Source organism: Rudaea sp., assembly GCF_047601565.1.
GTDB lineage: Bacteria > Pseudomonadota > Gammaproteobacteria > Xanthomonadales > Rhodanobacteraceae > Rudaea.
Genome location: NZ_JASGIY010000001.1, coordinates 460,308 through 517,978, shown reverse-complemented (window position 1 = coordinate 517,978; position 57,671 = coordinate 460,308). Strand labels below are relative to the sequence as shown.

Here is a 57,671-nt window from a genome sequence, read left to right as displayed (position 1 = left end):
GAACCGATCTAATACGTGCGTACGTGTCCGATACCGAACCTCATGTCGTCAATTCTTGCGGAAACGCCGAGAAACAGTCCACTGCCGTTGTTCTAATAACGGGATCATTGGTTAACATATGACTCACTCGTAACTAACTCGATGTCTCGCACGACATGCGCGCACAGAGGCGTTACCCCTTTCATCACGGTTTCTATTTCGATTACGGGTGGCGTACAGATCATGGATAACAGGCATGACAGGGCCTTGCCCGCCGCGCACACGACACAGGTGACCGCCGTCGCCAAGGAGAACGGTCGCCTCGACGCCTACGATGTCTTCTTCCGCGAGCAGTACGACGCGCTAGTGTGTTTCCTGCGCCAGCGCAGTCGCACGAACGAAGACGCAGAGGATGCAGCGCAGGAAAGCCTTACGCGATTGACGCGCTATCGTGATAGCCAACCGTCGTCGAAGTGGAAATCCACCCTGTATCGCATCGCCATCAACGTCGTGAGCGATCAGTCGCGTAAGGCGCGTACACACTGCATGCAGCAGCACGTTCCGTTGGACGGGTTGGAAATCGAATCGGATCAGCCGACAGTCGAGGAAGCCGTGGCCGCCGCGCAGCAGCGCATGCTGTTGCGCGAGGCGATCCTGGCGCTGCCGCCCAAGTGCCGACAGGTGTACCTGCTTGCGCGTCTGCGCGGTATGACCAGCAACCAAGTGGCCGTGCACTGCGGGATTTCAGTTCGGATGGTGGAAAAACACCTGGCCAATGCGCTGACGCATATCCATCGCAGGTTCGGTTCGACCCTCTCAGGCACGTTTCAGGGTGAAGGGTGAGAAGCATGAGTGATCCCGAGGCCATCGAAATGGAAGGTCAAGCTGAACGCTGGTTCGTGCGGCTGCGAGAACCGGATTGCACCGACGAAGAACGCGCGGCCTGCGCACGCTGGCGTGCGGTCGATCCAACGCATGAGGCCGCATTCCGCGACGTCGAGAGCATCTGGCAGCGCAGTGGGGAATTCGGCGACGATCCACTCATCGCCGCCGCATTGCACGCGGCCGAGCGGGACAAGGCGCCGCGGCAGCAACGCTGGCGGCATGCCTGGCGCTGGGCCGTTCCCTTGGTGGCCACTCTCGCGGCCTTGGCGCTGCTGACGTCGCGGATTCCGCCGAAATCCGATCCCCCCGCGATGAGCTATCATACCGAGGTCGGCGAACGGTACCGCATCGAGTTGCCGGACGGAACGGCGGTCGTGCTCGACACCAATACCGATCTGGTGGTGCGCTACACGAACCAGCGTCGGCTGATCGATTTGTCGCAGGGCCAGGCCCAGTTCGAAGTCACCCACGATGTGCAGCGGCCGTTTATCGTGCGCGCCATCGGCGGCACGGTGACCGCCACTGGTACGCAGTTCGACGTGCGCGTGCAGAACGCGGCGGCGACGGTGACGCTGCTGGAAGGCTCTGTGGTGGTCGAAGCCCCTGCCGATACCGCGCAGTCGCATCCGCCCACCATATTGTCGCCGGGACAGCAACTGCGCTTCGATCGCACGGGGCGCGAATGGTCGACGGTTGCCGCGGACCTTGCGTCGGCCCGTGCCTGGACCCAAGGCAACCTGTTGGCGAACAACTGGCTGCTGCCACAACTGGTGGCGGAAATGAACCGCTATTCGGCCACGCCCATACGCCTGGCAGATCCGGCACTGGCGAACGTCCGCATCAGCGGCACTTTCCGTGCAGGCGATCAGGACGCGCTGACCCTCGTCCTCGAACACGGCTGGCCGGTGCGTGCGGCGCGCCGAAATGGCGAGATTGTGCTGTCGCGTGCGCCGACCTCACGACGCTAGTCGCGACGCCGGACGCGGGGCCGCACGGATGGCACTCGGCCATGATCGACCCGAAACCCGATATATGCGGAGCGGCCAATGAGTGTCCATAAAACATTGGCAGGCGCTAACAAGCTTTCGTTCGTCCATGGAGACGTACTGCCGAGATTAGTTCAGGCCGCAAGCCAGACGCGGCGCGCGTCGTGACGAATAGGCGAATAGGCACGAAATCCCCTTATTCACAGGCGCGCTCTCGGGTAAAGCCCAGATCTTCGAAATCGTAACTGAAGTCGGCATCGGGATCGACCTTGGCCATGTGCAGCATGCCACCGGATTGTTCCGGGAAGCGCAGCCAAGCCTCGACATCGCCGTGATCCCAGTGCACTAGGTAGCGATCCTCGACGCGCATGATCTGTCCGGTCAATCTCGGGGATTTCAGCGCGGCAAAACGCACGGCGCCGCCCTGCGCGCAAATACGTACCTCGCCGAACCACGGATCGCGCCACGTGCCAAGCTGCGCCTTGATCTCCGCCGCCGTCGCAAGCTTCCGCGAGGATGTGTCCGGGACATGTGAGGCGCGTTGCTGCTGCTCCTCCTGCTCCAATTCAACGGCATAGCTGCTCACGCTGCGTGCGTTGCCGGGAGCAGTGAAACGCTTAGTTAGCATCTCGATCAGCACGCTGCGTGCGGCGTCGACACTGGCATTGATCATCAAGACGAACCCGCTCTTGCGGAATGGCAGCAATGTCATCGCGGAATACATGCCTGACAGCGAGCCGGTGTGCGATACCGTCATCTGTCCGTCGACGTCGGCGATGCGCCAGCCGTAGCCATAACCGTAGAACAGCGTGCCGTCCCAATCGCGGCGACGCTCGGAGATAGGCATCGGTGTGTAGCTCGTCCATTCGCGGCGCCGCTGTTCCGGCGATAGCCATTCGAGTTGCTGCGGCGTCGGTGCCAGCCAGCTCTTCGCCCAAATCAACATGTCGTTGAGGCTACAGTGCACGCCGCCAGCCGGATCCATTATGGCGGGATGCACGAGAGATCCGTCGGTCGTCACGGGCACAAAATGGCCGTCACGCTGGATATATGGGGTCGCTACGTTGCCTACCTCGTCGCGATTCCACACGCCGATCTGACAGCGCGTCATACCCATTGGCTCGAAGATCTCGCGACGCATTAGCTCGGGATACGGCGTGCCATTGACCGCGGCCGCGAGCTGGCCGGCGACAACGTACAGCGTATTGTCGTAAGCGTAGCCCGCACGAAAACTGTAAGCCGGCTTCAGATATTGCAGCCCGGCGACGACGTCGTCGGGCGTGAATTTGTTTGGCGTTGGCCACAGCATGAGGTCACCCGCACCTTCGGGCAAACCGCTGTGATGCACGAGCAGATCGCCCACTTGTATGTTCGCCGTGACCCACGGATCGTGCATGCGGAACGACGGCAGATATTTCGTGACCGGATCGTCCCAGCGCAACTTGCCTTGCTGTACCAGTCGCGCCAGCAAAGTGGAGGTCATGGCTTTGGTGTTGGAGGCGATCCCGAATAACGTGTCCACATCCATCGGCTTGCCGGAAGCAAGCTTTCCGAGCGTACGGGTGTAAACCACCTTGCCATCTTCGATCACGCCGACCGCGATACCCGGCAAGCGATACCGCGCAACGATGGCATCGACCAAGTTGTCGTAGTCGGACGACGAACTTGATTCCACAGCGGAAATCTGCGCCGGGTCTGCGCACGCGGTAGCCAGCAGCAATGCAGTCAGAATGGATTTGGCGAAGCGGCTCATGCGCACTCCAGTTCTGCATCAGTTGAGTGAATTACGTATCTACGCCGAGTCGATGCCATACAGGCAGCCGATGGTCGCCAAAATGAGATGACCGCCGCAAGGCGTCCTTTGTGATTCATACTCGTCCATGGTTGGAAACAAGCGATAGCTGTCTAGATGCAACCATTGCCTGCCGATACATACGTTGGCATTACAAACGCCATGTTCTCCTTGAACCAAACCGACATGGACGCGTATTCGAGCATATTTATAGTGCAAAGGGAGTCACCAATGAAAAGACCAGCATCTGGCATAGCTGTGGGTTATGGTTTCTGCGTGCGTCTCGGGAAGCACATCCCTTCGGGAACCGCTGTCTGATGCGGAAACAGGCGATTGCACAAGGAACCCAATCAACGCAATTCGCCGGACAGGAGTCGTCTCTACAGGCCCGCAGCGCCGTTGTACGATGCACGACCATGATCGAATCGCCAGCCATCGTGCCGCGCGAACTGCCGCGCAAGCTCGGCCTTGCCACCGGCATCGCCGTCGTCGTCGGCGTGATGATCGGCAGCGGCATCTTCCGCGTGCCGTCGCCGATCGCGGGCGCGGCCGGCAACCTCATCGGCATCGCGCTGGTGTGGGTATTGGGCGGCATCGTGGCGCTGTTCGGCGCGCTTTCGATCGCCGAACTCGCCGCCATGTATCCCGCGGCCGGCGGCCCCTACGTGTATCTGCGCGAAGCGTATGGACGCCCGCTGGCGTTTCTGTTCGGCTGGATGTGGCTGCTGACGACGCCGATTTCGTGGGCGGCGCAAAGCCTGCTGTTCGCCGAATACCTGAGCTTCTTCGCGCCGATGTCCGAGGCCGCGCAGCATACGGTCGCGGCGATCCTGATCCTGCTCGTCGCCGTCGCGAATTGCCGTTCGGTGAAACTGGGCGCGGTGATCCAGAATCTTTCGACCGGCGCGAAGGTGTTGACCCTCATCGGTCTTTCCATGGCGATCTTCGCGTTCGCGCCGGGCGGCGATGCGAATCCGCTGCGCTCGGAACCGATGGGCGCGGCGAACTGGCCGGGCATCGGCATCGGCCTGATCGGCGCGCTCTGGGCCTACGACGGCTGGGAAAACCTGACCACGCTGTCGGGCGAGGTGAAGAACCCGCAGCGCAATCTGCCGCTGGCACTGGTCGGCGGCGTGCTCGTGGCGATGGTGGTGTACCTGTCGATCAACGCCGCCTACCTGCGTGCGCTGCCGCTGGCGCAGCTCGCGGCATCGAAATCCGTGGCGGCCGATGCCGCCGCCGCGGTGCTCGGACGCGGCGGCGCTTCGCTGGTCGGCGCGCTGGTGATGCTGTCGGTGTTCGGCACCTTGAACGGCAGCATCCTGTCCAGCCCGCGCGTGTTTTTCGCGATGGCCGAGGACGGCCTGTTCTTCCGCATCGTCGGCCGCGTCCATCCGAAATACGAAACGCCTTACATCGCGATCGGCTTCAGCGTGGCGCTGGCGGTAATCTACGTATTGCTGCGCGACTTCATGCAGTTGGCCGAAGGCTACGTGCTCGGCGTATGGCCGTTCCTCGCATTGTGCGTGATCGGGTTGTTCATCCTGCGCCGGCGCCGCCCGGATTTTCCGCGCACCTACCGCGCGCTGGGTTATCCCGTCGTTCCCGCGCTGTTCGTGCTTGCGACTTTCATGGTCGTCGCCAACGCACTGTGTGCGCAGTTCTGGTCGACGATCGCCAGCCTTCTGATCACGCTGGTCGGAGTGCCGCTGTATTGGGCATGGACGGCGTGGCAACGACGTGCCGGCCGATCCCCGACGGCGACGCCGCGCGACCGCGCCGGCGGTTAGCATTCTTTCGAGACGAAAATTGGCATCTGACGTCCCGAATCCCATCGGGTGAACCATCGAGCTGTTCGGAGGGTGGAATGAAACGACTGACCGTGTTGCTCGGTGCAATTGCCTTGGCGATGTCCGTACCCTGCATGGCCCAGGCGGCCGAGGAAAAGCCGGCCGGCACGGTGGCGTTGACGGTCAGCCTTCCCGATCCGGGCCAGAAGATCCTGTACGTGGACGAGGTCATGCCGGTCGAGCCGGGCGCCCTGACGCTCTACTATCCGAAGTGGATTCCCGGCGACCACTCGCCCGACGGGCCGATAGAAAACATTATGGGCCTCACGTTCACGGCCGGTGGAAAAGCCATCGCCTGGCAACGCGACGAACTCGACCGCTTCGCGTTCCATTTGACTGTGCCGGTGGGCGTGCGCGAGATCGACATCCGCTTCCAGTTTCCCTCGCGGGACAGGGTGACGCGCAATCTGCTCGATCTCACTTGGAATCACGTCGCGTTGTACCGCGCCGATCGTCCGACGCGGATGCAGACCTACCTGCCGGCACTCGTGGTCCCCGCCGACTGGAAGTATGCGAGCGCGCTCGAGACGGCGAAGCGCGACGGCGCGCGCATCGTGTTCAAGCCCGTGCCGTTCGACACGCTGGTCGATTCGCCGGTGATCGCCGGCCAGCATTTCCGCGAGATCGACGTCACCCCGCCGGGCTCATCGGTGCGCCGCTGGCTCGATCTGGTCGGCGACGATGCGGCGGCAATCGCCATTTCGGACGAGCAGGTTGCGGCCTTTCGTCGTCTGATCGAGCAGGCGCAGGCGTTGTTCCACTCGCACCACTACGGTAGCTACCACCTCTTGTTGACGCTGAGCGACCACACTTCGGTCGGCGGCCTCGAGCACCATCAGTCCAGCGACGACCGTGCGCGCAGCGGTTCGAAAATGCTGGCCGACGCCGGTCATTTCATGCTCGATGCCTCGTTGCTGCCGCACGAGTACACGCATTCGTGGAACGGCAAGTTCATGCGTCCGGCCGGGCTGTGGCAACCCGACTTCGAGCAGCCCGAAAAGCCGAAGCTGCTGTGGGTCTACGAAGGGCTGACGGTTTACCTGGGCGACGTGCTGACCGCGCGCAGCGGCCTGTGGTCGGCGGATACATGGCGCGAAGTACTCGCCTATCGCGCGGCCGAAATGGCGCATCGCACCGGCCGCGCGTGGCGGCCGTTGATCGACACCACCGTCGCCGTGGACTACGGCGCGCCCGCCGCATGGTCCAACTGGCGCCGCGAGAACGACTTCTACCGCGAAGGCCAGTTGCTGTGGCTGGCCGTGGACATGAAGATCCGCGAGTTGAGTCGCGATGGACGTTGCATCGACGATTTCGCTCGGGCGTTCTTCGGCGTCGACGACGGCAGTTTCGTCACCCATACCTACGATTTCGACGATGTCGTCGCTGCGCTCACCAAGGTGCAGCCCTACGACTGGGTGGCTTTCCTGCGCAACTGGGTGAACGGCACGGGCGAGCAGGTGCCGCTGCTGTCGGGCATCGAGGCAGCCGGCTGGCGTCTGGTCTACACCGACAAACCCTCCGGTTACGAGAGTGCGCTCGAAAACGTCGGCAAGGGAGAACTCGAAGGCAGGGGCATCAACGAGATGTTCTCGCTGGGCTTGTTTCTCGACGGCGACGGCAAGGTCGTCGACGTAGCGTGGGACGGCCCGGCATTCAAGGCCGGACTCGCACCGGGCATGAAGCTCGTTTCGGTCGACGGCCATGCGTACACCGCGCAGGCGTTGCGCGATGCGATTACCGGGGCGCAGCAGAGCCGGCAACCGTTGCAGATACGCGCGCAACAGGACGGTGCCGAAGAACTGCACGCCGTGCGCTACGACGGCGGCCTGAAATATCCGCACCTGGTGCGCAGGCAGGGCGCAACGGATCGTCTGGAATCGCTGCTTGCCGCCAAGCCGGTGCGCGAGGGCCGATCCGATTAGAACGTCAATCGCGCCCGCGCATGGTAGTACGCGCCGTTGAAGCCGATCGGCGAGATGATGTCGTAGGGCAGGTTGCCGTAGTAGTTGATGTCGCTGTCCGAGCGCGTCGGGTAGTTGTCGGTGAGGTTGACGCCGCCGACGGCGAGCGAGAACGCCGGGGTGAACTTGTATTCGACTTCGGCGTCGAGTTGCCATTTCGGCGCGTAGGTCTGCGTCGGCGTGAAGCCGCCGCCGAAATCGAACACGCGCGTCGTCGCGCCCTGCAGCGTGGCGCGGCCGAGCAGCGACCACTTCGAGTCGGCCCAGCGGGCCGAGAGAATGCCGCGGTTGCGCGGCGCGTTGGTCAGGATGTTGGCCGACTGCACGCCGAACAGGACATTGTCGTTGCCGAGCGCGACGAGTTCGGCCGGCGTTTGCGCGACGCTTTCGATGTGCGTGTCGGCGTAGCTGTACGAGCCGGTCAGGGTCAGCGTGCCGTCGTACAGCGGCAGGCGGTAGTTGGCGACGAGATCGGCGCCTTTGGTACTCGTGTCGACCGCATTGGTGAAGAAGTTCACCGCCTGCACGCCCGGGATGCCGAAGTTCGCATCGATGAACTCGGTCAGTGCATCGCCGCCGATCTGCTCGGACGGCACGACGCGGTGGTCGATGTCGATCTCGTAGATGTCGAACGACACGTCGAATTTCTCGGCCGGCGTCGCAGTGAAGCCGAGGCTGACGTTGCGCGATTTCTCCGGCGTCAGCGGCTTCGCGCCGAGCGCGCGCGCGATCGGATTGTCGACCGAGAGGATGCGCGATTCGATCAGGTTGCCCTGGTTGTCGTAGCCGGTCGAGGTCGACTCGAAGCCGATCTGCGAAAGCGACGGCGCGCGGAAGTTGGTCGAAGCCGCGCCGCGCAGGGCGAATTCCGGCGTGATCTCCCGGCGCGCGCTGAGCTTGCCGTTGGTCGTGCCGCCGAAGTCGCCGTAGTGCTCGTAGCGCACGGCCGCATCGACGAACAGCGGGCGGCGGGATGGCGAAGGGATTTTTTCTTTCATCGTTATTTCCGAAAAGCGGTAGGCATTCGTTGCGCAGCGGCGCCGAAGCGGCCGATACTAGGCGACTTGCCGCCGATGCGAAATAGACGTCCATATGAAAAAACTCGCTGCACTTATGTTGTCCGGGTTGCTGCTGTCCGCCTGCGCGGCGACGGCGCCGCCGCATTCCGCGTCGAGCACGCTTGCCGGAGACGCCGCGCATCCGGATGCGGCGAGGAACTGGGTGCGTACCGAACTGTATTTCGGCCTCGGCCTGGTTCCGGACCCGGGCGCCGGAACGGACGCCGACGCCAACGAAAAGCGCTGGCGCGACTTCCTCGATCGCGAAGTGACGCCGCGCTTCCCCGACGGCCTCAGCGTCTACGACGTCTATGGCCAGTGGCGCACGCAAGGCCAGAGCAGGATCGAGCGCCTGCGGTCGAAGGAAATCATGGTGCTTTACGAAGACACGCCCCAGCACCGCTCCGACATCGAGGCGATCCGCGCCGCGTGGAAGAAGGAGACGGGCGATCTCTCCGTATTGCGCGTGACGCAGCCCGCCGACGTGTCCTTTTGACATGGCCGCTGCAAAGCTGCGCATCACCTCCGGCGACGTCAACGGCTTCATCGGCCTCGTCGTCGACAATCTCTCGGTGCTCGCATTCCTCTCGGGCGCGCTGATCGGCATCTTCCATTTCCCGCCCGAGATCATCTTCGGCAAGATGTTCCCGGGCACCGCGCTCGGCGCGCTGGTCGGCAATGTCGTCTACACGCGCATGGCGCTGCGCAGCGGTCGCGCGGACGCCTGCGCGATGCCGCTCGGCATCGACGCGCCGACCACGATCGGCATGGGCCTGCTCGTGCTCGGCCCGGCGTTTCTTGTGTTCAAGGCGCAGGGCATGGACGAGATGACCGCGGCCGACGCGACCTGGAAACTCGGCATGGCCTCGCTCGTCGTCATGGGCGTGCTCAAGACCGTGCTCTCGTTCTTCGGCGATTGGGTGATGGGCAACGTGCCGCGCGCAGGGCTGCTCGGCTCCATTGCCGGCATCGCGCTCGTGCTGATGGGTTTCTTCCCGCTCGTCGACATCCTGCGCGTGCCGGTCGTCGGCTTCGCCTGCCTCGGCGTCATCCTCTACGCGCTAATCGCGCATGTGCCGCTCCCGGGACGCATTCCGGGCGTGCTGTTCTCGATCCTCGCCGGTCTCGTGCTCTACTACACGCTCGGTCCGTTCGACCTGCTCGGCCCGGGCTTCCATGCGCCGGGCGCGCCGACGCTGCGCTTCAACCTGCCGTGGCCGAATCTCGGCTTTCTGGAAGGGCTGAAGTACACGCTGCCGTATCTCGCGCTGATCCTGCCGTTCGGCCTGCTGATGGTCGTCGGCGGCATCAACGTCACCGAAAGCGCGCGTGCGGCGGGTGATGACTATAGAGTGCGCGACATCCTGCTCACCGAGGCGATTGCGACGCTCGTCGCCGGCGTCTGCGGCGGCGTCGCGCAGACCACGCCCTACATCGGCCAGCCCGCGTATCGCGCGATGGGCGGGCGCGCCGGCTACACCTTCCTCACCGGTCTGTTCATCGGCCTCGGGGGCATATTCGGCTACCTGTCGAACCTGGTCGAGCTGATTCCGCTTTGCGTGCTCGCGCCGATCCTGATCTTCATCGCGATCCATATCACCATGCAGGCATTCGAGGCGACCGAGCGGAAATACTTCGCCGCCGTCGTCATGGCGTTCTTCCCGGCCGTCGCGCGCATGGTGGCGATCAAGCTCGGCGATCCGTCCATCGTCGCGCCGGACCAGTTCGCGAAGCTGTACGCGAACGCCGACCACGGCCTGCCCGAGCTCGCGGTGATCTTCATCCTCGGCAACGGTTTCATCATCACCTCGATGGTCTGGGCGAGCTTCGTCGTCGCGCTGATCGACCATCGCCCGCGCAAGGCCGCCGCGATCCTCGCCGCCGGCGCCGCGCTGACCTTTTTCGGGATCATCCACTCGGTCGATCCGCTCGGCACGATCTACCTGCCGTGGACGCTCGCCCCTGAAGCGCGCGCGCTGGTCTGGCAGTTCACCGCGGCCTACGTCGTGCTCGCCGCCGTGCTGTGGCTGTTTTCGTTGCAATCCCAGACGCGTTTCGCAGAGGCCGACGGGAGCCGATAGAGCCAGTTCGTCACTCCGGCGACAGCGGGAACGACGGAAATACGGTCGAGCATCCTTGCATGCGCGTTGCTGTCCGCGCCGGGGCAGCGAGCGACAGCGCGAACGGCAAGGCCGGCCGAAGCCACCGTACGCGCAGGGCCATCAGTGCACGAGGTCGGCGGGCGGCCGCACGCCGCGATCTCCACCCACTCGCGCATGGCGCGCCACGCAGCTAGCGTCTGCGCCGGCTGGAAGCCGCAATGCGTATAGCCTTCCACGCCGCCGACCGGCAGCGGCGCCTTCATCGCGGGCACGGTGAACTGGACGAGCCGCGCGTCGTTGTGCGCCCGATGCACGATCCGCCCCAAGCCTTCGGACTGCGCGTAAGGCACGAGCGCGTTGATACGGTTGTGCAGGGTCACCAGCGGACCGCGAAATTGCCCTCGGGCCGGTGCCAGCGGCGCGCGTAGGCGATCGCCGCCGGGTCCCGTCGAAACGCTGCACGCCGCGGTTGAACGCGGCCCGTTCGGCGGCATCCATCTCCGGCACGCGATAGACCTTGCCGCGATTGCCGTAGAGCTGGCCGCCCATCGTTTCGCGCAGATCGTCGGCGCCGAGCGTGATCGTCACCAGCGGAAACGCGATCGAGGCGGGTTCGCTTCTCGCTGCTGCACGCCAACGACCCGGAACCCCAACTGGCGAACGTGCAGGAAGCGCACCGGCTCGCGCGCGCGGCAATCCGCGCCGCGCATGGCGCGACCCGGATAGGCATGAGCCTGGCGATTCCCGACGATCAGGCGGTCGGGCGCGGCAGCCGGCTCGCCGAGAAGCGGCGGCAAGTATACGAGCCGTTTTTCGATGCCGCTCGCGACGACGACTTCATCGGCGTGCAAACCTACAACCGCAGCCGCATCGACGCCAAAGGCACGCTGCCCAAGCCGAAAGGCGCATCGCTCACGCCGACCGGCGAGGAGTTCTATCCGGCCGCACTGGGCGGATCGGTTCGCTATGCGCATCAAGCCACGGGAAAACCCGTTCTGGTCACCGAGAACGGCATCGCGGATCCCGACGACACGTTGCGCCAACGTTTCCTACCGCTGGCGTTGCAGGCCCTCGACCAGGCGATCACCGACGGCGTACCGGTACTCGGATACATTCATTGGTCGCTGCTCGACAACTTCGAATGGCTGTCCGGCTACAAGCCGAAATTCGGCCTGGTGGCGGTGGACCGAACCACGTTCAAGCGCACGCCCAAACCCAGCGCACGGATCTATGCGCATCTCGTGCAGGATCGCGCCGGGCGGAGGTAGGTCAAAAAACGAAGCGCCACGTTGGCCCGCACTTCCCGCGACCGGCTGTCGCGATGGCGTCTCGGCGGCCGCAGCAGGAGCGGTGCTAGATCGACACCGCGTCGAGCACGGCTTGCTGCTGCGCAATGCGGTAGAGATTGTCGCTGACCTCGACGAAGCTGCGGTAATGATCGAGCACGCCGCCGTAGACGTGCAGCGACAGCGCGGGCCGCTGCGCGGAGAGATTGCGGCAGCGGTGCACGTAGGCCGGATCGATGAACACGGCCGCGTCGCCCGAACCGAGCATGAGTGAACGGTGCGGCTGCAGCGCGGGCTGCTGCGAGTCGCCGTCGCTGAAATATTCCTCCACCTGCAATGCGCCGTCGAGGACGAGTTCGATGCCCCACAGTTCGGCATGGTCGTGCAGCGGGGTGACGTAGCCGGGCGGCCAGGCGATCAGCAGCATCGTGTAGGCGCCGTCGGGCGCGGCGGCGATCAACTGGCGGCGGTAGCGCGGCGTCTGCGAGGCATGGAAGAACGAAGCCGCGCGCGGGCAGCCTTCGGTCCAGGCCAACTGCGTGAGCGCGGCGCGCAGTTCGCTCACGTCCTTCGGCGTGATGTCGGCGCCGAGACCGTCCGTGATGTGGCGCAGCGCGCGGCTCCAGTGGGCGGCGATGGCGATTTGCGGTTGCGACATGGGTTCGATCCCTCTCGATTGAATGCCGCAATTCGACCACGAGCGGCGTTAGCGCAGCGCTAATTCCACGTACAAATTCCATTGCGCGAACGCATATCGATACGCCGGAACGGCATGCGTTATTGCGCACTGTCATATCCCGGTCCGCCGTGTGCGTCGGCGGCCGTTCGTTTGCCGGTCTGGCTTGTCCTTGACGAGCGACTTTTCGGGAGCCGCTGCGCGATTACCAGGGCAGCGTTTGGCCAAGGTGCGAGAAACTGCCGTTCGGGCCGTCGGCGCCGATCAGGGCGAGTTCGACACTGGATTTGGCGCCATCGGCGACGTCGAGGTCGCCGTGGCTGTTCATGTCGGTCTTGACCGAGCCCGGATGGATCGCGTTGACCTTGATCTTCGTGTCGCGCAACTCGTGGGCGAGGTGCACGGTCCACGCGTTCACCGCGGACTTGGACACGTTGTACGCGGGCACCTTGAGGTCGTAGATGCCGGAGGTCGGATCGCTGTGCAGTGTGTTCGAGCCGAGGATGCTCGACACGTTGACGACGCGGCCCGCGTCGGATTTGTGCAGCAGCGGCAGGAACGCCTGGGTAACCGCGACCAGCGAGAACAGGTTGGTGTCGAAGGTCTTGCGCCACGCGTCCAGCGTCTGTTCCGACGGTTTCTTCGCCTGGTCATCGACGAGGATGCCGGCGTTGTTGACGAGGATGTCGAGGTGGCCGTGCCTGGCTTCGACTTCCTTTGCCGCTGTGGCGATGCTGTTTGCATCGTCAACGTCGAGTGCGATCGCGGCGACAGACAGGCCTTCTGCTTGCAGCTTCAGCGCGGCTTCTGTGGCCTTGGCGCGGTCGCGCCCGGCGAGCAGCACGTGGACGTTGTTCTGCGCGAGCTGGCGCACGGTTTCCAGGCCGATGCCGCGCGTGGCGCCGGTGACGAGAGCAATTTTCTGGGTCATGGGGATTACTCCTTGGGTTTGGGGGTCTCTTTGCTCGTCATTCCCGCGAAGGCGGGAATCCAGTGCCTTTTGCTTTTCGATCGCAAGATCAAGAGAAAAGTCGCTGGATTCCCGCCAAGAGCGCGCGGGAATGACGAGTGGAAGCTTCAGTGATTGGTCGCGGTCAGCGATGGCGTTCTGAATCGGTTGCGCCATCGCATGTTTCTCGCGCCTGCGGCGCACGAGCAGGTAGAACACCGGCGTCAGCAGCAGGCCGAAGAAGGTCACGCCGAGCATGCCGGAGAACACGGTCACGCCCATCGCGCGGCGCATCTCCGCGCCGGCGCCCGTGGCGAGCGCGAGCGGCACGACGCCCATGACGAACGCGAGCGAGGTCATCAGGATCGGGCGCAGGCGCAGGCGGCAGGCGTCGAGCACGGCCTGCCACACGGACTCGCCCATCGCCTCGCGGTCGCGGGCGAATTCGACGATCAGGATCGCGTTCTTGCAGGCGAGGCCGATCAGCACGATCAGTCCGATCTGGGTGAAGATGTTGTTGTCAACTCGCGCGGCCATCACGCCCACAATCGCGCACAGCAAGGTCATCGGCACGATCAGGATCACGACCAGCGGCAGCGTGACGCTTTCGTACTGCGCGGCGAGCACGAGGAAGACGAGCAGCACGACCAGCGGGAAGATCACGATCATCGTGTTGCCGGCGAGGATCTGCTGGTAGGTCAGGTCGGTCCACTCGTAGCCGAAACCGTTGGGCAGCTCCGTGCGCAGCACGTCCTCGATCGCGGCCTGGGCCTGGCCCGAGCTGTATCCGGGCGCGGCGGCGCCGTTGAGCTCGGCGGCGAGATAGCCGTTGTAGTGCGGCACGCGGTCCGGGCCCGAGGCCTCGCGCGCGGTGACGAAGCTTGCGAGCGGGATCATGTCGCCGCGCGCGTTGCGCGTTTTCAGCCGGCCGATGTCGTCGGCGCTCAGGCGGAAGCCGGGCTCGGCCTGCGCGTTGACCTGGTAGGTGCGGCCGAAGCGGTTGAAGTCGTTGACGTAGAGCGAGCCGAGATACATCTGCATCGTGTCGTAGATGTTCTGCAGCGGCACGCCCGCCGTTTTCGCCTTTTCGCGATCCACGTCGACGTCGATCTGCGGCACGTTGACCTGGAAGCCCGAGAACACGCCGGCCAGTTCGGGCCGCTTCGACGCCTTGGCGATAACGTTCTGCAATTGCTTGTACAACTCGTCGGCACCGAGGTTGCCGCGGTCCTCGATCTGCAGTTTGAAGCCGCCGATCGTGCCGAGGCCCTGCACGGGCGGCGGCGGGAAGATCGCGATGAAGGCGTCCTGGATCTGCGCGAATTTCATGTTCATCGCCATCGCGATCGAGCCGGCGGACTTCGACGCGTCGCGGCGCTCCTCGAACGGCTTCAGCGTGGTGAACGCGATGCCGTAGTTGGTCGCATTGGTGAAGCCGTTGATCGACAGGCCCGGGAACGCCGGCACGTCCTCCACGCCGGGCGTCTTCAGCGCGATCTCGCCCATGCGCCGGATCACCTCGCTCGTGCGGTCGAGCGTCGCCGCGTCGGGCAGCTGGGCGAAGCCGACGAGGTACTGCTTGTCCTGCGCCGGCACGAAGCCGGTCGGCGTGCGCAGGAAGCCGTAGGCGGTGAGCGCGATCAGGCCCAGGTAGATGAACACCGCGACCGAACTGCGTCCGAGCACGCGGCTGACCGTGCCGACGTAGCCGTTCGACGCGCGCGCGAAGAAGCGGTTGAACGGACGGAAGAACCAGCCGAGCGCGGCGTTGAGGAAGCGCGTGAAGCGGTCGGGCGGCGCGTCGTGCGCCTTGAGCAGCAGCGCCGACAGCGCGGGCGACAAGGTCAGCGAGTTGAACGCCGAGATCACGGTCGAGATCGCGATCGTGATCGCGAACTGCTTGTAGAACTCGCCCGACAGGCCGCTGATAAACGCCGTGGGCAGAAAGACCGCGCATAGAACCAGTGCCGTCGCGATGATCGGCCCGGTCACTTCCTTCATCGCCTGCACGGTGGCGTCGAACGGCGCGAGGCCTTCGCCGATGTTGCGCTCGACGTTCTCGACCACCACGATCGCGTCGTCGACGACGATGCCGATCGCGAGCACGAGGCCGAACAGGCTCAAGGTGTTGAGGCCGAAGCCGAGCAGATGCATCACGCCGAGCGTGCCGATCAGCGATACCGGCACGGCGAGCAGCGGAATGATCGAGGCGCGCCAGGTCTGCAGGAACACGATGACGACGATGACGACGAGCAGGATCGCTTCGAGCAGGGTGTGCATCACCGCGTCGATCGAACCGCGCACGAACACGGTCGGATCGTAGGCGACGTTGTAGTCGATGCCGTCGGGGAACGATTTCTTCAGCTCGGCCATCTTCGCGCGCACCGCGTCGGAGATCGCGATCGCGTTGCTGCCCGGCCGCTGGAACACCGGCAATGCGACCGCGGTCTGGTTGTTGAGCATCGCGCGCAGCGCGTAGTTGTCCGAGCCGAGCTCGATGCGCGCGACGTCACGCAGGCGCGTGATCTGTCCGGCCTGGCCGGTACGGATGATGATGTTGGCGAAGTCTTCCTCGCTGACGAGGCGGCCCTTGGTATTGACCGCGATCTGGTAGTTCGGGCGGGTCGGATCGTTCGACGGCGTGGCCGAGGAACCGAGCTGGCCCGCGGCGACCTGCACGTTCTGCTCGCGGATCGCGTTGGCGATGTCGGTCGCGGTCAGGCCGCGCGCGGCGACCTTCTCCGGGTCGAGCCAGATGCGCATCGAATAGTTGCCGCCGCCGAACGCCTGCACGTCGCCGACGCCGTCGAGCTTGGCGAGTTCGTCCTTGATGCGCAGGATCGCGTAGTTCGACAGGTAGTTCTGGTCGTAGCGCCCGTCGGGCGAAATCAGGAACACCGCACAGGTGATGTCGGGCGTGGACTTGTTCACGGTCACGCCGATGCGCTGCACGTCCTGCGGCAGTTTCGGCGTCGCCTGCGCGACGCGGTTTTGGATCAGCTGCTGCGCCTTGTCGACGTCGGTGCCGAGCTTGAACGTGATCGTCAGCGTCATCACGCCGTCGCTGGTCGCCTGCGAGAACTGGTAGAGCATGTCCTCGACGCCGGTGATGGCCTGTTCGAGCGGGCCGGCGACGGTGTCGGCGATGACCTTCGGATTGGCGCCCGGATAGGTCGTGCGCACGACCACGGTCGGCGGCACGACTTCGGGATATTCCGAGATCGGCAGGGACGGAATCGAAACCAGGCCGGCGATCAGGATCAGCGCCGACAGCACGCCGGCGAACACCGGGCGCGAGACGAAAAATCGGGAGAGGTTCATGGTGTGCTCTTTTCTTCCCTTCTCCCGGTGGGAGAAGGTGCCCGAAGGGCGGATGAGGGGAAAGCCTTTCAATTGTTCAGCGAGATAGCACGGTGCGAGGCTCTTCCCTCATCCGGCGCTTCGCGCCACCTTCTCCCGGTGGGAGAAGGGAAGCAGGATCAGTTCAACGCCGCGCGTCCATTGTTGCCGGTCGCGGTCGCCGCCGGCGCAAGTTGCGCCACGGCCTTGCCGTCGGTCGCCATCGCCACGCGCGTCGGGTTCACCGTCGCGCCGGGGCGCACGTGCTGCAGTCCGTTGACGACGATCACGTCGCCCGCGTTCAGGCCCTCGCGCACGACGCGCAGGCCCTCGATCGCCGCGCCGAGCGTCACCGGGCGGTATTCGAGCGAGTTGTCCTGCTTCAGCGCGAGCACGAACTTCTTGCCGAGATCGGTGCCGACCGCGCGCTCGTCGATCAGGATCGCGTCGTGCGCGGCGCCGCCGACCAGCTTGATGCGCGCGAACAGGCCCGGAGTGAAGTGGCCGTCGGCGTTGTCGAACACGCCGCGCGCGCGGATCGTGCCGCTGTTCGCGTCGACCTGGTTGTCGACGAAATCGAGCCGGCCTGCGTGCGGATAGCCCTGCTCGTCGACGAGGCCCATGTACACCGGGCTCTCGGCCTTCGCCGCGCCGTGCGCGAAGCGCAGATAGGTCGCCTCGTCCACGTCGAAGTAGGTGTAGACCGGATTGTCGGACACGACCGTGGTCAGCACGCTCGTGGTCGAGACGAGATTGCCCGGCGTGATCAGCATGCGCGAGACGCGGCCGTCGATCGGCGAGCGCACCTGGGTGAATTCGAGGTTGAGGCGCGCCGCTTCGAGCGCGGCCGCGGCCGCGCCGATGTCGTCGCCGGCGCTCGTCGCCGCGGTCGCGAGCTGGTCGAAGTCCTGCTGCGCGATGACGTGCCGGGCGATCAACTGCTTGCCGCGCTCGTGGTTCTGCGTGGCCAGCGCCGCCTGCGAACGCGCGTGCTGGAGCTGCGCGGCGAGGCGGTCGACCTCGGCCTGGTACGGACGCGGATCGATGCGGAACAGCACTTGGCCCCTCGATACTTGGGCGCCTTCGGCAAACTGCGCCGATTCGATGAAGCCGCCGACGCGCGGCTGGACCTGTACGGTAGTGACGGGTTCGAGCCGGCCGGTGAATTCCTCGAAATCGCGCAGGGGTTTCGAGACCACCTCGGCGACGCTGACCGTCGGCGCGGGCGCTGCGGCCGGCGCGCCGCTGGCTGCGGAACGCGAACAGCCGCCGAGAAACGCCGCCGAAGCGGCCACGAGCGTCAGCACGGCCAGCGTCATGCGTGTGCCGGCTCCCGATGCTTTCGGCAAAGACGGTTTTTTCAACAGTGGCCCGCGCAAAAGTAGGGCGAAAGACCCGCCCTTTTTTGCGCTCTTTGCGTTCTTCGCGGCGGACGAACGCTTCTGTTCCAAGGCGAAATGCAGATGCGACATGGCGATCTCCTCAAGTCCTTTGGACTGAACCGGCTATGACTTCTGCTGCGGGCTGCCTTGACCTTGCGGTTGGCTTACGCAAAACTGTCATCATGTGTGTTACCGGTCAGTAACATTTGGGATGTTACTGACTGGTCACTAACCTGTCAAGAGGAGTCCGTGCCATGTCCGCAAAATCGACGGCGACGGCCGTTTCCGTGGCGAGCGAGGCGCTTGTGCGCAGCGACAGGCCGCGCGTGCGCGACCGCATCCGCGATTCCGCGGCCGACCTGTTCTACCGCCACGGCATCCGCGGCGTCTGCGTCGACGCGATCGTCGAGAACGCCGGCACGAACAAGATGAGCTTCTACCGCAGCTTTCCGTCGAAGGACGATCTCGGTCGCCGAATACCTCAAGGACCAGGAGCGCGGCTACTGGCAGTGGTGGGACGAGGCCGTCGCGCCGCACGCGGGCGATCCGCGCCACCAGGTCGAGGCGTTGATGCAGGCCGTCGTCGATCTGGCCAAGACCAAGGCGAAGGCCGATTGCGGCTGCCGTTCGAGCCGCGGCTGCGCGCTCGGCAACGCCGCGGTCGAGATTCCCGAGGACAACGAACGCCTCAACGCGATCGTGCACGACTACAAGGCCGAGATCCGCCGCCGCCTGCGCAAGTACGCGCGCGAGATGGGCGCGCGCGAACCGGACTCGCTCGGCGACGCGCTGATGCTGCTGCTCGAAGGCGGCTACTACACGCGCCTGACCTTCCCGAACAACTCCGGCCCGGTCACGGCGGTCGCGAAGGCCGCGCGCGCGCTGATCGACGCGCATATGGACTGAGCGAGCCCTTCTTCTTTTGCCGTCATTCCCGCGGAAGCGGGAATCCATTTTGATCTTGTTTTTTCCTTACACACGAAAAAGCATCAAAAGAAGAAATTGGATTCCCGCTTTCGCGGGAATGACGAGCCTATTTACCTGTCGTCTTACGTCACTTCGGACTTCTCGACGAAGCTCGGATCGGCCAGTTCGCGCCGCAGCTTCTCGCCGTCGAGTTCGCCTTCCCACTTCGACACGACGATCGTCGCGACGCCGTTGCCGATGAAATTCGTCAGCGCGCGGCATTCGCTCATGAAGCGGTCGATGCCGAGGATCAGCGCCATGCCCGCGACCGGGATGCTCGGCACCACGGCCAGCGTCGCCGCGAGCGTGATGAAGCCCGCGCCGGTGACGCCCGATGCGCCCTTGCTCGTCAGCATCGCCACGCCGAGCAGGGCGAGTTCCTGGCCCCAGCTCAGGTCGATGTCGAGCGCCTGCGCGATGAACAGCGAGGCCATCGTCATGTAGATGTTGGTGCCGTCGAGGTTGAACGAGTAGCCCGCGGGCACGACGAGGCCGACGACCGACTTCGAGCAACCCAAACGTTCGAGCTTTTCCATCAGCGGCACGAGCGCACTTTCCGACGAGCTCGTGCCGAGCACGATCAGCAGTTCGGACTTGATGTAATCGAGAAAGCGCAGGATCGAAAAACCGGTGAAGCGCGCGATCGCGCCGAGCACGAGGACGACGAAGATCGCCGCGGTCAGGTAGAACAGGCCGACGAGCTGGGCCATGTTGGCCAGGGTGCCGATGCCGTACTTGCCGATCGTGAACGCCATCGCGCCGAAGGCGCCGAGCGGCGCCACCTTCATCACCAGGCCGATCATGCCGAACAGCACCTTCGAGCAGACCTCGAAGAAACGGTACACGGTCTGGCCGGTTTCGCCGAGGCGCGACAGCACGAAGCCGAACAGGATCGCGATCAGCAGAACCTGCAGCAGGTCGCCGTTCGCGGTGAACGCGTCGGCGAAGGTCTTCGGCACGATGTGCAGGATGAATTCGGCCGTCGATTGCTCGCTCGCCGCCTTGGCGTAGCTCGCGACCGCCTTCGCATCGAGCGAGGCCGGGTCGATGTGCAGGCCATGGCCCGGGCGCGCGATCTTCATGACGACGAGGCCGACCGCGAGCGCGACGGTTGAGACGACCTCGAAATACAGCAGCGCCTTGCCGCCGACGCGGCCGACCTTCTTCATGTCGTTCATGCCGGCGATGCCGAGCACGACGGTGAGGAAGATCACCGGCGAGATCAGCATCTTGACCAGGTTGATGAACAGGTCGCCGAGCCATTTCAGCGAGGACGCCTTGAACGTCGCGCCGGCAATGACCGGACTCTGGTCGCCGAACAGCCAGCCAGTCAGGCCGCCGAGGAAGATGCCGATCAGCACCCAGAAATACAGATGGCGAGTGAAACCTTTCATGCTTGCCCCCGGCGGCGATCGTCTGGATCGGAATGTGCGTTCCGGCGCGAGCATCGCGACGCCGGCATTGCCGTGTCAATAGTCCTTCCGGTGCGGCGGTCGGCGTCCGCTCAGGCCGGCGCGTCGCTGCCGTCGAATCCGGCATGGTAATAGCCGCCGCCGCGCCAGACGCGCAGCGGCGCGCCGTACTGCGCGCTCAGCGTTTCCGAGCGCAGCACCTCGGCCTTCGGCCCCTGCGCGAACACGCGGCCCTCGCGCAGCAGGATCACGTGGTCGATCTCGGGAAGGATCTCCTCCAGATGATGGGTGACGAGGATCAGCGTCGTGCCGCCGCGGGCGAGTCCGCGCAGGCTTTCGAGCAGCGTGCGCCGGGCGACGAAGTCGAGGCCCGCGGTAGGCTCGTCGAGCAGCAGCGCGCCGGGATCGTGCACGAGCGCGCGCGCGATCAGCACGCGCCTCGCCTCGCCGGTGGACAACGTGGCGAAGCGCCGGTGGGCCAGATGCGCGGCGCCGAGCCGTTCGAGTGCGCCGCGCGCCGCGGCGCGCATGTCCTCGCTCACCTCGTGGTTGAACGACAGCACATGGCTGGCGAAGAAACCCGAGATCACCGCGTCGAGTGCGTCGACGAGATCCTCGCCGATCAGGCGCTGCTGCAGGTCGCCGGATACGATGCCGAGGTGCTTGCGCAACTCGAACACGTCCGAGCGCGTGCGCCCGAGAATGCGCATCGGCGGCCTGCCGTCGTCGTGCGCGAGCGGATAGTCGTCGCGATGGATCATGCGCACGAGCGAGGATTTGCCCGCGCCGTTCGGGCCGACGATCGCGCTGTGCTGGCCCGGCTCGATGCGCAGGCTGAGGCCGCGCAGCACTTCGTTGCCGCCGCGCATTAGGTGCGCGTCGTCGAGTTCGAGCAGGGGCGGATTGGCGGTGTTTTCAGTCATGTTCGATATGGTGCAGAAACTGTTCGGGCGTCAGGATGCGACCGGGAAAGTCGCGTGCGGCAACGAGGCGTTTGTCGCCAGTGACCAGAATCACTCGATCGTGCGCCGCCAGCAGTTCCCAAAGATGCTGGTCGTCTTTGTCCGGCGCATGCAAGGGTGTGGCGACGGGATCGAGAACGATCGCATGCCGGACCATGGCGGCAAGCAGCTTCTCGATCTGCGCCGGGGTCTGGCGGTGCAGTGCGGCGATATTCGTGCGCAACGACACGTCCCGGTATTCGGCCAGCAATGCGTCGGAAATCGCGAACGGAAACAGGCCGGTCAGCATGCCTGCAAGCAGGCGCGCGACGGGCGAATCGTCGCGCCTGCTCAGCAATCCGGCGACGACGACGTTCGTGTCGATTATCGCGGGGTGCGGCGTTGCCATGTCGCCTTGCGCGCCGCGCGCGTCTCCCGCACGGCGAACTTCATCGCCTGCGCATCGCTCAGGCCGCTGTTCGCCCGCGCGCGGCGCAGGATCGCAAGCGCATCGTCCTCGCTTTTGATGCCGTAGAACTCCAGGCTTTCGTCGACGATCTGCGTGATCGTCTTGCCGCGCGCGGCCGAGGCCTGCTTGAGCGCGCGGTAGCGCGGTTCGGACAGAGTGATCGTGAGGCGGTTCACGGTGTATTGGTGCTTTGGTGAGAGCTCATCAAAGCATAATGCCGCGCCCCCCATCGCGCAAGGCGTCGCGCGGCGCAGCGAATTCAGCGCCGGCGCTCGACGCCCGACGGCAGGGCGGCGAGGCGGCGGTACTCGTCCGTGTCGAAGTGCCGAGGGTGCGCGAGCCAGTCTTCGATCATCGGCGTCGCATCATTGCCCCAGAAAACTTCGCCGCCGGCCTCGAGCGTCGGCACGCCGAACACGCCCGCGGCGATCGCGCCGTCGGTGTTCGCGCGCAGCGCATCCTTCACTGCCGGGTCCGCGAGCGCCTTCTCCACGTCCGCGATGCCGAGTGCCGCGGCGACGCCGGCGAGATCGCCGGCCGTGACGCCCGCGTTCCCGCCGCGCCAGAGATGATCGAAGATCGCCTCGATCGCGGTCCATGTCGTTCCTGCGGCGATGCAGAGCCGCAGCGCCGCGAGCGAATTGAACGGATGCTGCGGCGGGAAGCGCAGCGTCGCGCCGGCCCGCTCCGCCTGCCATTGCACGAAGCGGTAGGTGAATTCGCGCTTGCCGGGAATTTCCGCCGGGCCGAGCTGGCCGTGATGCTTGAGCACCGCGCCGAACGCGATCGGCACGGGCGTGATGTCGAGCCGATCTTGCCATTCCAGAACCTTGCCCAGTTGCAGGTACGAAAACGGCGAAACGAAATCGAAATACCAGTGCGCGTGCATGGCGCTTCCTTCAATGCAGCGTCTTGAAGATCGCGGGATCGAACGCGTCGACCGCGATCACCTCGTTGCGCGCCGCCTCGGCCTCCTGCAGCAGATCGTACTCGGCCTGTGTGATGACGCCGGCTTTCAGGCCCATTTCGTCGAGCATGTATCCGGGCGCGCGGTCGAGCGTGCCGGCGCGCACCGCGTCGCGCAGTTTGGTTTCGACCGGGATCGCGCGCACGGCCTTGTCGAGCGCGGCTTCGAGAGTGCCGAGGCCCGGTTCGGTCGGCGGCGGGATGAACACGTCGCCGGTCAGCGTGGCGCGTGCCTCGCGGTCCTCGAGGATGTCGCGCGCCACGCGTGCGCCGAGCTTGTCCGACGGCGGACGGAAGCGCGCGCCGAGCGGAAACACCGCCATGCGCAGCACGAAGGCCGCCGCGCGCGTCGGCAGGTTCTCGATCACGCCGCGCAGCGCCTCCTGCACATGGTACAGCGAATGCTCGGCGCACCAGCAGGCGAGGTTGAGGTTCGCCGTCGTCTTCGCCTCGTCCTCGTAGCGCTTGAGCGCGGCGGAAGCGAGATAGAGATAGGCGAGCGCGTCGGCGAGCCGGCCGGAAATCTTCTCGCGGCGCTTGAGCGAGCCGCCGAGCGTGCCCATCGCGATGTCGGAGGCGAACTCGAACGCGGCCGAGAAGCGCGACAGATGCTGGTAGTAGCGCCGCGTGTCCTGCACCGCTGGCGCGGCGGCGAGGCGGCTGCCGCTCCAGGCGAGCAGCTTCGCGCGCGTGACGTTGCGGAAGACGAGGTTGACGTGCCCGAACAGCGCCGCGTCGAACGCTTTGAGGTCGTTCGCGGCGACCGCGGCGATTTCCTTCTGCACGAACGGATGGCAGCGGATCGCGCCCTGGCCGTAGATGATCATCGAGCGCGTGAGGATGTTCGCGCCTTCGACCGTGATGCCGATCGGCACCGCGTCCCACGCGCGCGCGAGCGAGTTGCGCGGCCCGCGCTGGATCGCGCTGCCGGCGCGGATGTCCATCGCGTCGGTGACGACCTCGCGCATGCTTTCGGTGAGATACGCCTTGGCGATCGCCGAGAGCACGGCGGGCTTTTCGCCCGCGTCGAGCGCGCCGCAGGTCAGCGTGCGCGTGGCGGTCATCATGTAGGTTTTCGCGGCAATGCGCGCAAGCGGCTCTTCGATGCCTTCGAAGCGGCCGATCGGCGTGTCGAACTGTTCGCGCACGGTCGCGTAGGCGCCGCAGATGCGGGTCATCATCTGCGCGGCGCCGACGCTGAGCGCGGGCAGCGAGATCGAGCGGCCCGCGGCGAGGCATTCCATCAGCATGCGCCAGCCCTGGCCGATGCCGTTGCGCCCGCCGATCACGTTGTCGAGCGGAATGAAGACATCGTTGCCGACGATCGGCCCGTTCATGAACGGCACGCCCATCGGATCGTGGCGCAGGCCGATCTCGATGCCGGGCAGGTGCGCTTCGATCAGCGCGCAGGTGATGCCGAGATCGTCCTTGTCGCCGAGCAGGCGATCGGGATCCTTGATGCGGAACGCGAGGCCGATCAGCGTCGCCACGGGCGCGAGCGTGATGTAGCGCTTCTTCCATTCCAGGCGCAGGCCGAGGATTTCCTTGCCGTCGACGACGCGCTTTTCGACGACGCCGGTCGATTGCGTCGCGGCCGCGTCGGAGCCGGCTTCGGGGCCGGTCAGGCCGAAGCACGGGATGTCCTCGCCGCGCGCGAGCCGCGGCAGGTAGTAGTTCTTCTGCGCGTCGGTGCCGTAGTGCAGCAGCAGTTCGCCGGGGCCGAGCGAATTCGGCACCATGACCGTGACGGCGGCGGCGACCGAGCGCGACGAGATGCGCGTCACCACGCGCGAGTGCGCGATCGCCGAGAAGCCGTGGCCGCCGTATTCCTTCGGGACGATCATGCCGAAGAAGCCCTGTTTCTTGATGAAGTCCCAGACTTCGGGCGGCAGGTCGCGCAGCTGGTTGATCTGCCAGTCGTCGAGCATCGCGCAGAGCCGCTCGACCGGGCCGTCGAGAAACGCCTGTTCGTCGGCGCTCAGCGGCTGCGGTTTGAACTCGAGCAGCTTGTTCCAGTCCGGCCTGCCCGAGAACAGTTCCGCGTCCCACCACACCGTGCCCGCGTCGAGCGCGATGCGCTCGGTCTCGCCGAGCCGCGGCAACACCTTGGCGAAGGTCGGCATCACGCTGCGCGTGACCAGCGCGCGGCGGATCGCGGGGACGCCGAAGACGATCGCAAGGGCGGTCAATATCAATGCCGTCGCTTCGAATGCGATCGGTGAAGCGATGCCCGCAATGCGCCAGCCGACCAACCAGATGCCGCAGGCGACGACCCAGGCGAGAAAGCCACGGCCGACGAAAAGCAAAGCGCTCAGCGCGATCAAGGCGAGGAGCAGGGTGATGAGCATCGGAAACTCCCGGGAGCGAGGCGACGATACGCGTCCCATCATCCTTCGCGGCCGCGAAAAAGCAAAGCGGCATCGCCGCGTGACGGCTGCACGCGGCGCGCGCAACGATTAGACTTGCCGGCGACACCCAACGACCTGCCATCCCGCCGATGTGCCGTCATCGGCAACCCGACGGAATACCAAAATGAAAGACAAGAAAGACATCGTGGAGAACTGGCTGCCGCGCTACACCGGCACGCCGCTCGATGCGTTCGGCGAGCACATCTTGCTGACCAACTTCGGCAACTACGTCGACCTGTTCGCGCAATGGAACGGCGTCGAGGTGCAGGGCCGCGACCGGCCGATGCCGAACGCGACCGCCGACGGCATCACCCTGATCAACTTCGGCATGGGCTCGCCGAACGCGGCCACGGTCATGGACCTGCTCAGCGCGATCGCGCCGAAGGCCGCGTTGTTCCTCGGCAAATGCGGCGGCTTGAAGAAGAAGAACCAGCTCGGCGATCTGGTCCTGCCGATCGCGGCGATCCGCGGCGAGGGCACCTCGAACGACTACCTGCCGCCGATCGTGCCGGCGCTGCCGGCGTTCCAGTTGCAGCGCGCCGTGTCGACGATGATCCGCGACCTCGGCCACGACTACTGGACCGGCACGGTCTACACGACCAACCGCCGCGTCTGGGAGCACGACGAGGAATTCAAGAACCTGCTGCGGCGCACGCGCAGCATGGCCGTGGACATGGAAACCGCGACGATCTTCGCCGCCGGCTTCGCCAATCACGTGCCGACCGGCGCGCTGCTGCTCGTTTCCGACCAGCCGATGATCCCCGAGGGCGTGAAGACCGAGGCCAGCGACAAGGCGATCACGGCGAACTACGTCGAGAAGCACATCAAGGTCGGCATCGAGGCGTTGAAGCTCGTGCGCCGCCACGGCCGCAGCGTGAAGCACCTGCGCTTCGAGGTGGACGAGGAATATCACGACGATCTCGGCGGCCAGCACGAGGCCTAGCGATTGCGCGCGCGGTTTCACGACGACGGGCCGCCCTTGCGGCGGCACCGGGAAAGCCACGTCGGCGACCGTATCGGCTGGCTGCGCGCGGCCGTGCTCGGCGCGAACGACGGCATCCTCTCCACGGCGGGCCTCGTCGTCGGCGTGGCCAGCGCCGAGGCCACGCGCGGCAGCGTGCTGATCGCGGGCGTCGCCGGTCTCGTCGCCGGCGCGCTGTCGATGGCGACCGGCGAATACGTCTCGGTCTCCTCGCAAGGCGATGCGGAGAAGGCCGAACGCGAACTCGAACGGCACGAGCTTGCGACCGACGCGCACGGCGAGCGCGAGGAACTGGTCAACATCTACATCGGCCGCGGCCTCGACCGTCCGCTTGCCGAACAGGTCGCGGACCAGCTCACCGCGCACGACGCGCTCGGTGCGCACCTGCGCGACGAGCTCGGCCAGACCGAGGAACGGCGCGCGCGCCCGTTGCAGGCGGCGCTGGCTTCGGCATCGGCCTTCTCGGTCGGTGCGGCGTTGCCGCTGGTCGCCGCGCTGCTCGCGGCGTCCGCGCATATGGCCCTGACCGTGGCCGTCGCTTCGCTGATCTCGCTCGCCGTGCTCGGCGCGGTGGCCGCGCGCGCCGGCGGCGCATCGATGCTGCGTGGCGCGTTGCGCGTGCTCGTCTGGGGTACGCTCGCGATGATGGCGACGGCGGCGATCGGCCATCTGTTCGACGTCAATCCGGGATGAAACCCGCCCTGCGGCGGCTGCCACATCGCGGCCATCGCGGGACCCGAACTTGCCCCGTTTTTTCGGTAAGCTTGCGCCGATGAATCCGACCCATCCGCTGCATATCGTCGTCCTCGCCGCAGGCGAGGGCAAACGCATGAGGTCCGCTCGCGCCAAGGTGCTGCTGCCGCTCGCGGGGCGGCCGATGCTCGCGCACGTGCTCGACACGGCGCGCGCGCTGCACCCGGAAAGAATTCACGTCGTCTACGGCCATCGCGGCGAACAGGTGCAGGCCGCGTTCGCCGATCAGGCCGACCTCGCCTGGGTGCACCAGGCCGAGCAAAAGGGAACAGGCCACGCGATGCAGCTCGCGATCGCGGGTGTCCCCGACGCGGCGCGCGTACTGGTGCTCTACGGCGACGTGCCGCTGATCCGGCCGACCACCCTGCAACCATTGATCGAAGCGCAGGCCGCGCTTGCCGTGCTCGCCGCCGATCTGTCCGATCCGAGCGGCTACGGCCGTGTCCTGCTCGATGCCGCGCAACGCGTGACCGGCATCGTCGAGGAGAAGGACGCGACGCCCGCGCAGCGCGCGGTGCGCACGATCAATACCGGCGTGATCGCGGCCGACGCCGCGCGGCTGCGCGGCTGGCTCGCGCGGCTCGACAACAACAACGCGCAGGGCGAGTTCTATCTCACCGACGTGTTCGCGCTGGCTGCGGCGGACGGTGCGTCGGCATTGGCGATCCTGTCGACCGACCCGAACGCGATCGCCGGCGCCAACGACGCCTGGCAGCTCGCCCAGCTCGAACGCCGCTACCAGCAGCGCGCCGCGCGCAATCTCTGCGCGCAGGGCGTGCGCTTCGCCGATCCCGCGCGCTTCGACCTGCGCGGCAGCGTCAGCGCGGGGCGCGACGTCGAGATCGATGTCGACGTCGTCCTGGAGGGTGCGGTCGCGCTCGGCGACGAAGTGCGCATCGGCGCGTTCTGCCGCATCCGCAATTCCACGCTCGCCGCCGGCACCGTCGTGCAGGCGCACAGCGATCTCGACGGCGTCGTGACCCACGGCGCCTGCGTGATCGGTCCGTATGCGCGGCTGCGTCCGGGCGCGGAGGTCCACGAGGGCGCACACGTCGGCAATTTCGTCGAGGTGAAGAACGCGAGCATAGGCCGCGACTCCAAGGCGAATCACCTGAGCTACATCGGTGATGCGAGCATCGGTGCCGGCGTCAACGTCGGCGCCGGCACGATCACCTGCAATTACGACGGCGTGAACAAGCACCGCACCGTGATCGAGGACGGCGCGTTCATCGGCTCGAACAGCGCGCTCGTCGCGCCGGTGAAGGTCGGCAAAGACGCGACGATCGGTGCCGGCTCGACCATCACCGTCAATGCCGCGGCGGGCGAGTTGACCGTGGCGCGCGCGCGGCAGGCGACGATCCGCGGCTGGAAACGCCCGCAAAAAAAACCGAAGTGACTGCTTCTGCCGTCATTCCCGCCAGGAGCATGCGGGAATGACGAGCTGAGCAACGACGCCAATAAGGTGCGGGAACGACAAGCCGAGGATCGACGCGAATCAGGAGCAGGAATGACGGCTCGCGGAGCCTGCTAGAATCCGCAGCCAATCGTTTCGGGGAACGCTCTCATGTGCGGAATTGTCGGCGCGATCGCGCAGCGCGATGTCACGGCCATCCTGGTCGAGGGACTGCGACGGCTGGAATATCGCGGCTACGACTCCACCGGCCTCGCGCTCGCGCAGCCGGGCGGCGAACTGGCGCTGTGGCGCACGGTCGGCAAGGTCACTCAGCTCTCGGCGAAGATCGGGGCGGGTCCGCGCGCGGGCACGCTCGGCGTCGCCCACTCGCGCTGGGCCACGCACGGCGGCGTCACCGAGGCGAACGCGCATCCGCACGTTTCGGAGAACCGCATCGCGCTGATCCACAACGGCATCATCGAGAACCATCTCGTGATCCGCGAGAGGCTGCGCGCGAAAGGCTATGCCTTCGCCTCGGAGACCGACACCGAAGTCGTCACCCACCTGATCCACGACTTCGTCAAGCAGGGCCACGACCTCACCACGGCGGTGAAGCACGCCGTGAAAGAACTCACCGGCGCCTACGCCATCGTCGTGTTCGACGCGCGGCAGCCGGACCGCATCGTCGTCGCACGCATCGCCAGTCCCCTCGTGATAGGCTTCGGCGACGGCGGGAACTTCGTCGCCTCCGACGTGCAGGCGCTGCTGCCGGTGACGCGCAGCTTCATCTTCCTCGAGGAAGGCGACGTCGCCGACGTGCGTCGCGATGCGGTGACGGTGTTCGATGCCGACGGCCGCGTCGTCGAGCGCCGGCGGCACGAATCCTCGCTCTCCGCCGACGCGGTCGAGCGCGGCGACTACGCGCACTACATGCTCAAGGAAATCCACGAGCAGCCGCAGGCCGTCGCGGATACGCTCGAAGGCCGCATCGCCAACGGCCGCGTCCTGCCGAACATCTTCGGCGTCCGCGCCGAAGGCCTGCTCGAGCGCGTGCGCCACGTGCAGATCGTCGCCTGCGGCACGAGCTACCACGGCGGCCTCGTCGCGCGCTACTGGTGCGAGTCGCTCGCCGGCATTCCGTGCAGCGTGGAGATCGCGAGCGAGTTCCGCTACCGCGATTTCGTCGTGCCGCAGGACAGCCTGTTCGTCACGATCTCGCAATCCGGCGAAACCGCCGACACGCTGGCGGCGCTGAGCGAAGCGAAAAAGCGCGGCTATCTCGGCACGCTGGCGATCTGCAACGTGCCCGAGTCCAGCCTCGTGCGCGAATCGGATTTAGTGCTGATGACGCGCGCCGGCCCCGAGATCGGCGTCGCCTCGACCAAGGCGAACACGACGCAACTCGTGGCGCTGGCGCTGCTCGTGCTCGAACTCGCGCGCCTCAACGGCCTGCCGCCCGAACGCCTGAGCCAACTCGTCGCCGAACTGGCCCGCCTGCCGCGCGCGGTCGAGGCGGCGCTCGGCTCCGACGCGCGCGTGCGCGAGCTGGCGGCGCGTTTCGTCTCCAGGCAAAGCGCGCTGTTCCTCGGTCGCGGCACGCATTGGCCGGTGGCGCTGGAAGGCGCGCTCAAGCTCAAAGAAATCTCCTACATCCATGCCGAAGGCTACGCGGCCGGCGAACTCAAGCACGGCCCGCTCGCGCTGGTCGACGCCGACATGCCGGTCGTCGCCGTCGTGCCGAACGATCACCTGCTGGAAAAAATCAAATCCAACCTCGCCGAAGTGCGCGCGCGCGGCGGCGAACTGTTCGTCTTCGCCGACGCGGACGCCGGCATCGACGCGCAGCAGATCGGCGCGCACGACGGCCGCGGCGCGCTGGTCCAGCTCGCCTGCGGCGGCAACTTCATCGCCCCGGCCGTGCTCACCGTGCCGCTGCAACTGCTCGCCTACCACGTCGCCGTGCTGCGCGGCACCGACGTCGACCAGCCGCGCAACCTGGCCAAGTCGGTGACGGTGGAGTAGGCGTCATCGTCCGTCACGGGGAGCTCTTCCCTCATCCGGCGCTTGAGTGACGCGGCTTCTCCCGATGGGAGAAGGAAAAACTCTCATGGTGGGACCCTTCTCCCACCGGGAGAAGGTGCCGGCAGGCGGATGAGGGAAAGGCCTTGCAGATTGGATCGGCCTGCATTCGTGCGAGGCTCTTCCCTCATCCGCCCTTCGGGCACCCACCCCGTTCGGCATCCTGCCTCACCCTCAGTCGGCTGTCGCCGACTTCGACCCTGGGGGAGAAGGAGAAGCCTGCCGGCACTTCGACGCGAATCAGGTTGGGGTTTAAGATGAAAGCAACACGCTTGTTGCTAGCGTCATGCCGTCGGCTTCGGAGATGCAAATGAATGGTTCAACGAAACGCAAGGCGGGTGGCTGGTTCGTCTCGCTGTATGCCATCGTCCTGGTTCTCGTCGGCCTGGCGTTGCTCGCCGGCGGAGTGGTGCTCGCCGGTCTGGGCGGCTCGTGGTATTACCTGATCGCCGGCGCGCTGCTGGTCGTTTCGGGCGTATGGATTTACCGGCGCAACTTCGCCGGTGTCTGGCTGTTCGCGCTCGGCTTCCTCGGCACGCTGGCCTGGGCGTATTGGGAAGTCGGCGCGCAGTTCTGGCCGCTGGTGCCGCGCCTGTCGCCGTGGATCGTGCTCGGACTGGTGCTCGCGCTGATCGTGCCCACACTGCGCCGGTCCGCGCGTGCCGAGGGCTGGCTCGCGGCCGTCGTGTTGGCCGCCGTCGGCGCGGTCGGGTTTGCGCAAATGTTTTCCGAACACGGCACGATCGAAGCCACGCGGCCGCTCGCAGCCGTGCCCGTTGCCGATGCGCAGGCGCAGCGCAACGAGAACTGGCAATACTACGGCCGCACGCTCGACGGCCATCGCTTCGCGCCGTTCGACCAGATCGACAAACAAAACATCGACAAACTGCAAATCGCGTGGACCTTCCGCACCGGCGACATTCCCGGCAAGGGCGCCGAGGAGCAGACCACGCCCACGCAGATCGGCGACAGCGTCTACGTCTGCACGCCCTACGGCAAGGTGTTTTCGCTCGACGCCGACACCGGCAAGCAGCGCTGGCGCTTCGACTCCAAGGAGCCGGACAGCAAGGTATGGAATCGTTGTCGCGGCGTGGCCTACTACGATGCCAAGGCTTACGCGCAAACCCATCCCGACGAGGAGAAGACGCAAGCCGCGGCGAGCGCGGGAACGTGCGCGCAGCGCCTGTTTCTCGGCACCACCGACGCGCGCCTGATCGCGCTCGACAGCGCGACTGGCCAGCCCTGTCCGGGATTCGGCGACAACGGTACCGTCGATCTGAAGGTCGGCATGGGCCTGGTCCAGCCGTTCTACTACATGACGACGTCCGAGAACACCGTCATCGGCAACCGCATCCTGGTCGGCGGCTGGGTGCAGGACGGCGCCTCGGTGGACGAACCCTCCGGCGTGATTCGCGCGTTCAGTGCGGACACCGGCGAACTGCTGTGGGCGTGGGACCCCGACAATCCGAACATCACGTTGTTGCCGCCGCCCGGCGAAACGTATTCGCGCACCACGCCGAACATGTGGTCCACGCCCGCCTACGACGAAAAACTCGACTGGGCCTTCCTGCCGATGGGCGGGCAGACGCCGGACTTTTTCGGCGGCTTCCGTCGGCCGGGCAGCGACGAGTTCGGTTCCAGCGTGGTCGCCATCGACATGAAGACCGGCAAGGTGCAGTGGCACTTCCAGACCACGCACCACGACCTGTGGGACTACGACGTGCCCTCGCAACCCGCCCTTGTCGACATGCCGGACCAAACCGGCAAGACGGTGCCGGCGGTCGTGCAGTTGACCAAGCGCGGACAGATTTTCGCGCTCGATCGCACAACCGGAAAACCCATTGCCGAGGTGGTCGAAAAGCCCGCGCCGACCAACGTGGTGAAAGGCGACCGCGTTTCGCCGACGCAACCGTATTCGGTCGGCATGCCGCAAGTCGGCAACGAGCCGTTGACCGAAAAGGACATGTGGGGCGCCACGTTCTTCGATCAGTTGTATTGCCGCATCGAGTTCAAGCGCATGCGCTTCGACGGCGAATTCACCCTCGCCAGCGAAGACAAGATCAACCTGCAATATCCCGGCAACTACGGCGGATTCAACTGGGGCAGCGCCGCCGTTGATGCGCAGAACGACATCCTCTACGCCGGCAGCATGCGCATGCCGTTGTGGGGTCAATACGTCTCGCGGGCTTTCGCGGACGATCCGAATGCACCGGGCGGACACGACGGCTTGCACGTCATGGCGGGCACGCCATTCGGTTACAAGAAAGGCATGTTCATGTCGCCGCTCGGCGTGCCCTGCCACGCGCCGCCCTACGGCCAGCTCACCGCGGTGGATTTGAAGAACAAGAAAATCCTCTGGCAAAAACCGATGGGCACCGTCGCCGACACCGTGCTGCCGTTCGGCTTCAAGGCGAAGCTGCCGTTCGCCATCGGCATGCCGGTGATGGGCGGCCCCGTCGCCACCGCATCGGGCCTGGTGTTCTTCGCCGGCACCTACGACTACTACCTGCGCGCCATCGACAGCGCCACCGGCAAGGAACTCTGGAAAGGCCGCCTGCCCGTCGGCGCGCAGGCCACGCCGATGACCTACGTGTCGCCGCAGTCGGGGCGGCAGTACGTCGTCATCGCCGCCGGCGGCGCGCGCCAGTCGCCCGACCGCGGCGACTACATCGTGGCGTTTGCGTTGCCGGATCGCTGATCAAGCCTTCAATGACGGGCTTGCCTGTGTTCCCGCCGCGGCGCGGCTTTCGTCGCGATCCGAAACTCCAACCCCAGCGCATCGGCCACCTTCATGACGGACGCGAAGCTGGGTTTGGCGTTCGCCGAAAGCACCTTGTACAGGCCGGGGCGCGTCAGCTTCGCGTCCCTGGCCAGTTGCGCCATGTTCTTGCGCGCGCGCGCGACCACGCCGAGCGCGTGGAGAATCAATTCCGGGTCGCCGTCCTTGGAAACCTCTTCGAGAAACAACGCAATCTGCCTCTCGGTTTTCAGGTAATCCGCCGCGTCGTAGGGGGTTGTTTCGAGCTTTTTCATGAATCGCCTCTAAGGAACCTCTGAACAATTCTGGATTTCGTCAAGCTCGTCATTCCAGCGAAAGCTGGAATCCAGCCTTTATGCGGGTCGAGCGAAGAGCTGGATCCCAGCTTTCGCTGGGATGACGAATAAATCAGACCATCCCTAAAGAATTTCCGCCAGTTTTCTGGCTTTCCGGATGTCCCGTTTCTGCGTGGATTTGTCGCCGCCGCAAAGCAGGAATGACGACGACTTTTTTGCGTCGTGTGAAGTACAGGCGGTAGCCGGGTCCGTAGTCGATCCGCAGCTCGCCGATGCCGTCGAAGAATTTCGCATCGCCAAGATGGCCCAACTCTGCCCGGATGAGGCGGTTCGTGATCGTCGCCTGCGCGCGCTCGTCGCGAAGCCCGTCGAACCACGTGTTGAATTCATTCGTCTTGCGCAATTCGAACATTGGAAAAGTGTCAACGATCATTTACAGTCTGTCAAGGCAATTCCATGCCCCGGCCCGTCGCCCATTTGGATGAACGTCCCTGTGTTGGACGCAGGCCACGCCGATGACCTACGTGTCCCCGCAATCGGGACGGCAATACGTCCTCATCGCCGCCGGTGGCGCGCGCCAATCGCCCGACCGCGGCGATTACATCGTGGCGTTTGCGTTGCCGAATCACTGAGAGGTATTTGCAAAACGTCCGCAAAGAAACCCGGATGTTCTTTCCCCCGCAAGCGCGGGGAAAGAAAGCGGGGTAAACAGGGCGCGACAAGCCCCGCCAACCGCATCGATCGCAAACGATGCGGTTCACGGCATTCATTGCATCGATAGACTGCGGACGCCCGCCATTTCCGCCGCTCGTCGGGCGACCGGAGCCGAATATCCGCCGATTGCTGCAAACGCCGCGCCCGCGTTGTAGCTTGCCGGCGGGTTTACGACAGGGGCGTTGCCATGCGTTTTGCATCGACACGGGTCAGGGGATTCACCCTGATCGAAGTGATGGTCGTGGTCGCGATCATCGCCATTCTGGCGGCGATCGCGTTGCCGGCGTATTCCGATTACGTCAAGCGCGCCAACCTCGTCGACGCAACCAACCAGCTCACGGCATTTCGCGCGCAGATGGAGCAGTACTATCAGGATGCGCGCACCTACCAGACCAACGGCACCGCATTCACGTCGCCTTGCGATGCCACGTCTGGCGCGGTGTACACGACCACGATGAGCAAGTGGACTTTCAAGTGCACGAATCTCACCAAGACGACATACACCATTGAAGCCGATGGCGTGGGCATCATGGCCGCCTGGAAGTTCACGATAAACCAGAACAACGCACAGGCGACGACCGCCGCGGATACCGGGTGGACGATCAGCACTTCTAAGTTCTGCATGAACCGGTCCTGCTCCTGAGCGCCGCGCCATGAATTCGCTTCCGCGATCGCAGGGATTCAGCATGGTCGAGTTGATGATCGTGGTCACGATCATCGCCGTCCTCACCATGCTCGCCTTGCCGAACTTCGCCGAATGGCTGCAGAACTCGCGCACGCGCTCGGTGGCCGAGTCGATGCAGAACGGCATCCGCTTTGCGCAGGGCGAGGCCGCGCGTCTGAACCGCGTCACCACCTTCACGCCGTCGGCGACGGGCGGCTGGACCGTCACCTATGTGCCAACCGACAACGATTCGATTCCAACCACATTACAGACGGCCAACGATCCGAACATTGCCAACGTGACGGTTGCGCCGACCACCGCGATCAGCTTCAACAGCCTCGGTCGCGCGGGTACGGCGGGCAGCTACAGTTCGGCGACCGGCAGCACTGCTTTCACGCTCGCCACGGCGGACTACGCCGTCACCTACCTCGTCACCAACTCGCACGCGCCGCGCAGGCTTAGGGTCTATGTCACACCCGGCGGCAAGGTGCGCCAATGCGACCCCGACAAGACCTTCGACGTCGCCGCCGCGCCGGATGGATGCCCCTCATGAACGTTCCCCGCTCGACCGCCCGCCAGCACGGCATGATGCTGATCGAAGTGATGATCGCCATCCTCGTGTTCGCGATCGGCGTGCTCGGCATGGTCAAGATGAAAGCCGTCGCCATCGCCAACTCGGTCAACGCCGAGGACCGCGCCACCGCCGCGCTGCTCGCCAACGATCTGATCACCGAAATGTGGGTCGCGAAATCCTCGGCCACACCCTCCGACTACACCACCTGGCAGAGTCGCGTAAGCGACGCGCTGCCCGGCGGCAGCGGTGCGCTGAATGTCACCGGCACCGTCGCCACCGTCACCATCACCTGGCCGCGCAAGCTCGGTCGCAACGTCGAATCCGGACCCACCGACACCACAGCCACCGACGCCATCAACATCGCCACGTACATGACGCAGGTGGTCATCCAATGATGCCCGCCCACTCGCCGTCGCGCGCCTCGCGCGGCCACACGCTGATCGAGCTGATGATCGCCATCGTCATCGGCCTCGTGCTCATCCTCGCAGCGTTCAAGGTGCTGTCGTCGTTCGAGGGCGGCAAGCGCACCACCACCGCGATGAACGACGCGTTGCAATCCGGCAACTTCGGCCTGTTCCAGATCGACAAACTGGTGCGCTCGGCCGGTTCCGGAATGGCCCAATACGCCAACAACGTCGGCTACGGCTGCCTGCTCAACTACACGCCGACCGACGGTACCTTGATAACGGACGGAGTGGTCGCGCTGCCATCGCCGTTCACCAACGTGGTCGGCACGGCGACGGCGCCGCTGCGCATGGTGCCGGCATTGATTCTCGGCGATGCGACCGCTTCGGTCGGCTACACCGACTCGGCTCGCGGCACCGCCGCCAAATCGGATGCGCTGCTGCTGATGCTCGGCGGCAGCGGTTTCGCCGAGGTGCCCGTCCCGATCACCAGCGCGGCCACGCCGCCGGTGCTCAAGTCCATCGTCGGATTGAACGTGGGAGACTGGGTGGTCGGCGCCGGCACCGCGCTCGGCACCGCGTGCATGATCAGCAAGGCCTCGCAGGTCGGCGGCAGTTCTCCTGCCAACTGGACCTCGTCCAGCCTCACGCTGGCGCTCACGACCGCCAACACCGTCGGCAGCAAGACCCTCTCCACCGGCGATTACATCGTCGACCTGGGTACCGGCACCGCGGCGAACTTCGTGCTGTTCGGCGTCGATCCGGACACCTCCACGCTGCGCATGGTCGACCTGCTCAACGCCATCACCACCGCGCAGAACATCGGCGACGACATCGTCTACATGAAAGCGGCCTACGAGGTCGATCCCGGCGCCACCGGCATCGATCAATGGGTGCTGTCCGGCGGCAGCGTCTCCTCCGGCGGCAACACCTACTCCTACGCCGCGACCACGAGCGGGCTGCTCGCCGGCTCGTCCGCCGCCAACGCCGCGCTGCTCGGCATCAAGGCCATTCGCGTCGCCGTGATCGTGCGAGCGGCCATCGACGAGAACGTCAGCGAGGCGCAGAACGCAACCATCGATTTCAACAACCTGAGCTATACGCTGTTCTCCGGCCTCTCGGTGCAATCGACCTGGTACCCGCCGACCACGCAGAACTATCGCTACCGCGAAATCGAGACCACGGTCCCGATCCGCAACAACGGGCTGCTCTGAGGAAACCGGCATGCGCTCGCACACGATTTCCGCCGCAAGGCAAAAAGGCGTTGCCCTGTTCGCCGCGCTGATCGCGCTGGTCATCGTCATGCTTGCCGCGATCGCGCTGATCCGCTCCACCGATACCGCGCAGGCCATCGCCGGCAACCTGTCGATCAAGCGCGACATCACCCACGAATCCGAACTGGCCGTGCAGAACGCACTGGCGCTGTTCAATACAGGCGCGCTGGGGTCCGAGACGACCCGCCAGTCCGACCTGGCCACCGCAAACTATTCCGCGACCGCGCTGGCGAGCAACGCCTACGGCATTCCGCTCTCGCTGATCTCGGCGTCCACGGCGTCCGGCGAAACCTCCGCTGGCGCCAACACGGGCATCACCTGGCGCTACGTGATAGACCGCATGTGCCCGTACACGGGTGCCTACAACGCCTCGACCAACGCCTGCCAGGTGTCGCAGAGCACCTCGATCTACACCAATTCGATGGACGTGCACAGCAGCTCGATCGGCCTCACCTCGTCCTACAGCCTGTCGCTCGTCTACCGCATCAGCGTGCGCGTCACCGACGCGCGCGGCGCGCAGTCGTTTTTCCAGACCAACCTTGGCGTCTCCGTTCCGAACGAATGACCGCGTGCGATTTTCTTCAAGGAACCGTTCCGATGAACACGCAACCGACTCGCAAGAAATTCCTGTCGCGCTGGCTCGCCTTGCTGGGTTTGGCCGTCAGCGCCGGCGCGGGCGCGGACACCGGGCCGACGCTGGCCGACGCGGCGATCTACTCGACCGTGGTGGTGCCGGCCAACGTGGCTTTCGCCTTGTCGGTGGAATTCCCGACCGCGGTGGGCGATGCGTACTTTTCGACCAAGACGTATTCGACCAGCGTCGAGTTCGTGGGCTATTTCAATCCGAACATGTGCTACAGCTACGTCACCAACACGACGCACACGGCGCTGTTCGAGAAGCTGGTGGGATACTTCACGCCGGTATCGGCGGCCTCCAGCCACGTCTGTTCGGGCTACTGGAGCGGCAACTTCCTCAACTGGATTCTGACGCAGACCATCGACCCGTTGCGCAAGACCATGACCGGCGGCGCGCGCATCGTCGACGAGGCTGGTGGCGCCACGATCCTGCAGCGCGCCTATCAGGACAGCCAGAGCGGCACCAGCAACCAGATACTGAAGACGCTCAGCGGTAGCACCCTGGTGGCGGGTGCGACGCCGTTCAGCTGGAGCGCCATGTACATCTGGAGCAGAAACGGCGGCCTGAACTTCGAGTTCAGTTCCAGCAGTCTCAGTAGTTGGTCCACCAGCGCCACCACGTACACGGGTTCTCCCAGTTGTACCGCGACCACGGGAACGGGGACCACGACCGGCGGCAGCAACAGCAATAGCACTTCGCCTTATTTTCAACTCACATCGAACAGCGCATTGACTCTCGCGCAAGGCTGTACGGGCACGATCACCGTCAGTGCCGCATTCGGCACCGGCTCCAACCAGCCCAACAGTACCAACCCGGTCAACCTGAGTGTGTCGGGGCTGCCGACGGGCGTGACCGCGTCGTGGAGTTCCACCCAGATCTCGACCAGCGGCAACTCGGTCACTCTGACGCTGACCGCGTCCAGCAGTGCGACGACTTCGGGCACCATCACCATCACCGGCACCAATTCCAGAAACAGCAAGACGACATCCACCACCGTCACGCTGTCGACTGCGTCTGCGATCACCTATATGGCGCAGGCGGCGGTGCAGGTCTGCACCAGCGCCGACCTGGCCGGCACCTACAGCGAACTGGAAGGCAACAGTTATTCGACGACCGCCGCGGATGGCAGCACCATCACGGTGACTGGCCGCTGCCGCGCCTATGGCAGCGTCTACAAACCGGTCGGCCTGATGCAGAAGTACGCGGCCGAGAACGCGACGCAGACCGATGCGGTCCGCTACTCCGCGTTCGGATACATGCTCGATTCTGCCGCTACGACAGCCGCTACGACAGCGAACGAAAATCTCGATGGTGGCGTATTGCGTGCCCGCATGGCCTACGTTGGACCGTACAAGGCCAGCCCGGGATCGAGTCCCGTCAACAACAGTGCTGTTGCGGAGTGGGATGCCAGCACCGGCGTGTTCGCTGCCAATCCCGATTCCACCGATGCGACGGCTACGTCCACGGTGACCAACGGCGGTACTTCCGCGAAGACGAACGGCGTATCGCGCAGTGGCGTGGCGAATTACCTCAACCTGTTCGGCTTCGTGCCGACGGCGAATTATTCCGCGACGACGCGCGCCGCCTACAAACGCTACGACTCGGTCAGCGAGTTGTACTACATGGCGCTGCGTTATTTCCGCAATCTGGGCAATATCGCCAGCCATACTTCGACGGCCGCCGCGATCACGAACGGCGAGGCGACCAACGACCACTTCCCCGTGATCGAGAGCTGGGACGATCCCATCGCGTATTCCTGCTCGACCAACTATGTCATCGGCATCGGCGACATCCATACCTGGGATGACGAGAACCTGCCGACCGGGAACGGCTCGGCGACGGTCAAGAGCAGCTATGAGGTTACGGCCTATGCCCCTTCGGACGACGCTGCCGTGTCGGCACGCGGCGCGACCGATCTCATCGCCAAGCTCGAAAATCTTGCCGGCGATACCGGCGGTTCGGGCAGGAACAATCCCTATACCAGTGAATCGTGTGCCAGCAGCAGTACTTCACCCGGATGCTATTACACTGCCGCTACCGGGCTTGGTGACAAACTGATCGGCAGTATTACCAGCCCCTCGGGTGGCTGGGGTGCGAGCCAGAACTCGTTTTACATGGCGGGTTTGGCGTTCGATGCGCATGTGCGCGACATCCGCCCGGACCTGACGAACAAAACCGCTCCGGTCACGGTATCGACGTTCTGGCTCGATGTGATGGAATCGTCCAACGGCAGCTATCCGGATTATCGTCAGAAAAACCAGTTCTGGCTGACGGCCAAGTACGGCGGTTTCGACACGACCGACACGTATCCGCAAACCGACGGTACCTATCTGCCGTTTCCGATCAATCCCAGCGCCACGAGCCAGGTCAATCCTTTCAACAGCAGCACGACTGGCGTCGGCGACAGCGGCGCGGCAAACACGTATGACGTCACCACGCCGGCCATCACCTGGCCGGCGGGTTCGGGCACCGCGACGACGATCACCAAGCTGCCGCTGACGGCATGGAACACGGGCGGCTACGTGGACGATCACGGGAACTACGCGCCCGACCAGTATTACCAGGCGGGCAGCCCGGCCAAGATGGCTGCTGGCCTGACCAAGGCGTTCGCCAAGATCACGGCGGCGATTCCGTCCGGAACGGCGGCGGCATTGGCCTTGTCGTCGAACAGCGTCACGACCAGCAACACCAACTACGTCGTCAATTACGACTACAAGTACGGCGGCGACGTGCAGGCGCAGACGATCGGCCTGACGCAGACCGGTGGCGTGATTTCCGAATCCAGCGTGACCACGCTCTGGGACGCGCGATCTTTCCTGCCGCCCGGCAACGCGACGGGCTACCTGACCTACGATACGCGCAAGATCGCGACGAGCAGCGCGCAAGGCGCGGGCCACGGCGTGGCGTTCAGGTACGCCTCGCTCAATTCGACCGAGCTTGCAACGCTGGGGTCTACCACGAACGCGAACGTGCAGAAAAACGTGTTGAACTACGTGCGCGGCGACCAGTGCAACGAAACAGACTCGGGCACGACGCTGTCAAGCGACTGCAAGACGATCACCGACGGCAATACCATGAGCCTGGGTTATCGCGCGCGCGCGACGGTGCTGGGCGACATCATCGATGCCAAGCCCGTCGTCGTCGGCTTGCCCAATGCGCTTTACGGCGACGCACCGCTGAATCCCGGCTACAGCTCGTTCGTGAGCATGATGACGAATACGAGCGGTGCCAGCAAGCGTGGTACGACGCTCTACATCGGCGCCAACGACGGCATGATGCATGCGTTCGACACTTCGACCGGCATAGAACAGTTCGCCTATGTGCCGAGTGCGTTGTTCACGACGAACACGGATTCGAAGAGCAATCCGGTCGGTCTGGCATCGCTGACCGTCAGCCCGTTGCAGCATCACTTCATGGTCGACGGCCAGGCGACGGTGGTGGACATCGACTTCAGCCGCGTCAATCTCAGCACCTCCGATTCCAGTTGGGGCTCCGCGACCAGTCTGACGCCCGATTGGCGCTCGGTGTTGATCGGCGGCCTCGGCAAGGGCGGCGGCAGCACCATTACCAGCGGCACCTGCACGAGTTCCTGCAAGGTCGGCGGCGGTTATTACGCCATCGACGTGACCAATCCGACGTCGACCACGATCTCGGGTTCGTCCAGCATCACCAGCAGTTCGGCGCTGGCCGGAAACACGAGCGAGTCGATATTCGCAGGCAAGGTGCTCTGGGAAATCGACCAGAGCAGTTCGGATTTCGCGCACATGGGTTATTCCTACCAGACGCCGATCGTGGTCAAGACCAAGAAATACGGCTGGACGCTGGTGCTGGTCTCCGGTTACGACAACGACGATGGCAGCGGCTGGTTCTATCTCGTCAATCCCAAGACGGGCGCGTTGTACGACAAGATCTCGGTGGCGAGTGCCGGCGTCGCCGGCACCACGACAAACCCGGTGGGATTGGCGCAAGTCACGGCCTTCATCCCCGACGTGAGCGACAACACCGCCGACTCGCTGTACGCGGCCGACCTGCTCGGCAACGTGTACCGGGTGGATTTGTACACGACGGATTCGTCGTCGCTCTCGATCACGAAGTTCGCGACGCTGACCGATTCCAGCGGCACGGCGCAGCCGGTGACGACGTATCCCTACATTGGCGTCGATCCGACAGGCGGTTCGCGCTACGTGTTCGTGGGCACCGGCAAGCTGCTCGCCGATACCGACCTCGTGCTGTCGCAGACACAGACGTTCTACGCGTTCAAGGACGGCACCAGCACGGCGTTCGACACCAGCAGTTCGTTTCCGATCACGCGATCGGACTTGTACACCCTGAGTTCCACCAGTCTGACGAGCGGCATCGGCAGCACGACCCTGCCTTCGGCTGATCGAGGTTTCTACATCGACCTTGCGGCGGCGACGACGAACGGCTCGGCCACGCAGGCGTCGGCGGAGCGCATCACCGTGCAACCCGTCGCCTATTCCGGCATCGTCGGCTTCGCGGCCAACCTGGAAGGCCAGGACGTGTGCATCAAGGGCAGCTCGCGCCTGTTCGAGCTGAATTACGATTCGGGCTACGCCAATCTGGGCGAATCAGTGATTCTGGATTCGACCGGCACCGTGGTCAATTACGTGGGCTATTCCACTGGCCTCGTGACGAATCTCGCGTTCGGCACGAGCACGTCGGGTCTCAGCGGTTCGGGCACGCCGGTCATCACGTTGCTGGCTGGCCTCGACACGACGGCGGGCGGCAGCAACAAGACCGCGAGTTCTTCCGTCGTGGGTGCCGCTTCAACGCGAACCACCTCGACCACGACGCGCCTCAACTGGCGCGAAGTGCCCGGCGCGCAGTGATGCCGACGCGGGTGGCGTCGGCATTTGGCCACTCTCGCGAATGGACGGTTTCCTACGTGCCGCGGTGAAACATCGACATCGTCGCCTTCGCTCTTCCAGCCTATGCTCGCAGCCGAAAGAGGAAGCAATACCCACGCTCTGCTTCCCTTCTCCCGCCGGGAGAAGGTGCCCGAAGGGCGGATGAGGGAAGAACCTCGCAGATTGGATTGAGTTGAAACCGTTCCGTCCGCAATGAAGTCGCCACCGAAAATCCAACGCCAGTGCGGCGCGACCCTTGTCGAAGTGCTTGTCTCCGTCGTGGTGACGAGCGTGGGCCTGCTCGGCCTCGCGGGGCTGATGGCGACGACGGTGAAGGTGAACCAGGGCGCGTATCAGCGCGCGCAGGTGGGCCTTGCGGTGCAGGCATTGGTCGAGTCGATGCACGTCAACCCGACGGCGGTGGCGCAGGGGCGCTACGACGGCGCGCGCGCGAACGCTGGCGCGGCATCGGCGGATTGCCGCAAGCAGGCGTGCGGTGCGGCCGCGCGCGCGGATGACGACCTGGCCCGGTTCGACCGCGCGCTGGCGAACGCGTTGCCCGGTGCGCAGGCGTCGCTGAAATGCGATGCGGCGGCAGGTGCCGTGGCGGCGGATGCCTACGACGGCGTCTGTCGCATCGAAATCGGCTGGTCGGAACGCGCGTTGGCGAAGGGCGGCGAGGCGTCGCCGCAATCCCTCGTGTGGGTGTTCCAGCCGTGAACGCCGCATCCGCATCGCGCGGTGCAGGAGGGTTTTCGCTGATCGAACTGATGATCGCGATGGTGCTCGGGCTGCTCGTGGTCGAAGGCATCTATATATTGTTCGCGGCGGCCGGCAGGGTGAACACCACGCAGACCGCGCTGTCGCGCCTGCAGGAAAACGGGCGCATCGCGATCGAGCTGATCGCGAACGATCTGCGCGCGGCCGGGCGGCTGGCGTGCGGTTCGAGCTCCGGCCCGCTGGTGTATGCGGATTCGTTGGCCAGCCACATCATCGGCGCGCCGGCACAGGCGGCTGCGCCGGCCGGCCAGCCCGACGGTACGCCGTATGCGCTCGATCGCAGCATTTTTCTCGGCGGCAGCACCTGCGTGGCCAAGTCCTGCACGCCCGCAGTCGGCGGCGTGCCGCAGGCGGGGCTGGGCGCGGGCGACAAGGTGCCGGGCACCGACGTGCTGATGGTGCGCTATCTGCAAGGCGACGGTTTGACGGCGAGCGGCGCAAGCCAAGTGTGCAACGCCGACGGCAAGCTCGCCGCGATCGACGTCGGCCGCGTGGCGGGCGACACGGTGCTCGGCGGTTTGCAATCCGCGCATCTGGCGCTGCTCGCGGGTTGTACGCAGGCGCAGATTTTTCCGGTTGCGGTGCAGGGCAGCGCCGTGCAGCCGGTGGCGGCGGAATTCGGCACGCCCTCGTGCGTTGCGGCGGATGCGCAAACGCGCTTGTTCGATCTCGACGCGCAACTGCAAACGTCGATCTATTACCTGCAGCTGGCCAACGACGAAAAAACCCCGGGGCGCAAGGTCGCCGCGCTGATGCGCCGGACCAACGGCATTGCCAGCGAAGTGGTGCAGGGCGTGGAACGCCTGGACCTGCGCTATTCGCTGACCGACGCGGCGGGCAACGCGCACTGGTTGAACGCGGACGAGTTGGGCCGTCATGCGTCGGCCGATGGCGCGGCGCTGCAGTGCAAGCAGGCGGATTCGGTGGCGCCGTGTTCGTGGAGGGACGTCGATGCCGTCGAAATCTCGCTGCTCGCGAACACGGTGGACGATCTTCCCGACGAGTCCGCGGCGGATGCGTGGGACTACCGCTACTCGGTCGACGGCGAGGCGATGCAGCGGCCCGTCGCGGCGATGCCCGTCACCGGCCTGCCCGCGGGGCGCATGTTGCGCCGGGAATTCCGCACCGTTGTCGCATTACGGGGGATGGCGTCATGATCGCGCGCATAGCGAAGTGGAAAGGAGTTGCATGGAGCACCCCTTCTCCCGCCGGGAGGAGGTGCCGGCAGGCGGATGAGGGAAACGCCTCGCTCGATGGATACGGTTTCGACAAAGGCGACGCTCTTCCCTCATTCGGCGCTTCGCGTTGCCTTTTTCCGATGGGAGAAGGCAAGAATCTCTCCCGCCAACGCGGCACCGTGCTGTTCGTGTCCACGATCATCCTGCTCGTGCTTTCGCTGCTCGCCGTGGCGATGGCGAAAACCGCGGTGGTGGAAAGCCGCATGGTCGGCGCCGCGCGCAATGCACAGCTCGCGCAACTCGCCGCCGACAGCGCGATGAACGAGGCGCGTGCGAACATCGCGCGCCTCGCCGCGCAAGACGGCGCGCAGGGGGTATGTGCGTCGCTGCGCTGCACGGTGCGCGACGCCGCCGCGCCGGTCGATCCCGCCGCGTTCATGCGCACGCCCGCGGCGCTCGCCGCGGCCAATCCGTTCCGCCTCGATCTGACCAAGCTTGCCGGCGCCGAGGCGACGGCGCAGCTCGCCGCGTCGCCGGTCTACGTCGTGGAAGACCTGGGCGTTGCCGCGTCGATGCCCGACCGCCGCCTTTTCCGGATCACGGCCAAGGGCGTCGGCGCAACCGAGGATTTTTCGCGCGTGGTCGAAAGCGTATACGCCGCGGCCGGGCCGGCTCCTCCGGCGGGTTGATGCGGGGATTCCATGACGTCGGCAGGAAAACGCGCCTCGGGCTTCAGCCTGATCGAAATGTCCGTCGCACTCGTCGTGCTGGCGATCCTCGCCGCGATCGCTCTGCCGTCGTATCAGTCGTCCGTGCGCAAGGCGCGGCGCGCGGAAGGCAAGGCGTATCTGCACACGCTGATGATGGCCGAGGAGCGGCACCACGCCAACTTCAACCGCTACACGGCCGACGCCGGCGCGAACGGGCTTGCGTTGCCGGCCGCCTCGCAGCCCGGCGGCTACTACGTGCTGTCGCGGCTCGATCTCGGCGACGACGCGCAATCCGTCACGGCGGTGGTCGCACCGCAAGGAGCGCAAGCGGCGGATTCCTGCGGCGAGCTCTCCCTCGACTCGACCGGCTTGTTCGCGGCCTCGGCAGGCGCCACCGACGAATGTGGGTGAGCCGGCAATACGGCCTGCGCGCGGCGCTCCATGCGATAATGCGCATCTCTCCACCGGACGATGCGGCCATGACGCAGCAGACGATTATCAACTCCACCCATCGCGCGCTCGGCGCGAAGATGGTGGACTTCGGCGGCTGGGACATGCCGCTCAACTACGGCTCGCAGATCGAGGAACACCACACCGTGCGCCGCGATGCCGGCATGTTCGACGTCTCGCACATGACCGTGGTCGACCTGCACGGCGCGCGCACGCGCGAGTTCCTGCGCCGTCTGCTCGCCAACAGCGTCGACAAGCTCAAGGCGCCGGGCAAGGCGCTGTACTCGTGCATGCTCAACGAGCGGGGCGGCGTGATCGACGATCTGATCGTCTATTTCCTTGCCGAGGATTTTTTTCGCGTCGTGGTCAACGCGGCGACGCGCGACAAGGATCTGGTGTGGATCGAAAAGCAGGCTAGGACATTCGATGTGAACGTCGCCGAGCGCGCCGATCTCGCGATGATCGCCGTGCAGGGGCCGAATGCGCGCGCCAGGGTGCATTCGCTGCTGTCGCCGGCCGTGCGCGAGGCGGCGGCGAAGATCGGCAAGTTCAGCGCGACCGAAGGCGACGGTCTGTTCATCGCGCGCACCGGCTACACGGGCGAGGACGGCTACGAAATCATCGTGTCGGAAAAGGACACCGTGGCGCTGTGGAACAAGTTGAAGGACGCCGGCGTCGCGCCGGCCGGCCTCGGCGCGCGCGACACGCTGCGCCTGGAAGCCGGCATGAATCTGTACGGCCAGGACATGGACGAGACGATCACGCCGTGGGAAGCGGGTCTCGCCTGGACCGTGTCGCTCGAACCGGGCCGCGACTTCATCGGCCGCGAAGCGTTGGAAGAGCAGAAAACGAACGGCGTAAAGCGCGCTCTTGTCGGCCTGGTCATGGACGAAAAAGGCGTGCTGCGCCACGGCCAGCGCGTCGTCACGCCGAAAGGCGACGGCGAAATTCTCTCCGGCACGTTTTCGCCGACGCTCGGCAAGGCGATCGCGTTCGCGCGCGTGCCCGCCGGCGCGACGGACGGCATCGAGGTCGACATTCGCGGCAAGCTCGTGCCGGTGCGCCTGGTCAAGTATCCGTTCGTGCGCGACGGTCGAAGTCAAATCGACGTGCCTTGAATGGCATGTCGATTCGACCGGGGACGAGGCACGGATGCCGGTCGGTGAGCGCAGCAGAGACGGTTCCACGTTCCTCCCTGCTTTGCCGGCGTCATACCGTGTAACATTCGCCACTCGTTTTCCCAAGCATCAGCCATCCCCGAGGATTGCAACCCATGAACGAAATACCCGGCGATCTGAAATTCATGAAGTCCCACGAGTGGGCGCGCATCGAGGACAACGGCAACGTGACCATCGGCATTTCCGATCATGCGCAGGGCCTGCTCGGCGATCTGGTCTACGTCGAACTGCCCAGCGTCGGCGACGAGGTCAAGGCCGGCAACGCCTGCGCCGTGGTCGAGTCGGTCAAGGCCGCCTCGGACGTTTATGCGCCCGTGTCGGGCGAAGTCGTTTCGGTCAACTCCGCGCTCGGCGACAAGCCCGAGACGATCAACGAGGACGCCTACGGCGAAGGCTGGATCTTCGTCGTCAAGCCGTCCAACCTCGCCGAGGAGAGCGAGGAACTGCTCGACCCCGACGCCTACGCGGCGGCCATCGAGGACGACGAGCACTGATATTGATTTTCCCTTCTCCCCTCGGGAGAAGGTGCCCGAAGGGCGGATGAGGGAAGAGCCTCGCACGTTCCGACGGCACTCCGGTTTGCCATGCCTTTCCCTCATCCGGCGCTTAAGTGTCGCGGCTTCTCCCGGAGGGAGAAGGGAAGTTGGGCCATTCATTCTTTTTGTCGAAACCGCCTATGCCTTTCATCCCCCATTCCGAAGCCGACGTCGCCGCGATGCTGAAGACGATCGGAGTCGCCAGGATCGAAGACCTGTTCGACGAGATTCCCGCCGCGCTCAAGGTCGACCGGCTCAAGGCCGTGCCGCCGGGCTTGAACGAAATGGAAGTCACGCGCCTGATGAGGGAGCGTGCGGCGCAGGACGGCACGCCGCTCAACTTCTGCGGCGCGGGCGCCTACGAGCACCACATCCCGGCCGCGGTCTGGCAGATCGTCGCGCGCGGCGAGTTCTATTCGGCCTACACGCCGTACCAGGCCGAGGCGAGCCAGGGCACGCTACAACTGATCTACGAATACCAGACGATGATGACGCGCCTGACCGGCATGGACGTGTCGAACGCGTCGATGTACGACGGCGCCACCTCGCTGGCCGAAGCGGCGTTGATGGCGGAGCGCTGCGCGAAAAAAGGTCCGCGGCGCGTGCTCGTGCCGAAGTCGGTGCACCCGGCCTATCGCAAGACGCTGCACGCGATCCTGCCGCTGCAGGACATCGAGATCGTCGAACTCGACATCGCCGCCGACGGCGGCATCGATGCGGCCGCGCTCGCGCAACGCGACGTCGGCGCGTTCACCGCGTTGGTCGTGCCGCAGCCGAACTTCTTCGGCGCGCTCGAGGACGTCGACGCGCTGACCGACTGGGCGCACGCCAGGGGCGCGCTCGTCATCGGCGTGGTCAATCCGCTTTCGCTTGCGGTGTTGAAGCCGCCCCGCGCGTGGGGCAGCGCCGGCGCCGACATCGTCTGCGGCGACGGCCAGCCGTTCGGCGTGCCGCTGTCCTCGGGCGGACCTTATTTCGGCATCCTCGCCTGCAAGCAGGAATTCGTGCGCCAGATGCCGGGGCGCATCGTCGGCCGCACGACCGACCTCGACGGCAAGGAAGGTTTCGCCCTCACGCTGCAGGCGCGCGAGCAGCACATCCGCCGCGCCAAGGCGACCTCGAACATCTGCACCAACCAGGGCCTGCTCGTCAGCGCGGCGACGATCACGATGGCGATGCTCGGTCCCGAGGGCGCGGCGCGCGTCGCCAACGCGAGCATGCAGAACATGCGTGCGCTGCGCGACCGGCTCTGCGCGATACCCGGCGTGCAGCCGCTGTTCGCGCGTCCGTTCTTCCACGAAGTCGCGTTGCAGTTGCCGCGCCCGGCGCCCGCGATCGTCGACAGGCTGGCGGCCGACGACGACATCGTCGCCGGCTTCGCGCTGGTCGAGGAGTATCCGCAGTTCGAGAACGCGCTGCTGGTCTGCGCGACCGAGACGAAGACCGCCGCCGACCTCGATCGTTTCGCCGCGGCGTTGAAGCGCGCGCTGGGCTGATCGCCCGCCTCCGCGCGCGGCGTGCGCGCGGAAAATTCGCACCGGTGGACGATGTCGAAGCGCGTTTCGCGCGACGTCGCGGGCGTTCCGAAAAAGTATACTTCGCGCAAATCCGCGCAATTCGCGTCGCAAACCGCCCGTTTTGGGCGGCCGCGGGAAAAATTTTTCGCTTACGACGGTCGTTCGTTCAGACGTCGTTGCCGAACGCGCCGCGCCGCGAATCGCGGATGTCCGGGCGCGAAGCGGACGGCTGATCCATTTGTAAAAAAATAAAAAAAAGAAAAAGTATATTTTCTGTTCGGGAGGAAAAGCCTCTGCGGGCCGCATCAAATCTGGCTTTTCGCCGCCTGCGCCGCTCGTTGTCGATCGTTCGGCGCGCGTGGGCGCGATAGCGGCACGCGCCGGGCGAACGCATGAACCTGCACGTACGCGTTCGCTCTTCGCGTACGACGGCGACGATGTGCGGCATGCGCGCGCGACATCCGCGGGTTTCCGCTTCGCGCGCGCCAGCACAAATCTGTTGACAGCCAAACACTTCGGGAATAATTTTTGCGCCGTCGTTACACCTGCACATGGAATCCATGACGGCGGCGAAGTTCGTAAAGCCTTACATCGAACACGGCAGCAAGTCCGAAGCCGTGAAGAAGGTGACGGTATCCATACCGCTTCACGTACTCAGACTTCTCTCCGATGAACGTACACGCCGGCAGGTTTGCAATCTCAGACATGCGACGAACAGCGATCTGCTGGTCGAAGCGTTTCTGCATGCTTTTACTGGGCAACAACTACCAACTGACGAGGAGCTAAGACGCGATATGGCTACGAAGAAAGCTGCAAAGAAGGCACCTGCCAAGAAAGCTGCAAAGAAAGTGGTGAAGGCCAAGGTTGTGAAGAAGGCCGCGAAGAAGGTTGCCAAGAAGGCCGCCAAGAAGAAGTAAGCTTCAACCTGCTGGACCTCATGTAGATAGAGTCGTTCTGATCGCGAACCGCAAGGGTTCGATGTGTTCACGGATGCGGAGTCGGCATCCGTTTTTCAAGACTAAGAAAGTTGCATACTCCGTTATACCTCTCTCCGCGACCTGCCCAGCGCGGAGAGAGGCTTTGACGCAGAACCTTCCTCCGAGCGCTTCCGCTCCGAATTCCCGTTTCCATGTTCGTGGCGCTCTGCGCCCTCGCCGTGCGGGCTGCTGCTGCGCAGGTATTCGCGCTGCCCCCGGAAACATGACGGAGGTCATGGAATCGATCCCGCGCAACGTGCTATCCATCGTGCCCTGTGCAACGGGGGCGTAAGGGCATGGCGGACAGGGGCAATGGGCCCATTTTGTGGGTCGTTCTGGCGGCGATGGCCATCGCCGCCGCATGGGTGGCGTTTCTCTTTCTGGGGCGCGACGAGGCGACTCCGTCGAGCGCGCAGGTCGTGAGCGGTCAGGCCGCCGGCGAATCGGCGCCGCCCTCGTCGCCCGAGGCGGTCGTCAAACAAGGTGGCGAAGCCTCGCAGCGCACCGACCTCACCACCGCGGACCTTCTGCGCAATGCCGGCTCGGCATTGGGCGAACGCCGCTACATCAGTCCGCCGGGCAACAGCGCGATCGATTTCTACCTGCTCGCGCTCGGTCGCGAACCGGACAACGAGGCCGCGCAGGAAGGCCTGCGCGAACTGTTCCCGCTCGCCGCGGGCGAAATCGAACAGAAGATCAACGCCGGCGACCTCGACGAGGGCAGGCGCGTGATCGATTTGCTCGGCAAGTTCGATCCGAACAACTACACGTTGATCATTTTGCGCAGCAAGCTCGACATGAAGAAGAAGCAGATGGATCGCGAGCAGGAAAGGCGCGACCAGGAAAAGGCGTTCGCCGCGAGGAATGCGGTGACGGCGCCCGCACCCTCGCCCATGCCTGCATCCATCAAGCCGGCATCTGTGCCGGCGGCGTCTGCGCCTGCTCCCGCTCCAGCTCCAGCTCCTTCTTCAGCTCCCGTAGCGGAGGCTAAGCCTGCCGTGACGGAAGCGGCCGCGAAGCCGGCCGCGGCGCCTGCGATCGCGACGAAACCCGCCGCAGCACCGGCGCCCGTCGGCGAAACCCGCGCCGCGATCGCAATCCGGCAACCCGCGCCGCGCTATCCGGTCGAGGCGTACCGTGCGCAGTGGGAGGGTTGGGTCGAAGTCGCGTTCACCATCGCGGCCGACGGCAGCGTCAAGAACGGCAGCGTGGTCAGCGCGAATCCGCCGCGCGTGTTCAATGCCGCGGCGCTGCGCGCCATCGCCGACTGGAAGTTCCAGCCGGGTCTGGAGAACGGCCGGCCGGTCGAACAGCAGATGCGCACGCGCATCGAGTTCAAGTTGCTCGATCGCGCCAAGTAGCGGCGCGGGAACGAGGCGGTTGCGGTGAAACGTCAACGCTTGCGCGTGGCGACGATGCGCGCGCGCCGGGGCGCCGATGGCGGCGCGTCGAGTCCGGCCCAGTCGACCTCGGGCAGGCCGAGGTAGCGGTCGAGCAGCATCGGCAGCAGGCCCGAGGGCAGCGCCGTTTCGCAGTTCCACAGCATCACCGTGCCGAAGCGCGCCTTCGGCAGGAACGCGATCATCGAGTGGTAGCCCTTCACGTAGCCGGCGTGGAAGACGAGGGTTTCGCCGGCATAGTCGAATACGCGCCAGCCAAGCGCGTACTGCGAATCGCTCACGCGCGCGCGCCGCCACGGCGCGACGCGGCGCTCGTGCGGCGTGTCGACCTGTGGCGTGTGCAGGGTCTGGAGTTCGTCGGCCGAGAGCACGTCCGGGCGGCCGCCCATCTGCGCGATCAGCCACTGCGTCATGTCGCGGATCGAGGCGTTGATGCCGGCGGCGGGCGCGACATGGTAGTAGCCGTCCTTGTTCTCGAACGGCAGCCAGCCTCCGCGGCCGCGCGCATGCGGGCGCGCCCAGCTCGCGCTGGCCTCGAGTGCTTCGCGGCCATAGCTCGCCGTGGTCATGCCGAGCGGACGGAACAGGCGCTTCTCGACCTGGTGGGTGAAGAAATCGCCCGTGGTCGCGTAGATCACGTCGCCGATCAGCGAATAGGTGACGTTCTGATAGCCGTAGCATTCGCCGACGTCGCAGGTCATGGGCACTTCGCGCAGCCGGTCGACGAGCAACGGATACGGCTCGTCCGCCTCGATCATGCGGTCGTAGGTGTTGTGCGGCAGGCCGACGCGCTGGCTGAGCACCTCGCGCACGGTGAGCTTGCTGCTCGCGTCGGCATCCATCAGCTCGAACGCGGGCACGACGCTGGCCACGGTCGTGTCCCAGGAGAATGCGCCTTCGTCGATCAGGATGGCCGCCATCGCGCTGGCGAACGCCTTCGACAGCGAAGCGAGACGGAACACCGTATCGGGCGTGACCTTGAGCCCGGCCTTCGCGTCGGCATAGCCGATGCCGCGCTGGAGCAGCACCTTGTCGTCCTTGACCACGGCGACGGCGAGGCCGGCGATGCGGTCGCCTTCCTCGACCTTGTCGAGCAGACGGCCGAAATCGGCGACCGCGGCCACCGCGTCGCCAGGTGCATGCGTGACGCCGCTCCTGACGATGGGCGCGATGTCGTCCGACTCGGCTTCCTCGGGGGTGGCCACGCCGGCCGGCGCGCGCTTGGCGATCGTTTTCGCCTTGGCGGTTTTTGCGGCGGTCTTCGCGGATGCCGCGACGGGCTTTTTCGTGGCCGTCGGGATGGCGGCGGATTTCTTCGTTGCCGGGTGGGACGTCTTCTCCGCGGCCGTCAGCGCAGCCGGGGCGAAACTCAGCGCCGCGAGGATCAGCAGCGCGTACGATCGAAATGCCATGTCGTGTTCATCGGGTCGTGCTCCGTGCGTTCGTTCTTCGTTCTCGCGCGGGCGCAATCCGAACAAAAGCCCGTGCTATGCTGTTTCGCACGGGGCGCCATTCTAGCGCCAAACCTTGGGGAAGATGTTATGTCCGCACTGATTCTGCTGGCCGTCATCGTCGTCGTCGGTTTCTGGCTGGTCGGCATCTACAACGGCCTGGTCACCGCGCGCAACGGCTACAAGAACGCGTTCGCGCAGATCGACGTGCAGCTGCAGCGCCGCTACGACCTGATTCCGAACCTCGTCGAGACCGCCAAGGCCTACATGAAGCACGAGGCCGACACCTTGCAGGCCGTGGTCGCCGCGCGCGGCGCCGCGATGAACGGCCTCGCGGCGGCCAAGGCGAACCCGGGCGATCCGTCGGCGATGCAGGCGCTGTCGGGCGCGGAGACGCAGCTGCAGCAGGCGCTTCTCAAGTTCAACGCGGTCGCCGAGGCGTATCCCGACCTCAAGGCCAACCAGAACATGATGCAGCTCTCCGAGGAGCTGACCTCGACCGAGAACAAGGTCGCCTTCGCGCGCCAGGCCTACAACGACGGCGTGCTGTTCTACAACAACAAGCGCGAAGTGTTCCCGAACTCGATCATCGCCAACACGTTCGCCTTCGCGCCGGCGACGCCGCTGGAAATCGAAAAGCCCGAGGCGCGGCAGGCGCCGAAGGTGTCGTTCTCCTGAAAGCCGTGATTCGTGACGGGTGATTCGTGATTCGTAGAAGACTTCGCTTCACGATCGGCGCCGGTTTTTCGCTCCATCGAATCACGAATCACCAATTACCAATCACGACGCTCCCGTGACCTTCTTCGCCCAGCAGGAACGCGCCCGCGCGCAGACGCGGCGCATGCTCGTGCTGTTCGCGCTCGCGGTGATCTGCATCGTCGCGGCGGTGGACCTGGTCGTCGCGCTCGCGTTCGGCGCGATGGACGGCGGTCACCAGCATGCGTACCGGGCGGCCGCTTCGCCGCGCACGGGCGTACTCGTCGTCACCTCGATCGTCGTCCTCGGCGTGATCGGGCTGGCGATGCTGTACAAGATCTCGACGCTGCGCGCGGGCGGCGGCGTGGTCGCGCGCCAGCTCGGCGCGACGCTGATCGATCCGCACGATCCGGCGCTCGCCGGCAATTTCGCCTACAAGCGCCTGCGCAACGTCGTCGAGGAGATCGCGATCGCCTCGGGCGTGCCGGTGCCCGAAATCTACGTGCTCGAAAACGAACCGGGCATCAACGCATTCGCTTCGGGCTACACGCCGTCCGACGCCGCCGTCACGGTCACGCGCGGCTGCCTCGACAAGCTCACGCGCGACGAGCTGCAAGGCGTCATCGCGCACGAGTTCAGCCACGTGCTCAACGGCGACATGCGCCTCAACATCCGCCTCATGGGCGTGCTGTTCGGCATCCTCGTGATCGGCATCGTCGGCGGCAAGATGCTGCAATGGAGCGGCCGCAGCCGCGATTCCAACTGGCAGGTGTTCCTCGGCGCCGCGCTGCTCGTGATCGGCTCGATCGGCCTGTTCTTCGGCCGCCTGATCAAGGCCGGCGTGTCGCGCCAGCGCGAATACCTGGCCGACGCTTCGGCCGTGCAGTTCACGCGCCAGTCGCAGGGCATCGCCGGCGCGTTGAAGAAGATCGCCGGGCTCGTCGAAGGCTCGAAACTGCAGACGCCCGAACGCGAGGAAGCCGCGCATATGTTCTTCGGCGACGGCGTCGGCTACTCCGCGCTGTTCGCCACGCACCCGCCGCTGCACAAGCGCATCCTCGCGATCGACCCGCGCTTCGATCCGCGCGAACTCGAGGAAATCGCCAGGGCGTGGAGCGCGCCGATGCAGGCGTTCGACGCAGACGGCGCGGACGTCTCGATCTCCGGCCTCGCGCCCGCGGGCACGCGCGTGCGTTCCGCGGGGGATTCCGCCGCGCCTGCCGACATGCTGCCGCCGGCCGGCGCCGTCGTCGCGCTGTCGCCGAAAAAGGTCGTCATCCAGGTCGCCCATCCGGGCCAGGACGACTATCGCGCCGCAAGCGCGATCCATACCACGATCGACGATACGCTGCGCGCCTGTGCGTATTCGGCGGAGCGCGCGCCGCAGGTCGTGCTTGCGCTCGCGCTCGATGCCGACGACGACGTGCGCGCCAAGCAGCTCGCCCTCGTCGAAAAGTACTCCGGCGCCGATGCGCGCACCGGCATCGAGGAAATCGCGGGCGGCATCGCGAACCTGCATCCGATGCAGCGCCTGCCGCTGGCGCAGCTTGCCTTTCCCGCGCTGCGCCGGCGCACACGCGGCGAACTGCAAACCTTCGTCATCGTGCTCAAGCAGCTCATCCAGGCCGACGGCCGCGTCCAGCTCGAGGAATACTGCCTCGCCACGCTGGTCTCGATCCAGGTGATCGAGGCGCTCGATCCGGCGAAGACGAACGCGGCCGGCAGCGGCCGGCTGCCCGACTGCGCCGCCGAGATCGCCGACGTGATCGCCACGATCGCGCGCTACGGCAACGACGACGCGGCCGAAGCCGAGCGCGCTTTCAAGCTCGGCATGCACGAAGTGCTGCCCGATGCCAACGCAGCGTATGCGCCGCCCGAGGATTTCGTGCGCGCGTTGGACGCCGCGCTGCCGAAGCTCGACCGGCTCATGCCCGCCGGCAAGGAACTGCTCGTGCGCGGACTCACGCGCGCGGTCGGCGCCGACGGCATGGTCGCGGTCAGCGAGGCCGAACTGTTGCGCGCGATCTGCGCGGCGCTGCATTGTCCGTTGCCGCCGCTGCTCGAACAGGCGGCGTAGCGCCCGATCCTTGCGGACATTTCCGGTCCGCCCTCGCCGCGGCAAACGGGGACCCGAAGATCAAAGGCAAGATCACGAGCGCCCCCTTCAGTCGCTTCGCGACAGCTTCCCCCGCGAGCGGGGGAAGCAAAGACTTTTGCTTTTCGCCGTTGCTCTTTGCTCTTGATCTTCCTCCCCCTTCACCGCACCGAGCATCGCAGGCGGCGGCGGGGGAAAGGCGCGCATGTCCGAGCGCAGGGATGCGCGAGTTCGCGCCGGCCCGCCGCCGCCGAGAAGCGCAGGGCACCTCGCGGCTCTATCGCGAGGTGCGGTGTCGGGGGCGGCGTCTTTTTGGTTCCTTGCGCGCGCCTCGCGCGAAAGGAAATTGATTTGGTTTCTTCGCTGTTGAAGAAAAAGTGACCCGCTCGTCCGCAGGACGAGTGGAAGCTTTGGCTCTAAAAACACAAGATCAAAAAAGATGCTGGATTACACGCGGCAGCCCTGCCGCGTACCCTCCGGGCCATTCACCCCACGAATGTTAGCTCCAGCATCCTGCTTGCGTAGTCCGGCTTGCGCCGGAATGACGAGCACAACCGGGCGCGACAAGGCGCGCGAGTATCGGCGACAATACACGTCTTTCCCCAACCGATCGAGCGAGCCCGAGCCATGCCCAGTCGCAAGGAACTAGCCAATGCCATCCGTGCGTTGTCGATGGATGCCGTCCAGGCGGCCAATTCCGGCCATCCGGGCATGCCGATGGGCATGGCCGACATCGCGCAGGTGCTGTGGGGCGATTTCCTGCGGCACAATCCGGCCAATCCGAAATGGCCGGGACGCGACCGCTTCGTGCTCTCGAACGGCCACGGTTCGATGCTGCTGTATTCGTTGCTGCATTTGACCGGCTACGACCTGCCGATCGACCAGCTCAAGAAGTTCCGCCAGCTGCACTCGAAGACCGCGGGCCATCCCGAGGCGAGCGAATTCCCCGGCATCGAGACGACGACCGGGCCGCTCGGCCAGGGTCTCGCCAATGCGGTCGGTTTCGCCCTCGCCGAGCGCGTGCTCGCGGCGCGCTTCAACCGGGCCGATTGCGGCATTGTGGACAATTATACTTACGTCTTCCTCGGCGACGGCTGCCTGATGGAGGGCATTTCGCACGAGGTCTGTTCGCTAGCGGGCACATGGAAGCTCGGCAAGCTGATCGCGATCTACGACGACAACGGCATCTCGATCGACGGCGAAGTGCACGGCTGGTTCACCGACGATACGCGCAAGCGCTTCGAGGCCTACGGCTGGGAAGTGATCGGCCCGATCGACGGCCACGAACCGACCGCGATCGCGGCGGCGCTCGAGCAGGCGCGCAAGGACACCGACAGGCCAACCTTGGTGATCGCGAAGACGATCATCGGCTGGGGCGCGCCGAACAAGCAGGGCACCGAGGCGACACACGGCGCGCCGCTCGGCAAGGACGAAGTCGCTGCGGCGCGCGCGAATCTCGGCTGGAACTATCCGCCGTTCGTCGTGCCCGACGAGATCTACCAAGGTTGGGATGCGAAGGCGAAAGGCGCGGCGGCCGAAGCGGCGTGGAACGAGAACTTCGCGAAGTACAAGAAGCTGCATCCCGAACTGGCCGCCGAGTTCGAGCGCCGCATCAAGGGCGAGCTGGCCGCCGATTTCCACGTGCAGGCCGACGCATTCATCGCCAAGCTGCAGAAGGACGGCCTGGTCGTCGCCTCGCGCAAGGCCTCGCAGATGACGCTCGACGCCTACGGTCCGCTGTTGCCCGAACTGATCGGCGGCTCGGCGGACCTGGCGCCGTCGAACCTGACAATCTGGAAGGGCTCGAAGGACGTGCAGTCGAACGACGCCAGGGCCAACTACGTGCACTACGGCGTGCGCGAGTTCGGCATGACCGCGATCAGCAACGGCCTCGCGTTGT

General features: G+C 65.4%; 47 protein-coding genes and 2 pseudogenes (1 of these 49 only partly in view). 32 read left to right on the top strand and 17 right to left on the bottom strand.

Features of this window, described 5'->3' with window-relative positions; translation table 11 throughout:
- Positions 1-222: 222 nt before the first annotated feature.
- Positions 223-822, top strand: a complete 600-nt coding sequence (locus QM741_RS02235) for an RNA polymerase sigma factor (RefSeq protein ID WP_415206119.1) — start codon at positions 223-225, stop codon at positions 820-822.
- Between the two features lie 5 nt (positions 823-827).
- Positions 828-1,832 (top strand): FecR family protein, encoded by a 1,005-nt coding sequence (locus QM741_RS02230; RefSeq protein ID WP_415206118.1) that lies wholly within the window; start codon positions 828-830, stop codon positions 1,830-1,832.
- A gap of 214 nt (positions 1,833-2,046) precedes the next feature.
- Here QM741_RS02230 and QM741_RS02225 read toward each other — a convergent pair whose 3' ends face one another.
- The gene (locus tag QM741_RS02225) at positions 2,047-3,603 is read right to left on the bottom strand and encodes a serine hydrolase (protein ID WP_415206117.1); all 1,557 of its coding nucleotides are present in this window, start codon (positions 3,601-3,603) and stop codon (positions 2,047-2,049) included.
- 455 nt (positions 3,604-4,058) lie between these two features.
- Here QM741_RS02225 and QM741_RS02220 point away from each other — a divergent pair, with 455 nt between their 5' ends.
- Positions 4,059-5,432 carry an APC family permease gene (locus QM741_RS02220; RefSeq protein ID WP_415206116.1) on the top strand — a complete coding sequence of 458 codons (1,374 nt, stop codon included), beginning with the start codon at positions 4,059-4,061 and terminating at the stop codon, positions 5,430-5,432.
- Positions 5,433-5,509: 77 nt separating this feature from the next.
- Entirely contained in the window at positions 5,510-7,414 is a 1,905-nt protein-coding gene (locus QM741_RS02215; RefSeq protein ID WP_415206115.1) for a M61 family metallopeptidase, read from the top strand.
- On the opposite strand, the gene QM741_RS02210 is transcribed toward QM741_RS02215, so the two are convergent.
- Positions 7,411-8,451, bottom strand: a complete 1,041-nt coding sequence (locus QM741_RS02210) for a TonB-dependent receptor domain-containing protein (RefSeq protein WP_415206114.1) — start codon at positions 8,449-8,451, stop codon at positions 7,411-7,413. The two genes, QM741_RS02215 and QM741_RS02210, sit on opposite strands and share 4 nt — an antisense overlap.
- Positions 8,452-8,545: 94 nt before the next feature.
- On the opposite strand from QM741_RS02210, the gene QM741_RS02205 reads away from it, so the two are divergent.
- Together QM741_RS02205 and QM741_RS02200 are read left to right on the top strand one after the other, a co-directional pair.
- Positions 8,546-9,007 (top strand): DUF3574 domain-containing protein, encoded by a 462-nt coding sequence (locus QM741_RS02205; protein WP_415206113.1) that lies wholly within the window; start codon positions 8,546-8,548, stop codon positions 9,005-9,007.
- Position 9,008: 1 nt separating this feature from the next.
- On the top strand, positions 9,009-10,592 hold the full coding sequence (locus QM741_RS02200) for a hypothetical protein (RefSeq protein ID WP_415206112.1): 1,584 nt from the start codon (positions 9,009-9,011) through the stop codon (positions 10,590-10,592).
- Here QM741_RS02200 and QM741_RS02195 read toward each other — a convergent pair.
- Positions 10,511-10,993, bottom strand: a complete 483-nt coding sequence (locus QM741_RS02195) for a hypothetical protein (RefSeq protein ID WP_415206111.1) — start codon at positions 10,991-10,993, stop codon at positions 10,511-10,513. The two genes, QM741_RS02200 and QM741_RS02195, sit on opposite strands and share 82 nt — an antisense overlap.
- A gap of 348 nt (positions 10,994-11,341) precedes the next feature.
- On the opposite strand from QM741_RS02195, the gene QM741_RS02190 reads away from it, so the two are divergent.
- The gene (locus QM741_RS02190) at positions 11,342-11,881 is read left to right on the top strand and encodes a family 1 glycosylhydrolase (RefSeq protein WP_415206110.1); all 540 of its coding nucleotides are present in this window, start codon (positions 11,342-11,344) and stop codon (positions 11,879-11,881) included.
- An 85-nt stretch (positions 11,882-11,966) separates the two neighbouring features.
- Here the strand turns inward: QM741_RS02190 and QM741_RS02185 are convergent, their stop codons facing one another.
- The 4 genes and pseudogenes from QM741_RS02185 to QM741_RS02170 form a co-directional block, all read right to left on the bottom strand.
- Positions 11,967-12,557: a cysteine dioxygenase gene (locus QM741_RS02185; RefSeq protein WP_415206109.1), complete on the bottom strand. Its 591-nt coding sequence runs from the start codon at positions 12,555-12,557 to the stop codon at positions 11,967-11,969.
- 223 nt (positions 12,558-12,780) lie between these two features.
- Positions 12,781-13,506, bottom strand: a complete 726-nt coding sequence (locus tag QM741_RS02180) for an SDR family oxidoreductase (protein ID WP_415209064.1) — start codon at positions 13,504-13,506, stop codon at positions 12,781-12,783.
- A gap of 171 nt (positions 13,507-13,677) precedes the next feature.
- Positions 13,678-16,845 (bottom strand): annotated as a pseudogene (locus QM741_RS02175) (efflux RND transporter permease subunit); the annotation flags it as partial.
- A gap of 158 nt (positions 16,846-17,003) precedes the next feature.
- Positions 17,004-18,182 carry an efflux RND transporter periplasmic adaptor subunit gene (locus QM741_RS02170; protein WP_415206108.1) on the bottom strand — a complete coding sequence of 393 codons (1,179 nt, stop codon included), beginning with the start codon at positions 18,180-18,182 and terminating at the stop codon, positions 17,004-17,006.
- Between the two features lie 317 nt (positions 18,183-18,499).
- Here QM741_RS02170 and QM741_RS02165 point away from each other — a divergent pair.
- A pseudogene (locus tag QM741_RS02165) lies at positions 18,500-18,652 on the top strand (TetR/AcrR family transcriptional regulator); the annotation flags it as partial.
- A gap of 163 nt (positions 18,653-18,815) precedes the next feature.
- Positions 18,816-19,151, top strand: coding sequence for a hypothetical protein (locus QM741_RS02160; protein ID WP_415209162.1), 336 nt, complete (start codon positions 18,816-18,818; stop codon positions 19,149-19,151).
- Between the two features lie 143 nt (positions 19,152-19,294).
- On the opposite strand, the gene QM741_RS02155 is transcribed toward QM741_RS02160, so the two are convergent.
- From QM741_RS02155 to QM741_RS02130, 6 genes are all read right to left on the bottom strand, one after another.
- Entirely contained in the window at positions 19,295-20,605 is a 1,311-nt protein-coding gene (locus QM741_RS02155) for a dicarboxylate/amino acid:cation symporter (protein WP_415206107.1), read from the bottom strand.
- A 110-nt stretch (positions 20,606-20,715) separates the two neighbouring features.
- Positions 20,716-21,546, bottom strand: a complete 831-nt coding sequence (locus QM741_RS02150; protein ID WP_415206106.1) for an ABC transporter ATP-binding protein — start codon at positions 21,544-21,546, stop codon at positions 20,716-20,718.
- Positions 21,539-21,973, bottom strand: coding sequence for a putative toxin-antitoxin system toxin component, PIN family (locus QM741_RS02145; RefSeq protein ID WP_415206105.1), 435 nt, complete (start codon positions 21,971-21,973; stop codon positions 21,539-21,541). Before QM741_RS02145 ends, QM741_RS02150 begins: the two co-directional genes overlap by 8 nt.
- Positions 21,949-22,209 carry a hypothetical protein gene (locus QM741_RS02140; protein WP_415206104.1) on the bottom strand — a complete coding sequence of 87 codons (261 nt, stop codon included), beginning with the start codon at positions 22,207-22,209 and terminating at the stop codon, positions 21,949-21,951. Before QM741_RS02140 ends, QM741_RS02145 begins: the two co-directional genes overlap by 25 nt.
- An 83-nt stretch (positions 22,210-22,292) precedes the next feature.
- On the bottom strand, positions 22,293-22,922 hold the full coding sequence (locus QM741_RS02135) for a 2-hydroxychromene-2-carboxylate isomerase (RefSeq protein WP_415206103.1): 630 nt from the start codon (positions 22,920-22,922) through the stop codon (positions 22,293-22,295).
- Positions 22,923-22,932: 10 nt separating this feature from the next.
- Entirely contained in the window at positions 22,933-25,347 is a 2,415-nt protein-coding gene (locus QM741_RS02130; RefSeq protein ID WP_415206102.1) for an acyl-CoA dehydrogenase, read from the bottom strand.
- 184 nt (positions 25,348-25,531) lie between these two features.
- Between QM741_RS02130 and QM741_RS02125 the strand changes: the two genes are divergently transcribed.
- The 5 genes from QM741_RS02125 to QM741_RS02105 all read left to right on the top strand — a co-directional run bounded on the left by QM741_RS02125 (position 25,532) and on the right by QM741_RS02105 (position 33,312).
- Positions 25,532-26,350, top strand: coding sequence for an AMP nucleosidase (locus QM741_RS02125; protein ID WP_415206101.1), 819 nt, complete (start codon positions 25,532-25,534; stop codon positions 26,348-26,350).
- Positions 26,351-26,386: 36 nt separating this feature from the next.
- The gene (locus QM741_RS02120; RefSeq protein ID WP_415209063.1) at positions 26,387-27,082 is read left to right on the top strand and encodes a VIT family protein; all 696 of its coding nucleotides are present in this window, start codon (positions 26,387-26,389) and stop codon (positions 27,080-27,082) included.
- Positions 27,083-27,161: 79 nt separating this feature from the next.
- Positions 27,162-28,538 carry a bifunctional UDP-N-acetylglucosamine diphosphorylase/glucosamine-1-phosphate N-acetyltransferase GlmU gene (gene glmU, locus QM741_RS02115; protein WP_415206100.1) on the top strand — a complete coding sequence of 459 codons (1,377 nt, stop codon included), beginning with the start codon at positions 27,162-27,164 and terminating at the stop codon, positions 28,536-28,538.
- A gap of 168 nt (positions 28,539-28,706) precedes the next feature.
- A complete protein-coding gene (gene glmS / locus QM741_RS02110; RefSeq protein ID WP_415206099.1) occupies positions 28,707-30,557 on the top strand; it encodes a glutamine--fructose-6-phosphate transaminase (isomerizing) in 1,851 nt (616 codons plus the stop codon).
- A gap of 367 nt (positions 30,558-30,924) precedes the next feature.
- Positions 30,925-33,312 (top strand): membrane-bound PQQ-dependent dehydrogenase, glucose/quinate/shikimate family, encoded by a 2,388-nt coding sequence (locus QM741_RS02105; protein ID WP_415206098.1) that lies wholly within the window; start codon positions 30,925-30,927, stop codon positions 33,310-33,312.
- A gap of 8 nt (positions 33,313-33,320) precedes the next feature.
- Here QM741_RS02105 and QM741_RS02100 read toward each other — a convergent pair whose 3' ends face one another.
- Both QM741_RS02100 and QM741_RS02095 read right to left on the bottom strand, forming a co-directional pair.
- On the bottom strand, positions 33,321-33,647 hold the full coding sequence (locus tag QM741_RS02100) for an addiction module antidote protein (RefSeq protein ID WP_415206097.1): 327 nt from the start codon (positions 33,645-33,647) through the stop codon (positions 33,321-33,323).
- Between the two features lie 133 nt (positions 33,648-33,780).
- On the bottom strand, positions 33,781-34,101 hold the full coding sequence (locus tag QM741_RS02095) for a type II toxin-antitoxin system RelE/ParE family toxin (protein WP_415206096.1): 321 nt from the start codon (positions 34,099-34,101) through the stop codon (positions 33,781-33,783).
- 468 nt (positions 34,102-34,569) lie between these two features.
- Here QM741_RS02095 and QM741_RS02090 point away from each other — a divergent pair, with 468 nt between their 5' ends.
- From QM741_RS02090 to gcvPA, 13 genes are all read left to right on the top strand, one after another.
- Complete coding sequence (locus tag QM741_RS02090; protein WP_415206095.1) at positions 34,570-35,025, top strand: type IV pilin protein; 456 nt, start codon at positions 34,570-34,572, stop codon at positions 35,023-35,025.
- Positions 35,026-35,035: 10 nt separating this feature from the next.
- Entirely contained in the window at positions 35,036-35,599 is a 564-nt protein-coding gene (locus tag QM741_RS02085; RefSeq protein WP_415206094.1) for a GspH/FimT family pseudopilin, read from the top strand.
- Positions 35,596-36,015: a type IV pilus modification PilV family protein gene (locus tag QM741_RS02080; RefSeq protein ID WP_415206093.1), complete on the top strand. Its 420-nt coding sequence runs from the start codon at positions 35,596-35,598 to the stop codon at positions 36,013-36,015. Before QM741_RS02085 ends, QM741_RS02080 begins: the two co-directional genes overlap by 4 nt.
- Positions 36,015-37,238: a prepilin-type N-terminal cleavage/methylation domain-containing protein gene (locus QM741_RS02075; protein ID WP_415206092.1), complete on the top strand. Its 1,224-nt coding sequence runs from the start codon at positions 36,015-36,017 to the stop codon at positions 37,236-37,238. Before QM741_RS02080 ends, QM741_RS02075 begins: the two co-directional genes overlap by 1 nt.
- A gap of 10 nt (positions 37,239-37,248) precedes the next feature.
- Complete coding sequence (locus tag QM741_RS02070; protein WP_415206091.1) at positions 37,249-37,863, top strand: hypothetical protein; 615 nt, start codon at positions 37,249-37,251, stop codon at positions 37,861-37,863.
- A gap of 32 nt (positions 37,864-37,895) precedes the next feature.
- Positions 37,896-42,785, top strand: a complete 4,890-nt coding sequence (locus QM741_RS02065; RefSeq protein WP_415206090.1) for a pilus assembly protein — start codon at positions 37,896-37,898, stop codon at positions 42,783-42,785.
- 231 nt (positions 42,786-43,016) lie between these two features.
- Positions 43,017-43,523 carry a type IV pilus modification protein PilV gene (pilV, locus tag QM741_RS02060; protein ID WP_415206089.1) on the top strand — a complete coding sequence of 169 codons (507 nt, stop codon included), beginning with the start codon at positions 43,017-43,019 and terminating at the stop codon, positions 43,521-43,523.
- Positions 43,520-44,740, top strand: coding sequence for a PilW family protein (locus tag QM741_RS02055; RefSeq protein ID WP_415206088.1), 1,221 nt, complete (start codon positions 43,520-43,522; stop codon positions 44,738-44,740). Before pilV ends, QM741_RS02055 begins: the two co-directional genes overlap by 4 nt.
- A complete protein-coding gene (locus QM741_RS02050; protein WP_415206087.1) occupies positions 44,737-45,450 on the top strand; it encodes a PilX N-terminal domain-containing pilus assembly protein in 714 nt (237 codons plus the stop codon). The genes QM741_RS02055 and QM741_RS02050 overlap by 4 nt, the downstream gene beginning before the upstream one ends.
- A gap of 12 nt (positions 45,451-45,462) precedes the next feature.
- Positions 45,463-45,882: a type IV pilin protein gene (locus QM741_RS02045; RefSeq protein ID WP_415206086.1), complete on the top strand. Its 420-nt coding sequence runs from the start codon at positions 45,463-45,465 to the stop codon at positions 45,880-45,882.
- A gap of 68 nt (positions 45,883-45,950) precedes the next feature.
- Complete coding sequence (gcvT, locus tag QM741_RS02040; protein ID WP_415206085.1) at positions 45,951-47,039, top strand: glycine cleavage system aminomethyltransferase GcvT; 1,089 nt, start codon at positions 45,951-45,953, stop codon at positions 47,037-47,039.
- A 155-nt stretch (positions 47,040-47,194) separates the two neighbouring features.
- On the top strand, positions 47,195-47,593 hold the full coding sequence (gene gcvH / locus QM741_RS02035) for a glycine cleavage system protein GcvH (RefSeq protein ID WP_415206084.1): 399 nt from the start codon (positions 47,195-47,197) through the stop codon (positions 47,591-47,593).
- Between the two features lie 182 nt (positions 47,594-47,775).
- Positions 47,776-49,131: an aminomethyl-transferring glycine dehydrogenase subunit GcvPA gene (gene gcvPA / locus QM741_RS02030; RefSeq protein ID WP_415206083.1), complete on the top strand. Its 1,356-nt coding sequence runs from the start codon at positions 47,776-47,778 to the stop codon at positions 49,129-49,131.
- Between the two features lie 187 nt (positions 49,132-49,318).
- Here gcvPA and QM741_RS02025 read toward each other — a convergent pair whose 3' ends face one another.
- On the bottom strand, positions 49,319-49,714 hold the full coding sequence (locus QM741_RS02025; protein ID WP_415206082.1) for a hypothetical protein: 396 nt from the start codon (positions 49,712-49,714) through the stop codon (positions 49,319-49,321).
- On the opposite strand from QM741_RS02025, the gene metJ reads away from it, so the two are divergent.
- Both metJ and QM741_RS02015 read left to right on the top strand, forming a co-directional pair.
- Complete coding sequence (gene metJ / locus QM741_RS02020) at positions 49,713-50,069, top strand: met regulon transcriptional regulator MetJ (protein ID WP_415206081.1); 357 nt, start codon at positions 49,713-49,715, stop codon at positions 50,067-50,069. The genes QM741_RS02025 and metJ overlap by 2 nt on opposite strands.
- 383 nt (positions 50,070-50,452) lie before the next feature.
- The gene (locus QM741_RS02015; RefSeq protein WP_415206080.1) at positions 50,453-51,490 is read left to right on the top strand and encodes an energy transducer TonB; all 1,038 of its coding nucleotides are present in this window, start codon (positions 50,453-50,455) and stop codon (positions 51,488-51,490) included.
- Positions 51,491-51,522: 32 nt separating this feature from the next.
- On the opposite strand, the gene QM741_RS02010 is transcribed toward QM741_RS02015, so the two are convergent.
- Positions 51,523-52,941: a serine hydrolase domain-containing protein gene (locus tag QM741_RS02010; RefSeq protein WP_415206079.1), complete on the bottom strand. Its 1,419-nt coding sequence runs from the start codon at positions 52,939-52,941 to the stop codon at positions 51,523-51,525.
- Positions 52,942-53,070: 129 nt separating this feature from the next.
- On the opposite strand from QM741_RS02010, the gene QM741_RS02005 reads away from it, so the two are divergent.
- From QM741_RS02005 to tkt, 3 genes are all read left to right on the top strand, one after another.
- On the top strand, positions 53,071-53,658 hold the full coding sequence (locus tag QM741_RS02005) for a LemA family protein (RefSeq protein WP_415206078.1): 588 nt from the start codon (positions 53,071-53,073) through the stop codon (positions 53,656-53,658).
- Positions 53,659-53,773: 115 nt separating this feature from the next.
- Positions 53,774-55,753 (top strand): M48 family metallopeptidase, encoded by a 1,980-nt coding sequence (locus QM741_RS02000; protein ID WP_415206077.1) that lies wholly within the window; start codon positions 53,774-53,776, stop codon positions 55,751-55,753.
- A 645-nt stretch (positions 55,754-56,398) separates the two neighbouring features.
- Positions 56,399-57,671, top strand: the 5' portion of a protein-coding gene (gene tkt, locus QM741_RS01995; RefSeq protein WP_415206076.1) for a transketolase. The gene runs 725 nt beyond the window's last position; 1,273 of the gene's 1,998 nt are visible here — the first part of the coding sequence; it begins with the start codon at positions 56,399-56,401; its stop codon lies off the right edge, out of view.

What these genes read in the sequence shown, in the direction of transcription:
- QM741_RS02025 (WP_415206082.1), bottom strand. Translation starts at nt 49,714, where the DNA reads ATGGATTCCATGTGCAGGTGTAACGACGGCGCAAAAATTATTCCCGAA.
- QM741_RS02125 (WP_415206101.1), top strand. Translation starts at nt 25,532, where the DNA reads ATGAAAGACAAGAAAGACATCGTGGAGAACTGGCTGCCGCGCTACACC.
- QM741_RS02220 (WP_415206116.1), top strand. Translation starts at nt 4,059, where the DNA reads ATGATCGAATCGCCAGCCATCGTGCCGCGCGAACTGCCGCGCAAGCTC.
- QM741_RS02230 (WP_415206118.1), top strand. Translation starts at nt 828, where the DNA reads ATGAGTGATCCCGAGGCCATCGAAATGGAAGGTCAAGCTGAACGCTGG.
- gcvH (WP_415206084.1), top strand. Translation starts at nt 47,195, where the DNA reads ATGAACGAAATACCCGGCGATCTGAAATTCATGAAGTCCCACGAGTGG.
- QM741_RS02150 (WP_415206106.1), bottom strand. Translation starts at nt 21,546, where the DNA reads ATGACTGAAAACACCGCCAATCCGCCCCTGCTCGAACTCGACGACGCG.
- QM741_RS02130 (WP_415206102.1), bottom strand. Translation starts at nt 25,347, where the DNA reads ATGCTCATCACCCTGCTCCTCGCCTTGATCGCGCTGAGCGCTTTGCTT.
- QM741_RS02215 (WP_415206115.1), top strand. Translation starts at nt 5,510, where the DNA reads ATGAAACGACTGACCGTGTTGCTCGGTGCAATTGCCTTGGCGATGTCC.
- QM741_RS02105 (WP_415206098.1), top strand. Translation starts at nt 30,925, where the DNA reads ATGAATGGTTCAACGAAACGCAAGGCGGGTGGCTGGTTCGTCTCGCTG.
- QM741_RS02185 (WP_415206109.1), bottom strand. Translation starts at nt 12,557, where the DNA reads ATGTCGCAACCGCAAATCGCCATCGCCGCCCACTGGAGCCGCGCGCTG.
- QM741_RS02225 (WP_415206117.1), bottom strand. Translation starts at nt 3,603, where the DNA reads ATGAGCCGCTTCGCCAAATCCATTCTGACTGCATTGCTGCTGGCTACC.
- QM741_RS02160 (WP_415209162.1), top strand. Translation starts at nt 18,816, where the DNA reads ATGCAGGCCGTCGTCGATCTGGCCAAGACCAAGGCGAAGGCCGATTGC.
- QM741_RS02010 (WP_415206079.1), bottom strand. Translation starts at nt 52,941, where the DNA reads ATGGCATTTCGATCGTACGCGCTGCTGATCCTCGCGGCGCTGAGTTTC.
- gcvPA (WP_415206083.1), top strand. Translation starts at nt 47,776, where the DNA reads ATGCCTTTCATCCCCCATTCCGAAGCCGACGTCGCCGCGATGCTGAAG.
- QM741_RS02145 (WP_415206105.1), bottom strand. Translation starts at nt 21,973, where the DNA reads ATGGCAACGCCGCACCCCGCGATAATCGACACGAACGTCGTCGTCGCC.
- QM741_RS02235 (WP_415206119.1), top strand. Translation starts at nt 223, where the DNA reads ATGGATAACAGGCATGACAGGGCCTTGCCCGCCGCGCACACGACACAG.
- QM741_RS02005 (WP_415206078.1), top strand. Translation starts at nt 53,071, where the DNA reads ATGTCCGCACTGATTCTGCTGGCCGTCATCGTCGTCGTCGGTTTCTGG.
- QM741_RS02095 (WP_415206096.1), bottom strand. Translation starts at nt 34,101, where the DNA reads ATGATCGTTGACACTTTTCCAATGTTCGAATTGCGCAAGACGAATGAA.
- pilV (WP_415206089.1), top strand. Translation starts at nt 43,017, where the DNA reads ATGAAGTCGCCACCGAAAATCCAACGCCAGTGCGGCGCGACCCTTGTC.
- QM741_RS02080 (WP_415206093.1), top strand. Translation starts at nt 35,596, where the DNA reads ATGAACGTTCCCCGCTCGACCGCCCGCCAGCACGGCATGATGCTGATC.
- QM741_RS02050 (WP_415206087.1), top strand. Translation starts at nt 44,737, where the DNA reads ATGATCGCGCGCATAGCGAAGTGGAAAGGAGTTGCATGGAGCACCCCT.
- QM741_RS02045 (WP_415206086.1), top strand. Translation starts at nt 45,463, where the DNA reads ATGACGTCGGCAGGAAAACGCGCCTCGGGCTTCAGCCTGATCGAAATG.
- QM741_RS02180 (WP_415209064.1), bottom strand. Translation starts at nt 13,506, where the DNA reads ATGACCCAGAAAATTGCTCTCGTCACCGGCGCCACGCGCGGCATCGGC.
- QM741_RS02070 (WP_415206091.1), top strand. Translation starts at nt 37,249, where the DNA reads ATGCGCTCGCACACGATTTCCGCCGCAAGGCAAAAAGGCGTTGCCCTG.
- QM741_RS02200 (WP_415206112.1), top strand. Translation starts at nt 9,009, where the DNA reads ATGGCCGCTGCAAAGCTGCGCATCACCTCCGGCGACGTCAACGGCTTC.
- QM741_RS02085 (WP_415206094.1), top strand. Translation starts at nt 35,036, where the DNA reads ATGAATTCGCTTCCGCGATCGCAGGGATTCAGCATGGTCGAGTTGATG.
- QM741_RS02170 (WP_415206108.1), bottom strand. Translation starts at nt 18,182, where the DNA reads ATGACGCTGGCCGTGCTGACGCTCGTGGCCGCTTCGGCGGCGTTTCTC.
- QM741_RS02075 (WP_415206092.1), top strand. Translation starts at nt 36,015, where the DNA reads ATGCCCGCCCACTCGCCGTCGCGCGCCTCGCGCGGCCACACGCTGATC.
- QM741_RS02210 (WP_415206114.1), bottom strand. Translation starts at nt 8,451, where the DNA reads ATGAAAGAAAAAATCCCTTCGCCATCCCGCCGCCCGCTGTTCGTCGAT.
- QM741_RS02065 (WP_415206090.1), top strand. Translation starts at nt 37,896, where the DNA reads ATGAACACGCAACCGACTCGCAAGAAATTCCTGTCGCGCTGGCTCGCC.
- QM741_RS02100 (WP_415206097.1), bottom strand. Translation starts at nt 33,647, where the DNA reads ATGAAAAAGCTCGAAACAACCCCCTACGACGCGGCGGATTACCTGAAA.
- glmS (WP_415206099.1), top strand. Translation starts at nt 28,707, where the DNA reads ATGTGCGGAATTGTCGGCGCGATCGCGCAGCGCGATGTCACGGCCATC.
- QM741_RS02205 (WP_415206113.1), top strand. Translation starts at nt 8,546, where the DNA reads ATGAAAAAACTCGCTGCACTTATGTTGTCCGGGTTGCTGCTGTCCGCC.
- metJ (WP_415206081.1), top strand. Translation starts at nt 49,713, where the DNA reads ATGACGGCGGCGAAGTTCGTAAAGCCTTACATCGAACACGGCAGCAAG.
- QM741_RS02090 (WP_415206095.1), top strand. Translation starts at nt 34,570, where the DNA reads ATGCGTTTTGCATCGACACGGGTCAGGGGATTCACCCTGATCGAAGTG.
- gcvT (WP_415206085.1), top strand. Translation starts at nt 45,951, where the DNA reads ATGACGCAGCAGACGATTATCAACTCCACCCATCGCGCGCTCGGCGCG.
- QM741_RS02135 (WP_415206103.1), bottom strand. Translation starts at nt 22,922, where the DNA reads ATGCACGCGCACTGGTATTTCGATTTCGTTTCGCCGTTTTCGTACCTG.
- QM741_RS02190 (WP_415206110.1), top strand. Translation starts at nt 11,342, where the DNA reads ATGAGCCTGGCGATTCCCGACGATCAGGCGGTCGGGCGCGGCAGCCGG.
- glmU (WP_415206100.1), top strand. Translation starts at nt 27,162, where the DNA reads ATGAATCCGACCCATCCGCTGCATATCGTCGTCCTCGCCGCAGGCGAG.
- QM741_RS02155 (WP_415206107.1), bottom strand. Translation starts at nt 20,605, where the DNA reads ATGAAAGGTTTCACTCGCCATCTGTATTTCTGGGTGCTGATCGGCATC.